Origin of the sequence: Chitinophaga filiformis (assembly GCF_021646545.1) — a bacterium.
In the GTDB taxonomy this organism is placed as follows: domain Bacteria; phylum Bacteroidota; class Bacteroidia; order Chitinophagales; family Chitinophagaceae; genus Chitinophaga; species Chitinophaga filiformis_A.
This window is the reverse complement of record NZ_JAKIRP010000002.1, coordinates 403,700-461,370: the sequence shown is the minus strand read 5'-3', so window position 1 is coordinate 461,370 and position 57,671 is coordinate 403,700. Positions and strand designations below refer to the sequence as shown.

47 protein-coding genes (2 of these 47 running past the window's edge) are annotated in these 57,671 nt (G+C 46.2%); 22 read left to right on the top strand and 25 right to left on the bottom strand.

The annotated features are described in order from the left end of the window. Window positions 1-619: the 3' end of a ubiquinone-dependent pyruvate dehydrogenase gene (poxB, locus tag L3C95_RS08200; protein ID WP_236386563.1), read on the top strand. 1,106 nt of this gene lie to the left of the window's left edge; the window shows 619 of its 1,725 coding nt (coding positions 1,107-1,725); the start codon falls outside the window, past its left edge; it ends in the stop codon at window positions 617-619. 1 nt (window position 620) lies between these two features. On the opposite strand, the gene L3C95_RS08195 is transcribed toward poxB, so the two are convergent. Then, entirely contained in the window at window positions 621-1,601 is a 981-nt protein-coding gene (locus tag L3C95_RS08195; RefSeq protein ID WP_236386562.1) for a GlxA family transcriptional regulator, read from the bottom strand. Between the two features lie 143 nt (window positions 1,602-1,744). Here L3C95_RS08195 and L3C95_RS08190 point away from each other — a divergent pair, with 143 nt between their 5' ends. After that, window positions 1,745-2,311, top strand: coding sequence for a dihydrofolate reductase family protein (locus L3C95_RS08190; RefSeq protein ID WP_236386560.1), 567 nt, complete (start codon window positions 1,745-1,747; stop codon window positions 2,309-2,311). Between the two features lie 3 nt (window positions 2,312-2,314). Here the strand turns inward: L3C95_RS08190 and L3C95_RS08185 are convergent, their stop codons facing one another. The 4 genes from L3C95_RS08185 to L3C95_RS08170 are packed head-to-tail and all read right to left on the bottom strand — an operon-like array spanning window position 2,315 to window position 9,213. After that, window positions 2,315-3,166 carry an ROK family protein gene (locus L3C95_RS08185; protein WP_236386559.1) on the bottom strand — a complete coding sequence of 284 codons (852 nt, stop codon included), beginning with the start codon at window positions 3,164-3,166 and terminating at the stop codon, window positions 2,315-2,317. After that, on the bottom strand, window positions 3,163-4,479 hold the full coding sequence (locus L3C95_RS08180) for an MFS transporter (protein ID WP_236386557.1): 1,317 nt from the start codon (window positions 4,477-4,479) through the stop codon (window positions 3,163-3,165). Before L3C95_RS08180 ends, L3C95_RS08185 begins: the two co-directional genes overlap by 4 nt. Then, on the bottom strand, window positions 4,463-6,319 hold the full coding sequence (locus L3C95_RS08175; protein ID WP_236386555.1) for a class I mannose-6-phosphate isomerase: 1,857 nt from the start codon (window positions 6,317-6,319) through the stop codon (window positions 4,463-4,465). The genes L3C95_RS08180 and L3C95_RS08175 overlap by 17 nt, the downstream gene beginning before the upstream one ends. A gap of 17 nt (window positions 6,320-6,336) precedes the next feature. After that, a complete protein-coding gene (locus tag L3C95_RS08170) occupies window positions 6,337-9,213 on the bottom strand; it encodes a glycoside hydrolase family 38 C-terminal domain-containing protein (protein WP_236386553.1) in 2,877 nt (958 codons plus the stop codon). Window positions 9,214-9,424: 211 nt separating this feature from the next. On the opposite strand from L3C95_RS08170, the gene L3C95_RS08165 reads away from it, so the two are divergent. The 7 genes from L3C95_RS08165 (at window position 9,425) to L3C95_RS08135 (ending at window position 16,011) form a co-directional block, all read left to right on the top strand. After that, a complete protein-coding gene (locus tag L3C95_RS08165) occupies window positions 9,425-10,153 on the top strand; it encodes a GntR family transcriptional regulator (RefSeq protein ID WP_236386551.1) in 729 nt (242 codons plus the stop codon). Between the two features lie 95 nt (window positions 10,154-10,248). After that, window positions 10,249-12,102 (top strand): glycosyl hydrolase family 28-related protein, encoded by a 1,854-nt coding sequence (locus tag L3C95_RS08160; RefSeq protein ID WP_236386548.1) that lies wholly within the window; start codon window positions 10,249-10,251, stop codon window positions 12,100-12,102. A 169-nt stretch (window positions 12,103-12,271) separates the two neighbouring features. Further along, entirely contained in the window at window positions 12,272-12,664 is a 393-nt protein-coding gene (locus tag L3C95_RS08155; protein WP_236386545.1) for a PKD domain-containing protein, read from the top strand. Between the two features lie 334 nt (window positions 12,665-12,998). Continuing rightward, window positions 12,999-13,688, top strand: coding sequence for an outer membrane beta-barrel protein (locus L3C95_RS08150; RefSeq protein WP_236386543.1), 690 nt, complete (start codon window positions 12,999-13,001; stop codon window positions 13,686-13,688). 84 nt (window positions 13,689-13,772) lie between these two features. Continuing rightward, a complete protein-coding gene (locus L3C95_RS08145; RefSeq protein WP_236386541.1) occupies window positions 13,773-14,468 on the top strand; it encodes an outer membrane beta-barrel protein in 696 nt (231 codons plus the stop codon). 64 nt (window positions 14,469-14,532) lie between these two features. Then, a complete protein-coding gene (locus L3C95_RS08140) occupies window positions 14,533-15,234 on the top strand; it encodes an outer membrane beta-barrel protein (protein WP_236386538.1) in 702 nt (233 codons plus the stop codon). 87 nt (window positions 15,235-15,321) lie between these two features. After that, the gene (locus tag L3C95_RS08135) at window positions 15,322-16,011 is read left to right on the top strand and encodes an outer membrane beta-barrel protein (RefSeq protein WP_236386536.1); all 690 of its coding nucleotides are present in this window, start codon (window positions 15,322-15,324) and stop codon (window positions 16,009-16,011) included. A 37-nt stretch (window positions 16,012-16,048) separates the two neighbouring features. On the opposite strand, the gene L3C95_RS08130 is transcribed toward L3C95_RS08135, so the two are convergent. Then, window positions 16,049-17,056 (bottom strand): RNA ligase (ATP), encoded by a 1,008-nt coding sequence (locus L3C95_RS08130; protein ID WP_236386533.1) that lies wholly within the window; start codon window positions 17,054-17,056, stop codon window positions 16,049-16,051. Between the two features lie 215 nt (window positions 17,057-17,271). Between L3C95_RS08130 and L3C95_RS08125 the strand changes: the two genes are divergently transcribed. From L3C95_RS08125 to L3C95_RS08115, 3 genes are all read left to right on the top strand, one after another. Then, window positions 17,272-17,661 (top strand): VOC family protein, encoded by a 390-nt coding sequence (locus L3C95_RS08125; RefSeq protein ID WP_236386531.1) that lies wholly within the window; start codon window positions 17,272-17,274, stop codon window positions 17,659-17,661. A 34-nt stretch (window positions 17,662-17,695) separates the two neighbouring features. Further along, entirely contained in the window at window positions 17,696-18,946 is a 1,251-nt protein-coding gene (bioA, locus tag L3C95_RS08120; protein ID WP_262915849.1) for an adenosylmethionine--8-amino-7-oxononanoate transaminase, read from the top strand. A gap of 210 nt (window positions 18,947-19,156) precedes the next feature. Continuing rightward, window positions 19,157-19,693 carry a hypothetical protein gene (locus L3C95_RS08115; RefSeq protein ID WP_236386528.1) on the top strand — a complete coding sequence of 179 codons (537 nt, stop codon included), beginning with the start codon at window positions 19,157-19,159 and terminating at the stop codon, window positions 19,691-19,693. A gap of 86 nt (window positions 19,694-19,779) precedes the next feature. On the opposite strand, the gene L3C95_RS08110 is transcribed toward L3C95_RS08115, so the two are convergent. Beyond that, window positions 19,780-20,586: a phosphatase PAP2 family protein gene (locus L3C95_RS08110; protein ID WP_236386527.1), complete on the bottom strand. Its 807-nt coding sequence runs from the start codon at window positions 20,584-20,586 to the stop codon at window positions 19,780-19,782. Between the two features lie 512 nt (window positions 20,587-21,098). On the opposite strand from L3C95_RS08110, the gene L3C95_RS08105 reads away from it, so the two are divergent. The 3 genes from L3C95_RS08105 (at window position 21,099) to L3C95_RS08095 (ending at window position 25,732) form a co-directional block, all read left to right on the top strand. After that, window positions 21,099-22,082 (top strand): glycosyl hydrolase family 18 protein, encoded by a 984-nt coding sequence (locus L3C95_RS08105; RefSeq protein WP_236386526.1) that lies wholly within the window; start codon window positions 21,099-21,101, stop codon window positions 22,080-22,082. Window positions 22,083-22,167: 85 nt separating this feature from the next. After that, on the top strand, window positions 22,168-24,075 hold the full coding sequence (locus L3C95_RS08100; RefSeq protein ID WP_236386525.1) for an AAA domain-containing protein: 1,908 nt from the start codon (window positions 22,168-22,170) through the stop codon (window positions 24,073-24,075). A 61-nt stretch (window positions 24,076-24,136) separates the two neighbouring features. Continuing rightward, a complete protein-coding gene (locus tag L3C95_RS08095; RefSeq protein ID WP_236386524.1) occupies window positions 24,137-25,732 on the top strand; it encodes a hypothetical protein in 1,596 nt (531 codons plus the stop codon). Between the two features lie 114 nt (window positions 25,733-25,846). Here the strand turns inward: L3C95_RS08095 and L3C95_RS08090 are convergent, their stop codons facing one another. Next, the gene (locus L3C95_RS08090; protein WP_236386523.1) at window positions 25,847-26,671 is read right to left on the bottom strand and encodes a hypothetical protein; all 825 of its coding nucleotides are present in this window, start codon (window positions 26,669-26,671) and stop codon (window positions 25,847-25,849) included. Between the two features lie 448 nt (window positions 26,672-27,119). Next, entirely contained in the window at window positions 27,120-27,812 is a 693-nt protein-coding gene (locus L3C95_RS08085) for a sulfite oxidase-like oxidoreductase (protein ID WP_236386522.1), read from the bottom strand. 95 nt (window positions 27,813-27,907) lie between these two features. Between L3C95_RS08085 and L3C95_RS08080 the strand changes: the two genes are divergently transcribed. Further along, the gene (locus L3C95_RS08080) at window positions 27,908-28,723 is read left to right on the top strand and encodes a hypothetical protein (RefSeq protein WP_236386520.1); all 816 of its coding nucleotides are present in this window, start codon (window positions 27,908-27,910) and stop codon (window positions 28,721-28,723) included. Window positions 28,724-28,959: 236 nt separating this feature from the next. Further along, window positions 28,960-30,177 carry a tetratricopeptide repeat protein gene (locus L3C95_RS08075; protein WP_236386518.1) on the top strand — a complete coding sequence of 406 codons (1,218 nt, stop codon included), beginning with the start codon at window positions 28,960-28,962 and terminating at the stop codon, window positions 30,175-30,177. Here L3C95_RS08075 and L3C95_RS08070 read toward each other — a convergent pair. The 10 genes from L3C95_RS08070 to spt are packed head-to-tail and all read right to left on the bottom strand — an operon-like array spanning window position 30,167 to window position 41,194. Next, complete coding sequence (locus L3C95_RS08070; protein ID WP_236386515.1) at window positions 30,167-31,117, bottom strand: phosphatase PAP2 family protein; 951 nt, start codon at window positions 31,115-31,117, stop codon at window positions 30,167-30,169. The two genes, L3C95_RS08075 and L3C95_RS08070, sit on opposite strands and share 11 nt — an antisense overlap. Window positions 31,118-31,123: 6 nt before the next feature. Next, a complete protein-coding gene (locus L3C95_RS08065; protein WP_236386513.1) occupies window positions 31,124-31,744 on the bottom strand; it encodes a sterol desaturase family protein in 621 nt (206 codons plus the stop codon). A gap of 26 nt (window positions 31,745-31,770) precedes the next feature. After that, on the bottom strand, window positions 31,771-33,045 hold the full coding sequence (locus L3C95_RS08060) for a DUF4833 domain-containing protein (protein ID WP_236386512.1): 1,275 nt from the start codon (window positions 33,043-33,045) through the stop codon (window positions 31,771-31,773). 19 nt (window positions 33,046-33,064) lie between these two features. Beyond that, the gene (locus L3C95_RS08055) at window positions 33,065-35,611 is read right to left on the bottom strand and encodes a DUF5686 and carboxypeptidase-like regulatory domain-containing protein (protein WP_236386510.1); all 2,547 of its coding nucleotides are present in this window, start codon (window positions 35,609-35,611) and stop codon (window positions 33,065-33,067) included. Window position 35,612: 1 nt separating this feature from the next. Beyond that, window positions 35,613-36,008 (bottom strand): GtrA family protein, encoded by a 396-nt coding sequence (locus tag L3C95_RS08050; protein WP_236386508.1) that lies wholly within the window; start codon window positions 36,006-36,008, stop codon window positions 35,613-35,615. Continuing rightward, window positions 36,005-36,469: a phosphatidylglycerophosphatase A gene (locus L3C95_RS08045; RefSeq protein ID WP_236386506.1), complete on the bottom strand. Its 465-nt coding sequence runs from the start codon at window positions 36,467-36,469 to the stop codon at window positions 36,005-36,007. The genes L3C95_RS08050 and L3C95_RS08045 overlap by 4 nt, the downstream gene beginning before the upstream one ends. Then, window positions 36,466-37,791 (bottom strand): inositol-3-phosphate synthase, encoded by a 1,326-nt coding sequence (locus tag L3C95_RS08040; protein ID WP_236386504.1) that lies wholly within the window; start codon window positions 37,789-37,791, stop codon window positions 36,466-36,468. The genes L3C95_RS08045 and L3C95_RS08040 overlap by 4 nt, the downstream gene beginning before the upstream one ends. A 32-nt stretch (window positions 37,792-37,823) precedes the next feature. After that, on the bottom strand, window positions 37,824-38,807 hold the full coding sequence (locus L3C95_RS08035; RefSeq protein ID WP_236386502.1) for an NAD-dependent epimerase/dehydratase family protein: 984 nt from the start codon (window positions 38,805-38,807) through the stop codon (window positions 37,824-37,826). Beyond that, the gene (locus tag L3C95_RS08030) at window positions 38,804-39,988 is read right to left on the bottom strand and encodes a hypothetical protein (protein WP_236386500.1); all 1,185 of its coding nucleotides are present in this window, start codon (window positions 39,986-39,988) and stop codon (window positions 38,804-38,806) included. Before L3C95_RS08030 ends, L3C95_RS08035 begins: the two co-directional genes overlap by 4 nt. Next, on the bottom strand, window positions 39,989-41,194 hold the full coding sequence (gene spt, locus L3C95_RS08025; RefSeq protein WP_236386499.1) for a serine palmitoyltransferase: 1,206 nt from the start codon (window positions 41,192-41,194) through the stop codon (window positions 39,989-39,991). Window positions 41,195-41,889: 695 nt separating this feature from the next. Between spt and L3C95_RS08020 the strand changes: the two genes are divergently transcribed. Together L3C95_RS08020 and L3C95_RS08015 are read left to right on the top strand one after the other, a co-directional pair. Continuing rightward, window positions 41,890-42,897 carry a hypothetical protein gene (locus L3C95_RS08020; protein ID WP_236386497.1) on the top strand — a complete coding sequence of 336 codons (1,008 nt, stop codon included), beginning with the start codon at window positions 41,890-41,892 and terminating at the stop codon, window positions 42,895-42,897. A 194-nt stretch (window positions 42,898-43,091) separates the two neighbouring features. Beyond that, entirely contained in the window at window positions 43,092-44,483 is a 1,392-nt protein-coding gene (locus L3C95_RS08015; RefSeq protein WP_236386494.1) for a hypothetical protein, read from the top strand. A 195-nt stretch (window positions 44,484-44,678) separates the two neighbouring features. Here the strand turns inward: L3C95_RS08015 and L3C95_RS08010 are convergent, their stop codons facing one another. From L3C95_RS08010 to L3C95_RS07985, 6 genes are all read right to left on the bottom strand, one after another. Further along, window positions 44,679-45,911, bottom strand: coding sequence for a TCR/Tet family MFS transporter (locus tag L3C95_RS08010; RefSeq protein WP_236386493.1), 1,233 nt, complete (start codon window positions 45,909-45,911; stop codon window positions 44,679-44,681). 113 nt (window positions 45,912-46,024) lie between these two features. Continuing rightward, on the bottom strand, window positions 46,025-47,344 hold the full coding sequence (locus L3C95_RS08005) for a lysine N(6)-hydroxylase/L-ornithine N(5)-oxygenase family protein (RefSeq protein ID WP_236386491.1): 1,320 nt from the start codon (window positions 47,342-47,344) through the stop codon (window positions 46,025-46,027). 2 nt (window positions 47,345-47,346) lie between these two features. After that, window positions 47,347-48,852, bottom strand: coding sequence for a pyridoxal phosphate-dependent decarboxylase family protein (locus L3C95_RS08000; protein WP_236386489.1), 1,506 nt, complete (start codon window positions 48,850-48,852; stop codon window positions 47,347-47,349). Window positions 48,853-48,854: 2 nt separating this feature from the next. Then, window positions 48,855-50,684, bottom strand: a complete 1,830-nt coding sequence (locus L3C95_RS07995; RefSeq protein ID WP_236386486.1) for an IucA/IucC family protein — start codon at window positions 50,682-50,684, stop codon at window positions 48,855-48,857. Window positions 50,685-50,716: 32 nt separating this feature from the next. Further along, window positions 50,717-51,364 carry a GNAT family N-acetyltransferase gene (locus tag L3C95_RS07990; RefSeq protein ID WP_236386484.1) on the bottom strand — a complete coding sequence of 216 codons (648 nt, stop codon included), beginning with the start codon at window positions 51,362-51,364 and terminating at the stop codon, window positions 50,717-50,719. A gap of 387 nt (window positions 51,365-51,751) precedes the next feature. Next, window positions 51,752-54,967 (bottom strand): AsmA-like C-terminal region-containing protein, encoded by a 3,216-nt coding sequence (locus tag L3C95_RS07985; protein WP_236386482.1) that lies wholly within the window; start codon window positions 54,965-54,967, stop codon window positions 51,752-51,754. A 199-nt stretch (window positions 54,968-55,166) separates the two neighbouring features. On the opposite strand from L3C95_RS07985, the gene L3C95_RS07980 reads away from it, so the two are divergent. The 3 genes from L3C95_RS07980 to L3C95_RS07970 form a co-directional block, all read left to right on the top strand. Continuing rightward, window positions 55,167-55,583 (top strand): DUF983 domain-containing protein, encoded by a 417-nt coding sequence (locus tag L3C95_RS07980; RefSeq protein WP_236386480.1) that lies wholly within the window; start codon window positions 55,167-55,169, stop codon window positions 55,581-55,583. A gap of 335 nt (window positions 55,584-55,918) precedes the next feature. Then, window positions 55,919-57,625: an RICIN domain-containing protein gene (locus tag L3C95_RS07975; RefSeq protein WP_236386478.1), complete on the top strand. Its 1,707-nt coding sequence runs from the start codon at window positions 55,919-55,921 to the stop codon at window positions 57,623-57,625. A gap of 26 nt (window positions 57,626-57,651) precedes the next feature. Further along, on the top strand, window positions 57,652-57,671 hold the beginning of the coding sequence (locus tag L3C95_RS07970; protein ID WP_236386476.1) for an RICIN domain-containing protein. It continues 1,489 nt past the right edge of the window; only the first 20 of its 1,509 coding nucleotides appear in the window; it begins with the start codon at window positions 57,652-57,654; the stop codon falls past the right edge of the window.

Sequence of the window (57,671 nt, the reverse complement as noted above, 5' to 3'; positions counted from 1 at the left end):
TCAACTGGCGGCAGATGATGCAGTTTTTACCACCGATGTGGGAGAACCAACGGTATGGGCAGCCCGTTATCTGCAGATGAAGAAAGGACAACGCCTGCTGGGATCATTCAATCATGGCTCTATGGCCAGCGCTATGCCACAGGCTATCGGAGCACAGCTGACCTATCCCGGCAGACAGGTGATCTCTCTTTCAGGAGATGGCGGTTTTGCGATGATGATGGGCGATATCCTAACTATTGCACAGTATAATCTGCCGGTGAAGATCATCGTGTTTAATAACAGCTCTTTAGGTTTTGTGGCGATGGAAATGAAGGTAGCCGGACTGCCACCTTATGGTACTGATCTGAAGAATCCCGACTTCGCCCGTATGGCTGAAGCAATAGGTATTAAAGGTATCCGCCTGGAAGATCCTGCCAATGTAGGCGCTGCCCTGGAAAAGGCATTTGCGCACGAAGGGCCTGTACTGATAGATGCCGTCGTGAATCCGTCTGTACTGGTAATGCCGCCTAAGATAGAGTTCTCTCAGGCAAAAGGGTTCGGTATGTATGCGTTGAAACAGGTATTTAACGGCAACGGAAAAGAAGTATGGGATACCCTGACCTCCAATTTCCTGGATTAGGTCAGGCTACCACCGCTTCCTTATTGTATTTGTTCCTGTAATCGATAGGCGATAAACCTGTAATCTTTTTGAACACGGTTCTGAAAGACTTGGTATCGTTATAGCCTACTTCATACATGACCTCATTCACATTTTTATGGCTGTTTTCCAGCCATTTCTTTGCGGCCTCAATCTTCACCCGTTGAATATATTCAGCGGGTGTATTGTTGGTCGCCTTTTTGAAACGGCGGTCAAAATGCCTTCTGCCGATAGCAAATTTAGAAGCCAGGTCGTCCACAGAGATCCTTTCTGTCAGGTTACTTTCTATAAACTCCTGTGCCTTTTTAATAGGTTCATCTTCATGTTTCTTCTGACCGTTGAACATGACAAAAGGGGACTGTGTTTTCCTGTCTATTTCCAGCGCAAACAGCTTGGCTATTTTGATAGCCAGTGAGCGGTCCGTATATTTTTCAACGATATGCAACAGCAGGTTCCAGTAGGAAGAGGCGCCACCACTTGAATATAAGCCCTGTTCCTCTGTAATGATCCGGCCATCTATCAGGTCCACATCGGGGAACATAGCCCTGAATTCTGCCGCAGAAGCCCAGTGGCTGGAGCATTCTTTCCCGTCCAGCAATCCTGTAGCGGCCAGCATAAATGAACCGATACACAGACTGGCTACCTCAGCCCCCTTATTGTAATGATCAACGATCCAGGGAATGAAAGCCTTGTTCCTTTCCAGGGTTGCTTTCAGGTTACCACTTAATGCGGGAATGACAATCAGGTCTGTTTTCTTCACATCCTGGATCAGCACATCGGGATGCACAGAGAAAAGCCCCTGATTCAAAGGTACTTCGCGGGTCAGCCCGACCAGTTGTACTTTAAACATTGCCGGCTTACCATCCGATTCAAGGAACTCGTTCAGGGTGGTGAACATGTAACGTGTATCAGAGATGGTGCCTAATACAGCCTCATCCGGCACGAGGATTGAAATGTGTTTCATCTGGGATCAGCAGTTTAATAAACAGGTTGCATGGCAAAAATAAGGAAAATTAGATGTCAGAAACAACCCCGCTACAAGTCCGGATCACGCCCCCTCCAACCTGTCTTGTCATAGTATCTTTGAAAGTGAGAAACTCTAACTGAATGAGAAAGATAATCGTATCTATGAATGTTACGCTTGATGGTTTCATGGCCGGGACCAATGGAGAGCTGGACTGGCATTTCCCTTTGTGGAACGACGAAATGTCAATCTATTTCTGTGATCAGTTGGGTAAAACAGACACTATTCTGCTGGGCCGTGTGAGCTATGAGAGAATGGCCCGCTACTGGCCTAATAAGACATTCACCGGAATAGAACTGGAATATGCAGATATGATGAACAATCATAACAAGGTCGTTTTTTCCCAGACCCTGGAAAGTGCTACCTGGAGCAATACCAGGCTGGTAAGAGAGAATATTGAAGAAGAGGTATTGAAAATGAAGCAGTCGCCCGGGAAAGATATGATCATCTACGGCAGTGGCAGTATTGTAAGATCATTTATACAGGAGGGCCTGATAGATGAATTCCAGATATGGGTGCATCCCGTCTTTATACAGCATGGCGTTCCCCTGTTCAGGGATATGGAAGAAAACATCCATCTGCAATTCATGAAAGCCAGGACCTTCCGTTCAGGTGTGGTGATCCTGTACTATAAACCGCAGCTGCAATAAAGACTATCCGTCTATTTCCCAGAAACCGGCAGCTCCCAGCAGGATCGCTTCTTCTCCCAGTTCAGAGACAAGGAAACGGGTGTCCTTCATATGATATTCCAGGTTGGAGCGGAACAGGTCAAACGCCTGTGTGATATTTCCTCCCAGTACCACCAGTGAGGGAATAGGCTGCTGTTCCAGCAGGAACATAGCGAGATTATAGCCAAACTCCTGAAACACTGTAAAGGCATAGGATGATTGCCGCGCTATTGCGGCCAGCTCTTTCACGCTTTTTATTCTTTCGCCGCTCAGTTCTTCATAACGGCGAAGGAACCAGCGGGTAGAGAAGTACTCTTCTGCGGTAGCATCCAGGAAAGGTGTTTTCCAGAAAGTGCCCTCCCGGGCTATGCCATTGTCTGCTACGGATGATCCGAAGCCGGTACCCAGTGTCAGCCCCAATACCTCCTTCTCGCCTTTCACAGCACCGTTAAACAGCTCTCCCTGCAGGAAACAAGAGGCATCGTTCATGATCCTGATATTCTTTTTCTCTATGCCCAGCTGTTCTTCTAACAGATCTTTCACATTCAGGCCATAGAGGGATTCATATTTATGTAGTCCTTTAATGAGACTGATCCCCTCTTCGTAATCAAAAGGTCCCGGCATGGCAATGCCTATAAGATGAACACCGTTACCGGCCAGCATGCTTTTCTTCATTACATAGCTCCATCTGCTGATGATCTCTGCCGCGCCGGCATGTGAATCAATATGTTCGCGATAGATAGAATCAGGCAGAAATGTTCTGCGCTGCATATCTACCAACGCAGTTGTAATGTGAGAGCCACCTATATCCACACTTAAGACCTGTGTATCCTTCATGCCGTTTGTTTCGTTGTATTTTTCCAATATTGCTCTATCTGTTCAAATGATTGTCCTTTCGTTTCTGGTAACAGCCTGTAAACTGCGATGAACGCAGCAAGACAAAATGCAGCGAAGAACCAGAAGGTCTGCGCTGTGCCCAGGCTGCGCAGCAGCACAGGTGTTAATTGTCCGACGATGGTGTCAGACACCCACATCACCATGATGCTTAAAGATAATGCCCTTGCCCGGATATTGTCGGGAAAGATCTCCGCTGCGATCACAAATTTCAGTGGTCCGATCGAGAATGCAAAGAAAGCAAGAAAAGCCAGTACACAACATAGGAGGGCGATACCTGTTGTAGCACCGGTATAAAAACAGATACCGGTCATAATCAGACTGATAGTAGCGCCGGCGGTGCCCCATAGGTACAGCGGCCGTCTGCCGAGACTATCCACCTTCCAGATCGCGAAGATGGTAAAGAACACATTGGCTGCTCCAAAAATGATCTGACTGAGGAATGAGTTGCTCAGGGTAATACCAGCGTTGTTGAGAATAGTCGGCCCGTAATAGATGATCGCATTAATACCACTAAACTGTGAGAATAATGGCAATAGTATCCCTATCAGCAAAGCCCTGCGCATGGCCGGATCGAATAGGGGGCCGTATCCTTCTTTGGCGGTCGTTTTTCCCCGCTGCATTAGCCAGCGCGGACTTTCAGGCACCCACAGCAGACCCAGAAGGAATAATGCCGCAGGTAGCATACCAATACCGAACATACCACGCCATACCTCCTGTACAAAGAGGAAGTGGAGCAGTCCTCTGCCGGTATCATGCTGATGGGCTTCAGCGTAAGACAGCAACTGTGCATTGCTGCAATAGGCTACCAGGATGCCAATAGTAACAGCCAGCTGGTAATAGGTAACCAGCCGTCCTCTTTTATCATCCGGAGCAATTTCAGACAGATATAGCGGCACAATACTCGAAGCAATACCAACTGCCACCCCACCCAAAATACGGGCTGCAATGATCCAGGAAAGGGCATGAAAGAAGGCGCATCCCAATGCTGCCAGCAGGAAAAGCAAAGCAGCCATATAGAGCAGTTTCTTTCTGCCCAGGCGATCGCTCAGGTTACCGGCAACGATAACGCCTGCAATACAACCTGCCAGTGCAGATGAGACGAACCATCCTTCCTGCAGGGCAGACAATGCGAACTGTTGCCGCACAAAAGGCAGTATGCCGGATACGACCGCCATATCAAAGCCAAAGAGGAAGCCTCCCAATGAGGCGACCACTGTGGTCATAACGAGGAGAAAATCAGATTGTGCTTTCATAACTGATGGTACTGAAAACCGGGTGTTCTGCTTTGATAAAGGCTTTTATGACCTTTGCCGTTCCCGGTCCTTTATTAACAAGGGTATAACTTTCTGCTGCTGCAGGGATCACGAATGTCTCTGCATAATGATACACAATTTCCTTTCCATTGGCGGTTCTTACTGCGACAGCCGTTCCTTCCACCAACATCATTACCAGGCAAAATCCATCGGTATCAAAGGTAACTTCATGTACAATCTCCAGGCGGTGAACATCATAAAAATGTTGCGCATGTGTAGGCAGGTGCCATAACTGCCAGCCGGCGCCTTCTTCTATGAGCTTTGGTGCAGAGATCAGTTCTTTCTTCACTACGGCACCTTGTCTGCTGAAGTCCAGATTCTTAAATGCATGATCGATGTTGATCGGCCTTGGCTTTCCATCCAGTCCCAGACGCAGCCAGTCATACATCTTAAATGTAAAGATGTAAGGCGTCGCGCTGATCTCCAGTACGAGATTATTAGCCCCGGCGCTGTGCACAGTACAATTGGGTATCAGGAAGAGGTCATGCTTATTAGCTTTATGCTGCTGTACATAATCCGTGATCTGCACGGGTCTGTTCTCCAGCTGACTGTTCTCCAGTGCGGCTCTGAACTGAACCGGATCAATATGCGCTGCAAAACCAAGATACACACTCGCCCCTTCCTTACAATCCAGGATATAATATGTTTCATCCTGTGTAATAGTCTCGCCAAACTGCTCTCTGATATAAGGAAGTGAGGGATGGCACTGGATCGACAGGTTACCACCGTCAAAGGTATCCAGGAAATCAAAACGGACAGGAAACTCATATCGGAAGATGTCGGCATGTTTTCCCAGCACGGCGGTATGTTGCAGGAACATCAGCCATTCAAAGGGAATTTCAAAAAGATAACTATCACTTTCAAAGAGTACACCGTTTTCCGGTACGATCATCTCAAACGACCAGGCGAGGTTTACCTCTTCCTGTGGCAGCTGCGGGATGTGTTTTTTCATCCACTGCCCACCCCATGCACCAGGTTCAAACCAGGGACGAACGCGGAAAGTGTCCCGGCATATCTGTTCAATACCGGCCTGCAGATCTTTTGCTTTTATCCATGTCAGCGTATGTCCCCATTGTGTATCTGCAAATACAGAGATCCTGTCTGCCAGCGATTGCTTGTAATTGTTCAGCACTACCCAATCCACGAAATAGGCACGTTTATACATCTCTGCCGCGGTATCCAGTTTACTGCTGCCCAGGTTCGTAACAGCGCCTGCACGCATACGGTATTGCAGTTCATTTTTAGGCATATCCAGGTACACCAGGGAACTATTTTCCCGTACCAATGCAGCGCCTGTACCGATCACGATATGCAGGTCATATCCGGCTTCCGGTTGCATAGCCGCCAGTTTTTCTTCATAAAAGAAATCCGCCAGCTGTAAGGAGGTGCGTGTACCCCAGACTGTTCCTGGATCGCCAATAAAAGGACGGACCATTTGGGCGATGATATCCTCCTCTTTCAACGCATCTTCTGTGAAATGCCATTTCACTTTTAAGGACCGTTTGTTGAAGATCTTATCCAGAGAATTGTGTATCTCAGTCCATAGTACACCCGTGTAACCATCTATCTGCACCTGTCCTTGTGTAATGATCCAGTCCGCCAGTGTTTCGTAACCTACGCTGATCTTACCATTCCCCAGGGCATGTGTTGGAAAGATGTTATATCCTTCCGGCGCGGCCGTCTGCTGCAAAGGCAGCAGGTGCTGACCGCTGGTACGCCAATTATCAGTTCCCTCTTCTACCCTGCTGATACCCGGGTTTATTATTGCATTGTCCGACATGTCCAATCTTATTATTGTTATTTCTTCTCAACACGTAACATCATAATGCCTTTCGCAGGCAGTGTTACTTTGTTATTTAATTGTTGTTTATATTCTTCGAGCATGTTGCTTTCCCATACATTCAGACCAGCTGTTTTGTCCTTTGCTGTAAGTGCAACAGATGATTCAGTAGCTGATGCATTCACCAGCCACAGTATTACGCCTTTGCCATCACCGGCAGGTTTGATACTTTCTACGTAGACCTCTTTAGTATCGATATTAAAGAAAAGAGATTCATTGGCGTTGCCTGCTGCAGGAGCTGCTATCAGTGGCCGGTGATGAGCCAGTCCTGTCTGATTGACGGCAAAGGCATCATAAGCATGATGTACCTGCAGATAATAGCGGAAGGTGGTTATACCTTCCTGCGCATGGCGGAAGTTGGTATGCCACAAATTATTCATTACCCAGGAATACAATGCCGGATGTTGTTCCGTGAAGTTGATCCATTTCGGAGAATCATACAATCCTCCCAGCAGGTTGGCTGTTGTTTGCCTGCCCACTTCAAACAGCGGGGCGTCGGGTGTTGACCAGGTAACACCGTATTCTTTATTGGATACATCCACCCAACGTTGTACGGTATACCAGTTCCTGTTGGCGTATTGTAGCTGGTCTGCTTCCACATTTATACTTCCCCAGGGAATGCTGTATCTCACCTGTGCATTTGCCACATTAAAAGGGAAAGCAAAGTGTACGCCTTCTTTCGCACTGACCGCTTTCTTATCAATAGTGTTGATAATCTCAATGCGGTCCGTACCTGCTGCCAGGCGTATTTCTCTGCTTAATGCGTTCGCACCCGGAGCGGTTGATTCCACCAGCAAGCTAACTACTAAGGGGCCTTTTTCCTTCATGCTGATCTTTGCCGGTCCCGCATATTGTATCTTTTCGATAGAGTCGCCCGGTAGATAAGAATACCTGTTCAGACCTCCTGAATCAGCGAGGTTACGGTCAATGCCTGTTCTTTCCAGACGGATGATATTGCCTGTCTTTTCATCCAGTACTATTTTGTATAGGCCGTTCTGTAGTGTAGAGGCAGTAACACTTGCCTTTGTATTGACGAAGGCCTTACCGGCATGAATGGTGAAACGTTGTTTGGAGAAAGGTGCGATGTGCTGGATCAATACAGCCAGTTCGCCTGTGCTCAATCGCTGGGAAGGCACACTTTTTCCGTTAACTTCTTTCACGAGATCACCGGCTGCACTTTGTGCTGCCGACAGGATCACAACTTCTGTACGTATATTACCAATAGTGTTGTATACATCCACTGCATTGGGAGCAGCCTCTCCTGCCGCTGCCTTTGCCAGCAGATTGGCGGATTGTTCTTTTCCTTTTAAAGCAAAGGAGCGTTTATATCCCCATTGGGAAATGGCTTTAGGATCTTCAGGATGGGAAATGCTGTTGTAAGCGCCCCAGGTATGTTCGTTAAACAAGAGGATATTATTCCAGGCAGTATCGAAGTCTTTAGCGGGATAGCCTTGTTTATTACGCAGTGCCCAGATGGCATCTGCTTGTTGCAGTGTCTCGGAAGCATTCCTGTTATATCCTGTTTCACAGGCAGCGGAAGCGATACCGTCCGTCCAGAATTCTGTATAGTCGCCGGAAACAACCGGGATCTTATCCTTATAAGCAGCTTCAAAATCTCCGAAGAACTGTTTTACCGATGTGATGACGAGGCGGGGCGAGGCAAATCTTTCATTCCATGCTTTGACGGCGTCGGGCAATTCCGGATCTATCGGTGCATTGTCACTCATGGCCCATGTCATGATGGTCATATTGTAAGGGAACTTCTTCCGGTCAAGTTCTGCGAGATAGTCGAACAGGTATGGATTGAGGAAGTTCTCTGATGGCTTGCCGGTATAATAAGGCACGGGATCTTCCACGGTAAAAAAGTTCGGTATCTTACTTCCTTTCAGTGTGTAGCCAATGGAATAGGGCTCACTTTGCCAGTAGAGCATTTTCTCGCCGGCGGGCGATTGCCAGTAGAAAGGCCGGTCGCGCCATTTGGGTGAGTTCCCGATACGGTCGCCTGCATTAGGAGCACCCCAGAAATACCGGATACCGGTAATAGCCGATTGGCTGGACAGTCCCCAGGAGGCGCCAGGTATGTCTCCCTGGAACATGGTACTGATAGTAAGTCCGTGTTCTCCCGCGGTTTTGACAGCAGTATGGAACATCTGCATGAGCTGCCGGGAATCGGTCACGCTGGTATTGATATTTGCATATGCACCATCAATATTGATCCATCCCTTTTTAACAGCGTCCCAGAATGCCTTTTTCTTCGCTTCATCTGCTGCCGCGAGATAGTGGTCAACCACCCAGAAAGCCTCTGTATTCCACTTATAACGCGCGTCTGCGGGATAGTTCTGTGTACGCTGCGCAATCTTAATAGCTTCGTCAATATTGTTCATATGCAGGCGCATCACTTTCTCCTGCACATTAGTATATCCAATGTCTACATGAGAATGTGGCAGCAGGTATACCTTCCACTCAGGTGCAGGCGCTACCATACAGCGGGCGGTGTATTCCCTTCCGCCCGCGGCCAGCCTCACATATAGCTGTGTTTGATGCTGTACGGGACTACCTGGCAGGGGCAGTTCAAACACTTCCAGTCCCTTTTCGCCTGGATTGATCCTGATACTGTCTTTCAGGCCGTTGAAACTAATGAAAGCCGTGGCGGCAGTATAGTTCTTTCCGCCATGGAACAGGAGGCGCACCATCCTGGCGGCCCGTCCTTCATACTTCAGATAAGCGACGGTAGGTTTCAGTTCTATTGACGTGAACACCTGCTCTTTGTGCTGTGCTTTTGTGGTGGTACAGATCCCGCACCATACCAGTAAAAGCAGATAGTATTTTGTCATGTTCCGGTTCAGCAGTTTATTTTAAGCTATATGTACATACATTATATTCGTTCATCTCGTCTTATTTAGTCTTATTTCCATAGAAACATTCGTAAATTCGGACTTTTCATTGATTTTTATATGTACAAACATATGGACAATGATCATAGAAAGCAAATATTTTTTGCTGTCTTTCTGGACATAGTCCATTACTTTTGACATTTCTTTGTATATGAACTTTTCTATAGACCATAACAGCGCCGTTCCCCTGCATATTCAGGCAGAGGAATTATTGCGGAAAATGATTGAGGATCCTCAGTTCAGGAATGGCAAGTTCCTGCCCAACGAGGTAGAGTTATCCCAACAGCTGGAAATATCCCGCACCACGCTCAGGCAGGCCCTGAACAAATTGGTATACGAAGGATTACTGATCCGCAAGAAAGGGATTGGTACCCGGGTATCGGAAAAGACGGTTAGCTCGAAATCGATGAACTGGAAAAGTTTCTCACAGGAGATGGCAGCCAGGGGCATTCCTATCAGGAACTTCGAACTACATATCAGCTGGGTGAAACCGAATGAGGAGATCATTCATTTCTTTGGCATCAAACCGGAAGAGAAGGTCCTGAAGCTGGAAAGACTGAGAGGACGTCCGGAAGGACCGTTTGTATATTTCGTGTCTTACTTTCATCCCGTTATCGGCCTTAGTGGTGAAGAAGACTTTAAGCGTCCGCTATACGAGATACTGGAACAGGATTACAATGTTATTGCAACGCTTTCAAAAGAAGAGATCAGTGCTAAAGCAGCAGACAATTTCATTGCGGGTAAGCTGGAGATAGACACCGGTAGTCCTATACTGTTCCGTAAACGTTTTGTATATGATCAGTCAGATAAACCTGTAGAATTAAACCTGGGTTATTACAAGTCTGACAGCTTTATTTATACGGTTGAAAGCAGAAGATAGGTAGTGGTTTTTTATGTTTGACTACGTATTTTCCATGCGTAGTGACAAGCGATCTTTGAGTAGCATTTTTGCAATTAACCTCAAAGATTTGGAACATGACATTTAACAACGTCAGTGAGTTAAAGACCCTCTCTGCAATCCCCTCCTCTAATGAAATCAGCACCCTGCTGGGATATTATGCGCCCGATGATAAGGGAGGTGGTGAGTTTTACTGGGATGCAGATTCAACCGAAGCAGACAACTTAGGTACGATCTTCTCAGTGACCGTCGGAGGCACGCCGGTAACAACCGGAAGATGGAAACGTATTTACACATCTTCACTGAATATTCGCTGGTTTGGAGCAAAAGGAGATGGTATTACAGCAGATGATACAGCATTTACCAAATGTATTCAAACAGCAGGTTCCGGATCAGAGATTCTGCTGGGACGTGGTAATTACCGATTAACGGCTGGTTTGTCCTTTGTAGGATATTCGAGTGTGCGATTTGTAGGCAACAGGTGTCTCATCACAGCTGATTTTACCGGCGGTACACTTTTCACTTTCACACTGAATCAGCCGGCACAAGTAAACGCCGAAGGAATTGAGTTCGTAGAGGTAAACTTCCAGGGGAAAGGAAAAACTTCCGGCACCACCTGCCTTAGTTTTAGCGGTTACGCAAAAAAAAATCCTCCCATCATTCTCGAAGACCTTGCGTTCTACAAATTTATCCGCGTCATTCAATGTAATATTGTCGATTTTGACACTGCGATTAAGTTTAATATCTGCCGTAATATACTGGTAGATAATTGCTGGCTGTCAGGCAACTTGAACGGCATCTACTTTCAGAATAAACACGCTGAAAGTATAGTAAGGGATACGGTTATTTATTGTGCAGGATCCAATAATGCAGGTTCCTACGGTATCAAATCCGAGTCAACTTACTCGGGTGGCGATTTCACCAACGAAGGACTCGTTATTGAAGGATGTACAATTGATAATGCCCAGTATGGCATTTACATGAGAAACGCCGCTTTCTGGAAGATCATCGGCAACTATATCGGTATTCAGTTGCCTTTTAATGACGAAGGTGGCTTGTACATCGGCGGCTACAGGGCTTATTCAATTCTCCTGGAAAGAGATAATGCACTAGCAACACCTGCCAATGCACGCACCAACACTATCGCTAGTAACAATATCCATCAGGGAGCTATTAAGATCAGCAATCTGACCCCTGGTATATGGAGCCTGCTGACTGAAATATCTGACAACGTCTTTAACGGCATAAACGACAACGCTATTCAGATCGGGCCACGAATAGCGCATCTTAACATCACAGGTGTGTATGTGGAAAAGGTTTCCCCAACCAGCATTAACGGCGCCATTGTAGAGTTGGACAGCGACTCCACCGTATTCAATATCTCCAAGCTGACAAGCAATCAGAATGTCATAAACGCGGTGAACATAAAAGGGGCGAATGTTTCATTCACCAATATCGAAGGTGTTCTACACGCGGGAAGTGGCGCTATCATTAATAATCCGTCTAACAACAGTATTACTGTATCAAATCTGCGGGGCAATGGTTTATCAACTCAGAAAGCTTTTGCAAACGTTCCTGTAAATACCTACAGCAGCAGCAATCTGTTGTCCGTTAGTACTGCTTCCATTCCTGTGTACAATGGTATGAAAGGAAGGATCACCCTTGTAGGTGCATTTAATCCTTCTGTTGCAGGACAGGTACTTCAACTCGCCACGTCTGGTGTAAGTGTGACCATTCCCAATGCGCCAGGCAGTAGCGCACAGTTCCACAAGCTTTATGGCACCGGGATGCGCATGGTTTGTCATGTGATTCCATTCACCGCGAACGCAACGGGTAATTTAAGTGTAGGAGTCACAGTATCGGATTATTCCGGCGGTACAACAGGCGTTGACTATCATACATTCCTGACAATAGAGACAGACGCGTACTAATGGGCTAATATCCATATAAATAAGGGCTGTTTTCCTATGGTGGACAGCCTTTATTCCGGCTGAGTACATATACTCAACTGCAGTATTTTAACATTTTACATCATTAGTTACTGTCTATTTTCACTGTGAAAATATTTTTATTTTTTGTTTACCCAAAATCCCTTCTACTATGAAAAGATCATTGTTAGCCGTTCTCCTCGTATTTGCAAGCATTGGCATGTACGCAAATACTACCATTCAATCTACTAACAACACAAAAATCTCACAATCAGCCACAGACACCGTACCAACGCCGGACTTTTTTCACTTTGTTCGTCCTTACGGCTCGGTAAATCCCGGTGAATGGGTCGCTACATTCATCCTGTCTGTACCTGGTCCAACCGAGCGTGACAACGTAGCATCTGTTGACTGGGATTTCGGTGATGGTACGCCCCCTGTATTGAACAAAATTGGCGTCAATCACTCTTTCTATTATGCAGGTGCATATAATGTAACGATGACTGTACGATATGTAACTGGTGAGACATTTGTGATTGAAAAAACAATCATTATTTCCATGTAATCGCAAGCTACATTGTTTCATCGCAGGAGAAGGAGCATATCCTTCTCCTGATTTTTTTATACGCCTTTCTGTTAAAGCATTTTTTTACTATTGCACCTTCTGTATTCTTATACATCGACAAATCACTATTACGCGGGTACGCTCATTTAATAACGAATCGGCAAGCTGTATATGTATCAACAAAATGGTGAGGCTTTTATGTTATATAAAGTACTTCACGGCGTAAACGAAAACAAAAAGTTAAAATAGCGTGAACGGTCATTCAAACTGTTCAGTTTAACTTTTCTTTTAGAGCGATTGATTTACTTTCGATGCAAACAAAACCCAAACGTTCATGAAAAAAATTTTACTGTTAGCCTTGCTGGCCATCAGCATGTTACCCGTTTATTCTCAGACATCCGTAGGCGTTATTGGAGGATATAATCTGGCGTCGCTACATCCGAAACAAAAACAAATGTATGGCAGCTGGGATTATGATTTCAAACAAGGATGGCGTGCCGGCCTGATAGCGGACCATCGACTATGGAAGAAATTCCATCTCCAACCACAATTATTGTTGAATAGCAAAGGTTATAAATCCCGTTATTATTATAATGGCCCCTTTGCCTTTTCTAGTGAACGCATTCTCCGGATGCTTTATCTGGAATTACAAGCTAATTTATTATTTAAGGAACCTTTGGGTAGCGGCAAATTATTGATAGGAGCCGGTCCATACCTAAGCCGGGGCATCGGCGGCAAATTAAGAGCCAGGGGGTTTCAGGTTTATAGCGACGGAACAACATCTTACGATCAGAAATTCCCTATAAAGTTCAGGAAGGAAAGCGGCAATGACGCCACCGTTTCTTATCAGAAGCCTTATGATGCCGGACTTAACTTTCAGACAGGTTACGAATGTAAAAATGGCTTGTTCTTTAACGCAGTGTATAGTCTGGGGTTAACTAACTATAACTATAGCAAAGAGCTCAAATCTAAAAACACCTATTTCGGATTGGGCGTAGGCTATTTCTTAAAAAAATTAAGCTAACTCATATGACCTTGCTTCAGTAGTAACTGGAACTAGTCAACATTTCATCCGGTCTTTCCCTTGTTTTAATTAATCCGACATTTCATGAAAAACTTCATACTGTTAGCTTTGCTGGCCATCTGTACAGCACCTGCTTTTGCGCAGACATCCATAGGCATTATTGGTGGATATAATCATGCTTCACTACGTTCCCGGAATAACACAAAAGCAAGTGGTCTTGATGTCAACCCTTACGCTGGTTGGAGAGCTGGCATCATCACAGATCATCATTTATTCGGCAAATTCCATCTTCAGCCACAATTGCTCTTAAATACCAAAGGTCATAACATCGACGTTACTAGCTCCGATGCAGTCCAATACAGCTTTGTATATGCGAGAAGGCGGTTCACATATCTCGAACTGCAAACCAGTCTGCTGTTTAAACAGCAGACCGGAGCAGGAAAGATTTTTGCCGGCGCAGGACCATATATTGGCAGAGGCATCTCTGGTAAAGATAGGTACGATGAGGAATGGAATGGCCGCAGAATTTCCAATTACTATCCGATAAAATACCGTGATAAAGAGCCGATTGGTGCTGAGGCGGATGGTGTTACTTACCTGAAGCCCTATGATATAGGCGTTAACTTCCAGGCAGGTTATGAGCTTAAAAATGGCCTATTCTTTAATGCAGTTTATAGTCTGGGGTTAAACCACATCTTCCACGGCCATTCCTCCGGCAATATAGACAAAAACACTTATTTCGGTCTGAGCGTAGGTTATTTCTTTAAAAAATTCAGTTAATTGGCAACATCCTTTCCAATTCGCATACAATCAACCTTTATTCTTATCCACTAATTTAAAAATCATGAAAAAAATCATCCTGTTAGCCTTGCTGGCCATCGGCATAACGCCATCTTTTGGGCAGACATCCGTAGGCATTATTGGAGGATATAATTTAAACTCAATTTATCCTAAATCCAATCATGAAGTGCTGGGATACAAGGTATCTTCCCGGTCAGGATGGCGTGCGGGATTGGTAGCAGACAAACGTTTATGGAAGAAATTCTACCTTCAGCCACAATTGTTATTGAACGAGAAGGGCTACAATAGACCTTTCACCACTAACGTAGCACCCGCTTATGCAACTGGCGAATTCAAAACACGGCTTCTCTATCTCGAATTACAGGCCAACCTCCTGTTTAAACAACAGATCGGTAAAAGTAAGTTATTTGTTGGTGCAGGTCCTTATATTGCCCGGGGCATCGGTGGCCTGGAAACATGGGATATACAATCTTACGATCAGAACGGAGTGCTGCAAAGCTCCACTAACTACTCTGCCATAGTTTACAGGAACAAAAAACCTGATTACAGCTATGGTAATGTGGTCCACGTAAAACCTTATGATGTAGGATTTAACTTCCTTGCAGGTTACGAACTAAAGAACGGCCTGTTTTTCAATGTCACCTATGGCAGGGAATTAAACAATCGTGGATATACCAGGGGATTTGAAAGTAAAAACACTTATTTCGGCCTGACAGCAGGTTACTTCCTAAAAAGATTCAGCTAAGCAGCAATATGTTATCACAGCGTATATAAGAACGCAACATATAGCGCTACATGCAATTCATCTCACTGTTCAGAACAATCCAGATTCATGAAAAAGATTATACTATTTATTTTACTAGCCACTGGTATAGCGCCCGCCTATGCTCAAACATCCATAGGTGTTATCGGCGGATATAATTTATCCTTCGTATATCCTGACGTCAACTGGGAGCCCTGGAACTATAAAGTATCCTACGGAACCGGATGGCGCGCCGGATTGGTAGCAGATCAGCATTTATGGAAGAATTTCTATCTGCAGCCACAAGTGATCTTTAACCAAAAGAGCTATAATTATTCAACCATTGCCGATATATATGATACTCATTACGAATACAAAAGGCGTCTTCTCTATCTTGAATTACAAGCACACCTGTTGTATAAACCAAAGATCGGTAATGGTAGGTTATTTCTGGGAGCAGGTCCCTATATCGGCCGCGGTGTAAGTGGCAGAGAAAGAGTGGAGGGTTATCAGGATGGGCGGCATTCTTCGCTTGATTATAACATCATAAAATATAAAAAGTACCCGCCGTTCAATAGCGATCACAGTGAGCTGGGTGTAGATTATATGAAACCTTACGATGTAGGAATCAACTTGCTCGGAGGTTATGAACTGAAGAATGGCTTGTTCTTTAATGTTATTTATAGCCTGGGAACTAATAATACCAGCTATACTGTTGTCAGAAGCTACAACGGCTATTTAGGCATAAGCGTAGGTTACTTCCTCAAAAAATTCAGTTAATGGAAAAAGGTGCTCTGCCTACCGGCGAGCACCTTTTTTATCTTTCGTTCAGCAGGAACTTATTTGAGATCACTTTAAACGAAATCTTCCTATCTGTTGAACGGATCACTAACCCTTCCCTTTCCACCGCTTTGCCCTGCGGACTTAAGACCGACACACCATCTGCAATCGTCAGCAATTCATCCAATGATGCAGGCAAGGTGTACTGCAGATCCAGGATAGGCACTGTATGCAGTCCAAGCGATGCAATCAGCGCTTTAAATTCATCCAATGCCAGGTATTCATAGCGATCTATATCAAAGGCATTGAAGAATCGTACTGTTTGTCCTCTGAGGCCGTAAGCATTACCCTGTACACCCTCTCCGATCAACTCTCCCTGTATAGCGATATTCTTGCCCAGGGCAGCCAGCTTCTCCTCTATGTTTTCAGCTCTTGCGATTTTCCAGAAGGTATTATCTGCTGTTTCCTCCAGGTCGAGATTACGTGAGCATACACCAAACACGCCTTCATTCAGGTAAAAAGTAACAGAAGAACCATCCAGCTTTTCGGTAACGTAAAAAGTATGTTGCCTGAAGGATTCGTATTGGCCGCTCAGGTTCTGGAGCCTTTCTTCGTCTGTCTTAGGCATGAAAGAAGGGAATAAGCCCTTTGCAATGCCGCCTAAAGCAGCAGGTATAGGAGGTTCATATTTGATGATGCCCAAACGTGCAGATACATCTTCTCCGATCTGGTAAGTGTATCCTTCCAGCAGACTGACAGGCAGCAATAATCCCTGGGAGATCTGCCCTCTCAGCTTCATTGTTTTGAGCCTGAAACCTTCCTGCTCTCCCATTTTCCGGTAAGAGCTTTTCCTGAGAAATTCAAATTCTTCCCTGACAGGCAGGAATGAATCTATTTCACAATACACCGCATGATCGCCGATGTGGAATTCATTTTTCTTGACCACTAATTTCCACCCTTTAACGGTGGCTACTTCTATCAGATCAGCCCCGGCAATAGGTTGTATGTCGTCTATAACAACCGGGGATACCAATTTCCTTTCCATTGTTGTACTTTCGAATGTGAAGTTTTTGTTGGGTTACAAATGTTGTTTTATTCCATCTATAGAGGCCAGGTATATAGATAAGGGCCGCAAATATATGCATTTTATTTTATCTGTCAAATAATTGGGCTAATCTTCCTACTCAATTGCCGCATTTGCCCCCTGTCCGGTCCATTTATTGATGCTAACTTTAGTATCACTCACCAAACCTTACCATTATGTTTAAAAACACGAAAGCATTCAGCGGATTTTCGGTAAATGACATCAACAGGGCAAAGGAATTTTACAGTAAAACACTTGGGCTTGATGTAGAGGAAATAATGGGTGGTAACGTTTTACAACTGAACATCCATGGAGGAGGTGGCATCATGATCTATCAAAAAGACAACCATACACCCGCCACTTTTACGATCCTCAATTTCCCGGTAGACAATATAGAAGAGGCTGTAGATGGTCTCACGGCAAGAGGTGTGCGTTTTCTGCAATATAATGAGCCGATCAAAACAGATGAGAAAGGCATCTGCCGGCGAAATGGCGGACCATTGATCGCCTGGTTTGAAGATCCCGCAGGAAATATCATCTCTGTATTACAGACAGAAGAAAATTAAGATTTAATATCTTTGCGGGAATTTTTTGAAGACTATGCTGTGGTATCCGTATACGCAAATGAGAAAAATAAGCGAGTTGCCAAAGATGGTATCCGGAGAAGGTGTGATCATGCACCTGGAAGATGGCCGCTCGCTGATTGACGGGATCTCTTCCTGGTGGTCAGTCATACATGGATATAATCATCCGGCGCTCAACGCCGCCTTACTTACGCAGGCAAACAAATTCGCCCATGTTATGTTGGGCGGCATGACACATAATCCGGCCATTGATCTGGCTGCGAAACTTGTCAGCATCACACCTCAGGGCCTCAATCATGTCTTTTTTTCTGACAGTGGTTCTATTGGCGTTGAAGTAGCGCTGAAAATGAGTATCCAGTATTGGAAGAATATCGGTTATCATGGCAAAAGCAAGATCATATCACTGAGAAATGGGTATCATGGCGATACTTTCAAAGCCATGGAAGTCAGCGACGATTCTGATTTCACCCGTGCATTTTCGGATGTACTCAGAAGAGGATTTATACTGGATATTCCTGAAGGAGGATTTAACGCCGATGCAGCCGTAGTGAAAACGGCTACTGACAAACTGGAAGCACTCTTGCAAAGTGAACATCAGAACATTGCCGCTTTTATAGTTGAGCCTATTGTGCAATGCGCAGGCGGTTTTAACATTTATTCGCCGCTTTACATGAAAACGGCCCGTGAGCTCTGTACCAGGTATAATGTACTTTTCGTGTTCGATGAAGTAGCCACAGGTTTTGGCCGTACGGGTAAAATGTTTGCTGCTGAACATGCCGGTGTTACACCCGATATCATGATACTGGGTAAAGCACTGACGGCAGGTTATATGGGACATGCTGCTACGCTCGCCACATCGCCAGTATTCGACAGCTTCCTCGGAGATGATTATGAAAAGGCATTGATGCATGGGCCTACCTTTATGGCCAATCCACTTGCCTGTGCCGTGGCATTGCAAAGCATCGCCATTATTGAAGAGGAACATTATCTGCAGAAAATAGAAAACATTCAGTCTATCATACGCCGTGAGTTTGATACTTTCACTTCTCCTGCTATTATAGCCAAAAGATCAATAGGAGCACTCGGCGCCCTTGAAATGAAAGACGCAGCCTGCCTCTCAGGCTTTAAGGAGTTCTCCCAGCAACATGGAGTATGGCTCCGTCCTATCGGCAATGTGTTATACCTGATGCCTCCATATATCATCAGTGAGCAAGAGTTACTGACTATCCTGCAAGTGATGAAGGACTGGGTTCAACAAATAAAATAAACTATACTGGGCTGCCAAATTGGTCAGCCCTTTTTTATGAATACGCCGCAAATGCCTTCCTGATCTGGCATTATTCTTGTCAATAGGAATCTGCGCAAAAATATATTTTCACTAGTGGGACAATATTAAGACACAACATTTCCTCTCCGATGAAATATGCAACCATTTATTAAAAACCTGAATTTCATTTAAAACAACAACAACAAAACCATGAGAAGACTACTTTTCAGCGTCGCTGCCGCTGTAGCGTTGCTTACTGCCTGCAATAAAGATGACGACAACAACAATCAGACTCCTGAGAGCGCCTTTACTATTGAGGGACAAGACAAACAGACTACCGAAACGCCTTTCGGTTTCCGTGTACAATGGAGTGTGGAAGAAGGTGGAAGAATGCTGATGTCCAACGTGAATATCAATGAAGCCTCTTTTAGTGGCAAGATTGATGGTGTTTCCTTTCAGGTAGATACATTTGTGAACGGGCAGACATATACGTTCAAAGAAGCGGGTGCCGCCGGATTCGACAAGCGTGTGAATTTCAGTGCTGCTGATGTTGTATTGGGCGCCAGTTTCGCTAACAATGTCATTACGCCCGGTACTGGCAAACAGCTGACAGACCTGCAGGATGGCAGGATCACCATTCAGAAAGATCCTCCAACTGAAGCATACCGCATAACATATATACTGGATTATGGCGATGCCAAAGTGTCCGGAGAATTCAACGGATTGATGCCAGTCGTGAATAAATAACAGGTGCAAGCCATATCCCCAAATCCGGGGATATGGCATCCCCTTTTTCGAGGAGATATATGTGCGCTTTTATCAATGACGAATACCTAATTAAAAGTATGCACCACACTGAGCCCAAAAGTTCCCTGCTGATAGGTTGGTAATATCACATTGGCTATATCCGTTTTCTTATTCCTGAATATCCTTTTCACCGAGGGATATAAATAATAAGCCAGCTCGGTTGAAAGTATACCCACACCCGCTCCCGCTACTATGTCTCCCAACCAGTGCCTGTTATTCGACATACGCAGATATCCTGTTGCTGCAGCCATTGCATAACCCGCTACGCCATACCAGATAGATACATCCTTATATTCCCGCATCATAAATTCAGCAGCAGCAAATGCTGTAGCTGTATGCCCTGAAGGAAAGGATAGATAATTAGATCCATCCGGCCGTTTCTCGTGCGTAAGATGTTTGGTAGCCATAACCGTACTTCCCATGATGATATTAGCCATCGCATAAATAGCAGTACGGTCTAAGAAATTATTCTTCCCTTTGATACCGGCCGCGTTCAGGCCATATACCAGGAAAGCAGGAGCATACTGCAGGTAATTATCGAAATCATAGACCCTACGGTTTCCCTCCAGGTATATTTCTTCTTTAAAGTGATTATTTACGCCTTTTAAACTATTTACGCTCAGAGAAGCCGCTCCATAAACAATAAATGTGGCAGGTACCAATAATAGTCCCTTGTAACGCCTTTTAATATTCTCCGGGCGATGCTGATAAAACGAATCCGGTTGGAACTTCGGCGCAGCCGTATTAATAATACTATCCTGCTGCTGTGCTGATGAGACATGAGGTAGCAGCCCCGCTATGAGCAGGCAAAGGCATAAGAATTTCTTACACATAGTGTATAACAGTTGTAGGAATAAGTAAATCGACGATTCAGATGTCAGGTAGATTATTCACATTGTTGCGGTGTAATCCCTCCCTTTATCTGCCAGGTGTTTTCACCTGGCTTGCTATTAAAAATAGAATAATATTTTAAATTATTATAATATAATTTCTGTTTGACGAAACAAACTTAGCGGTCAAATCTGTAGAAAAACTGGCGAAGAGAAATTTAATTGGATCTTATTTGCGATTCCAGGTATTCAATATTTGCCTACCTGCTTATCATGGTGTTGTTACAATAGGAGCCATCTGCAACTGACCAGAGGATAGAAATCTTACGTTATACGAATATCTCATTTCATGCGTTTATTACTGCTGTCAGCGACTGCCTTCATAACATTACCATCACCCGTGTTTATTATTTTAAACTTATACACCTGCTTACCGGGTGGCAATTGCCCGTGACGACATTTGCTGATGCCTATTTTAAAGATTCATTTAACGTTAAAAAATTATCCGGTTACACATGAAACCCAAATTCTACTTTATCGTAAAAACTTCCGCCCTGCTGTTATGTTTGAGTACAATGCTGACTTTATCCCATTCCTGTAAAAAAGACAATGGTAACAATCCGCCAGGCCCCGACACTACACACCACGAAGACACTTCTCCATTCTATGGTAAACCTCTCACGAAGAGACCCATTATGGTCGATTACTGGGGAGGCTGTTGCTACGACAGATCAACCGTAGGGCCTTTGGATGCTATGCCCGACGGCGTGGACGTTGTTAACATTTTCACGCTGGGCATAGGCAGAACAGCTACAGGAGGCTGGGAATTTGAACACAGAGGCGTGTCAGGTCAGAATGAATGGAGCGATGTGTTGACTAAAGCGCACGCCCTCCAGCAAAGAGGCATCAGGATAGTGGCAACATCCTTTGCCGGCGGACTGGTAAAACTATCCGCTGCTGCGGCCGACTCCATGGCGAAAGTCGTAAAAGATTCCCTGGACAAATGGAAATTTGACGGGATAGACCTTGACCTGGAATACGGCAATGTCAGAACCGCGAATATTGACTCGGGTATTATTGCCCTCAGCAAATACGTTGGCCCCTTGTCAAAAACGGGCAGAATCTTGTCGGTAGTGGACTATAACAACTACAACCTGGAGCAGATCAAAAGGTCCAAACAATACATTGACTACGTAATGACCATGTCGTACTGGAACAAAGCCACAGATGTAATGAAATGGGTAAAATCATACGGAGATGGCATCGGCAACCGCCAGAATGTGTTGATCGGCGTGGGCGCAGGTTGCGCCATCAATGCCGGACAGGCTACGTTACCGGGTGAGCAGCTGAAAATAGCAGATACACTGAGGACCTCCGCTCCCGGCAGCGGTATGATGGAATTCATCTTTGGATGCAGTTACAACAGCAAGGACCAGAACGGAAATATCACAAAGGATGTGAGTTACACAACGAATATCATCCAGCGACTGAAGAAATAGCAGCTGGAACAGCCGGGCAAGGAGTCTTAGCCCGGCTGTTCGCCAGTTCTCAGCTAATATCTTCTATTCGTCTTACCTTTGCAGGATGGATTATTTCAAAAAGCTGCTTGAATTACTGAAAACTGAGCGGGAAGTAGACAGGAACGCATATCTGGAAATGACAGCATCAACGTCCGTAGCCGAGCGCAGGGCTAATGGGCTTACCTGGTACCCTATTGCCATCAGAGGTTCGGAAATGAGCCGCGGAGACTATCTCACCGTGGAAGTGGAGCGTACTACTCACCAGGATATCGTTCACCAGCTCCGTTTTGGCGTATCAGCAGTTCTGTTTTCGAATCATGATCCTAAAACAGACCGGGTAGAAGGCACTATCTCCTACCAGGGGGGTAACCGCCTGAAAATCACACTCCGTACGGATGAGCTGCCCGAATGGGCCAATAATGGCAAATTAGGCATTGATCTGCTGTTTGACGACAACAGCTATGATGAGATGCAAAATGCCCTTAAACAGGCCGATACCCGTATCAACAAGGAAGAGAATGATCGTCTCATCAGCATCCTGACCGGCGAAAAATCGCCTACCTTCCGGGATGATGTGCCACCGGTTACCATCCCCCGCCTGAATGATTCCCAGCAGGCCGCTGTGAACCGCATACTGGCGGCGAATGACCTGGCTATTGTACACGGCCCTCCCGGCACAGGAAAAACCACTACCCTGGTACAGGCTATCAAAGCGCTGATAAAACAGGATAACAAACAGATACTGGTGGTTGCACCCAGCAATACCGCTGTGGACCTGCTCAGTGAAAAACTGGCCGACGAAGGACTGAACGTATTACGCGTGGGTAACCCGGCCCGTGTTTCCGAACGGCTGTCAGCCCTGACGCTGGATAGCCGGATGGCGGAACACAACAGCATGAAGGAGATCAAACGCCTGAAAAAACAGGCGAATGAATTCCGGGACATGGCACATAAGTACAAGCGGAATTTCGGAAAGGCAGAACGGGAACAACGCAAGGCGCTGTTTGACGAGGCCCGCAGTATCATGAAATCCGTCGAAAATACCGAACAATACATCATGGACGACCTGCTGACAAAGGCACAGGTGATCACTGCTACCCTGGTGGGCGCCAATCACTACACCGTACGCCAGCTGAAATACCATACCATCGTCATTGACGAAGCCGGACAGGCACTGGAACCAGCCTGCTGGATTCCGATCCTGAAAGCACAGAAGGTAGTGCTGGCCGGCGACCATTGCCAGCTGTCCCCTACTGTAAAGTCGGACGAAGCCGCCAGGAACGGGCTGAGTACCACCCTGCTGGAAAAATGCATCGCCCGCCATCCTGAATCGGTGGTGCTGCTGGAAGAACAGTACCGCATGCACCAGCTGATCATGGGTTATTCTTCTTCCATCTTCTACGAAGACAGACTGAAGGCGCACGCTTCTGTGGCCGGACATACCCTCTTTCCGCAGGATATGCCCCTTTCTTTTGTGGATACCGCCGGCTGCGGATTTGACGAAAAATCCGAAGGCACCAGCACGACCAATCCGGAGGAAGCTGCCTTCCTTTTCAAACACCTGACACAGTTTGTAACAGGGCTCAACACACATTACCAGCAGGAAGATTTTCCCTCTATTGCTATTATTTCGCCCTACAAGCAGCAGATCCATCTCCTGAAGGAACAGCTGCAGGACTCTCCAGCACTGCAATCCTACGGGGATAAGATCTCTGTAAATACGATCGACAGTTTCCAGGGGCAGGAAAGGGATATTGTATATATCAGTATGACGAGGAGCAATAACGATAACAAGATCGGCTTCCTGTCCGACATCCGCCGCATGAATGTGGCCATGACAAGGGCCCGTAAGAAGCTGGTAATCATAGGCGACAGCGCCACACTTTCCCAATTGCCCTTCTATGCAGGGTTTATCTCTTACGCAGAGCAGCAAAACGCCTACCAGAGCGCCTGGGAATTTATGGATAACTAGGTCGGAAATTTTGATACCTTTATTGCCAATTGTCATAACTCTATCCTAACAACCTGAACCTATGAAAAGAATCACCCTGATGTGCCTGGTGGTACTGTTGCAGGCACTTGCCTATGGGCAATTCAAAACCGTAGCTGAAACTCCCTTATTTGAGGAACCTGAAACCGGTCATGCGAAGCTGCTCCAGCTCAAAAACGGCAATACCATCGTCGTACACCTGAGCGCCAGAAACGGAATAGATCTCACTATTTACAATCCCGAGCATAAACTGGCGGGTTACAAACATCACGATCCTTCTTTTGGAAAACTGAAAGGAGCTCGTGTCAATGCTATTTTCGAAACTAATAACACTATCGCACTCCTGATCAGTGAGGTCCATGAAAGAACACCTGTGCTCTACAGATTACTGTTTGACGGCGCCACCGGCAACCTGGAGAGGGAAGAAAAGATCGCGGAAGCAGAAAAATACCTGTTTAAAGACGTACGCTGGATACCTGAATTTGATCCTGTAAACTCTTTCTCAGTCAGTAAAGATCCGGCCAGCGATCACTACGCATTATTCATCCATCGCGATAAAAGTGATCTCGCAGATAAAAACCAGATGGAGGTGGTTGTATATAACGGCGATCACCAGGAGATTAGCCGGGCCTTTTACCAGCCGGCTTTCAAATATGCTTCTCTGAACTACCTTGACATGGCTGTATTAGGAGATGACAGGGTATGCATACTGGGGTTTGCATACAATGAGATCACCTCCAACGACCGGGAAGGACAACTGGTGATGATGACGCTCACCAAAAACGGAAGGCGTATGACCTCTGAATTGCTCGACCTGTCTGATAATCGCATTGCCGACAGTGCTATTGTGCGGTTCAATCCTGTCACAAAGAAACTGATGCTGCTGGGCGCTGCTCATATCGAGGATGCCAACCCGCAGCCATATGCAGGTTTCCTGCTCATTATAGACCCTTTTAAGGCCAAAGTCGAGCAGGAGATCAATCTATATCCTGCCGAAGCCGATGTGCAGAAAAAGAAGCTATATGGGCCAAATGAAACATTTACAGGAATGCCTCAGGATATCGTCATCAACGATGATGGCAGCTTTTCTGTTATTTACGAAGAACTGATCAGCGAAAAACATACACCACGGGATGCTACACCCTACACTTACTATATGCTGGACAACCTAGCAGTTGCCTCATTTGACGTCAGCGGCAAAATGCAGTCTGCCAGCTTCATTCCGAAAAAACAGTATCTGAAAAACACCGACTACCCTTCTTTCTATATCGCACAAAGGAAATTATCCACCCAGCATTTGATACAGGCGGACCAGTACCGTTCATTTTCTTATCTGCATACAAAGCGGAAGTTATACGTTCTCCTGAATGATGCGGAGCAGAACACACATCCGGAGAATGGGAATGTAGTGCCAATGCGTTCACTGACCAGCGCCCAGGCATTCTCGTATGTAACAGGAAGTCCCGCACCGGAAAGACGCCTGTTTTTTGGTCCGCTGAAAAAGGAAGAGAAGCACGCCCTGGCGGTATTCAATCTTTCAGACTATAACAGGTCCACTAACACATATGTAACGCTTAAGCTGGAGATAAACAGCAAGGAAAGAAAATCCAGGCTGGTGTGGCTGACGCCGGAAGAATAAAAAAAAGGCTAAAGTAGGAATACTCCAGCCATTGCTAAACCTACAACTGTTTACACTGTTCATGTAACATAAGTTTCTGCCACAGTTGTCATGACAGCGGGGTGTTAGCAGCTCCTATTTTTTAGGCGCTGTTAACGTTCCGTTGTTATTGATAGGCCAGATGCCTGGTGTCGGAACGCTCACACCTTTGGTGTTACCCCTTTTATTTTCGTCTCCGCCATAGTAATACAGCGCCCAGCCTCTGTAGGCCAGCTGTTTCTTACCATGTACATCTATCACTCCAAAGTCAGCCTTTTTCAGGATAGTGGGAATATTTTGTACTACTGTTTCCTGGTAAACAGGCCATACAGCATCATTACTGAAATCAGGTAGTGTATACTTGTTAATGTTGAACGAATCTTTTGAGAACTGATACAACGTTCTGCCGTAATCGTCTGTGATGAATTCTGTCAGTTCATCACCGGGAACATATTTGCCGGTGTATTTAACACCATCTTTGCCCACCAGTTGTGCTTTCCCTAATGCTACAGAATAATCAGGTTTTGCAGTAAACCAGGTTCCACCTGCACTATCGCCTTTGATATCGCCGGCTTTGGTATCGCCCTGGAAATAGTACAGTGGCCAGCCTTTGTAAGTAGACTGTTTTGCGCCATCTGCGCGGGTGATCACACCAAAATCTGCAGCGTCAAGACCTGTTTCAAGGCTTGGGTTGGCTTTGTAAAATACTGGCCATTTCGCAATACAGTCGCCGCTGCAGGCAGCCTGTCCATTCACATCCAATGCAAAGGAGTAGAGGGTACGTCCCTGGTTGTCAGTTAATATTTTTCCCAGTTTCTCGTTAGTTTGCAGTCTTACATCTGCATTCACAGCAGGGTTCTGAACGTCATCGTCATCATCACAACTTACAATACATGTTGCTGCCAAAACAAAGAGTGACATTGCAGCTAAGGTTTTTCTGAACTTCATTTTGAGTTTTTTAATGATTACTCTGATTGAGTATGCAAAGCTCAAAATATCTGTGCTCATTGAAAATTACCAAACCTGGTCATATCCATCCCCTATTCTAGTGATCTAACAACATTTTCACCGGGAGTACTCACTTTTTGAGATCACAAAGCTACAATCTGTTATATCAACAGAATTACACATAACAAAGTAAAAATGATAAAAATCAAACAATTAGACCGGAAATATGAGTTATGGCTGTCTGAGTGAACCGGGTGTTTGTAACCGGCATATGATGAGGAACCGGAGCAGACTAATTGGGGGACATGTTTATCCCCCATATGTGAGAAAGGTCATACTGCATATTTGTAACCCGGGTGCGCACCCCAGGAATGAGCCCTGGCATCGGGGGATGTACTATCCGCCATACGGCGAATGAAAATCAGCTATACCGGTCGTTCCTCCAGGGATAGGCCGTATTGGAATAGCCGCGTTCCTCCCAGAAGCCTAATTTGTTTTCTGTCAGGAATTCTATCCTCCGGATCCATTTTGATCCTTTCCAGGCATATAACTGAGGCGTGATCATTCTTACCGGACCGCCATGCTCTATCGGCAAAGGTGCTCCCTCAACGGTGTGTACCAGCAGCACGTCAGGTTTCAATGCTTCTTCCAGCGAAACATTGGTCGTATAATCATCATATCCGTAACACAGGATATGTGTGGCATTGTCATGGGGCTGCACGAGCGCCGCCAGATCCAGCAGGCGTACTCCTTTCCAGTTCATGTCCAGTTTAGACCAGGTGGTAACACAGTGGAAGTCGGAAGTATCTTCTGTCTGCGGTAAAGCCATAAAATCGTCCCAGGTAAGTTCTACCGGGTGTTCCACTGCGCCATCTATCACCAGTCGCCATTCATCCAGGGGAACCTCCGGTTCAATACCCAGGTCGAGCACAGGCCACTTATGCGTGATGATCTGCCCAACTGGTACTACCGGCATGCCATGACGATTAGGTTTACCGGAACCCATAGGCCTGTCGTCGGCAACGGAAGGCGTCTGCCTGATCTTGTCCTCAAAACGGGCTTTTAGCTTCATACGGGCTTCGACCACCCTTTTTAATTTTTCTGATTCTTCCATAAGATGAAGGTAGGGATTATTGAAAAATTCGTAAATATGAATATCAAACATTTAAATTGCGTCCATTATAATCGGAGACATCCACATCCCTGGCCATGAATAAAATATCATCCTTAATTACACTTTTACTGACGTTTGGGCTGTTTGCCTGTAATGATTCCAGAAATCCTCCTAAGGCGTTTAATTTAAGCGATTTTGATAAGTATTGGGCCCGTATGACGCAGGCACAGGAAGACTCCCTGTTTGATCTCTATTATACGTCATGTGATACTGTTATATCCCATAATGATACTACATGGATCATTAACCGCAAATATGATACTACCATCGTCCATACCGGGATTTTTTATTACCTGCGTTATGATTATCCGGTGGCTTTCGCCGGTCCATCGACGCGCATGACAGAAATTGCACTTGACTTCGAAAAACAGGGCAATTCAGATAGTGCCAGTACTTATTTCAAAACGATTGTTGCCTATGTGGATACAATAAACCACCAGCAGCATAGTGGAGAGTTTTGTGCAGACGCCAACAGCCTTCTGGAAATTGGCGTTAACAATGCCATCCTGGCTTCTTTTGCCTGCACGCGGTTGGGCGATACGACCAAAGCCCTGGATATGTTGAAACCCTGGCTGGCCAATGCAGAGGCTCATGCAGGCATTTACGGTTGGTTTGCCAGACTGTGCAGACTGAAATATGGCGAGAGCGCCTGGACGCATGAACTCAATACCTGTTATAACACCCTACATCGCTTAGAAGATGATCATTTGCCTGAAACCAGCGATTGGGCTGTAAAGATTTTTGGAGCATCCGTGGGATTAGGCAATGCCGATGACCCGAATGTTACTTCGAGAAGTAATATTGACAGAACCATCAACTGGATTTTCCGCACCAACCCGGATTTGAGGTAATACCGGCGGATATGCAGACTTGACTATATGTTTCTTTTATTTTACTGGATAACACCCTCAATCACAATCCAATTGCAGTGAAAAATGGTATACTCGTTTTAACGGAGGATCTGCATTTGTGATGATTCGCCGGAACGGCCCCGGAATGAGGTATCGGCGCATTGAATTCTGGTAATTTGACCGCTGGCAGATACCCATAAATGATATAAATTTGATACTGTACTTAACCATTGCTGATGCTTTTGACTTCCTCCTATGAACTGAAGACAGCATTTGCCTATGCCAGGACTTTTAGCCTGGAGAGGAAACTTTTTTACATAGACAGCCAGATGATTCTCCTGGGTATTCTGGACTCTTACGCCAGTGATATCGCCATTGATGCGGCTGACCGGGAGAAGCTCGTCCAGTGGCTGCACGCCCTTAACTGGGAACAACGTCCCGGCACTCCTATCCCCACGGGAAACAGGCCCAAAGTGCCTATTATGACGGAGGCGGAAAGGATGTTGGAAAATGCTGCGTATTACCAGAAAAAACTGGGAGATGAACAGCTCCATCCCCAGCACATCATCCTCTCCCTGCTCAGTATAGAGAACCGCTGTCAGTACAAATTCCAGTCGCTTGGTATCATCTTCGACAGCTACCTGGAACAGATCCGGGCACTTAGGAATATTCAGACCGAGGTCCCTTTCCGTAGTCCCCGCATCAAAACCTCCCATATCAGTTTCTTCCACCCGCTGATCCGGCTGTTTTACGGTCCTCAGCAGAAGAAGATGGCTGTAGAAAGATATTTCAGGGAAGCCCAGGCCCTCCTGCAGTATAACGATATCCACAGGTGCCGGGCGCTCTGCCACCTGGTGTTACAGATGCAGCCCGATCATGTGAATGCATTGTGGCTGTCGGGGGTAACATGGAGAGTGGAAAGGAACTTCCAAAAGGCCCTTCCCTTCTATGAAAAGGTACACAAGAAACATCCGCAACATACAGGAGTACTGGCGGAAGTAGCACATTGTTACAGTGAGCTGGGTAATCATGCGTGGGCACAACGCCTTTACGAACACGCATTATCAATGAATCCGGGATCTTCGGAACTGCTGAATAGTCTCGGGTTTGAATGTATCAAGCTGGAATTGTATGTGGAAGCGATCTCTTATTTTGATCAGGCCATTGCGTATGATGAAGAATGCGCCTATGCCTACAATAATAAAGGTTATGTGCTGATGCACCTTGGATTCCCTGTGGCAGCCAGGGAGCTTATACTTAAATCACTGCAGTTCAATAAAGGCAATGCCTATGCCTATAGGAACCTGGCATTGCTCGCCCTGAAAGAACAAGACGAAGACACTGCCAGGGAAATGCTCCTGAAGGCGCAACGATTTCACTTTAAACGTAATTATGGCAATGAAGTGGAAGAATTGTTACGCCGCCTGGACAAACAAAAAGCTACTACTTCGTAACGGCTAAATAATACTTGTTGATCCGTTCGTTATAAGCCACACTTCTCATCAATACGAGCCGGTATAAGGCAATACCTACGCTGGCGCAGGCAATACCCGCCAATACATCCAGTACGTAGTGATGGCTGGTATAAACAGCGGCAAACCAGATACCGATGGATATGATGCCAAAAATAGTCGTGAAGAAAAGATTGGTGGTCTTCCTTGCATAGAAGAACACGATCAACGGATAAGCAGAATGCAATGAGGGCATCGCCGCAAATACGTTTGATCCTTTTGCATATAAAGAGCCGAAGATATTAACGTTCAGCGCGGTGTCAAACCTCGCCAGTCCGGCTGTATTACCCGGTGTGCTGGCTATAAAGTCAAACCCGTGTAACTGTACATACCATGGTGGCGCGGCAGGATACGTATAGTAGATGATATATCCTACCCAGTTAACCAGTATAAAGGTGAAGGCGAAATGCAGGAATGCCAGCCTGTCCTTATAGAACAGGTACGTAGCGAATGCCAGTGGTACCGGCACCCAGCATAAGTAGAATGATCCTGTCAACACGTCCAGCCATACGCTGGTATGATGCAGCCAGTACTCGTTCGGGGTCACTTTCACTCCATCCATCATCACGCCAAACCATGCTTTTTCTGTCTCATAAATGTCTTTGATATGTACAGGCCCCGTCAGGTAATTGGGGAATGCCTTCATATAGTCGAACACGATCCAGTAAAAAATGAAGATCGAAAAACCCAGTATAAAACGCCGGGTCGGTCTCGATACGTAATAACAGACGTTAAAAATAGCGATCAGCCATATCTGATCAGTCTTAAAGCCAACCAGCCAGCCTGAAAGCAACAGATAAGCTATGCTGATCGCAGTAACGATCAGCATATTTCGCCTATCAAAAAAAGCAGTTGTAGGCCTGGCAGGAACCGGTGCATCCATCTTATCTCACTTTTGAAAATCTGATCCGAAGATCTTGTCCCAGAATGAAGAACTCACACCATATCCTTTGGAAGCATCGGCATAGTGATGCATCATGTGGTGTTTCTTTAACTTCTTCCAGAACTTTGCCTTAAAATTGAAATGGTGCAGGGCATAGTGGGAGATATCGTAGAAAAGATATCCGCCGATGAAGCCTGCATAAAATCCGTAAAAATATACTTCAGGTATAAAACTTCTATATAGGAACCAGAATCCCAACGCCAGCGGTATGCTCACAGATGGTGGCAGTACCAGGCGCAATCTGTCGTTAGGATAGTCATGATGCACACCATGGAAGATGAAATGCAGCTTTTTACCCCAGGAAGACTCCGGTTCAAAATGGAATACAAAACGATGCATGATATATTCTGTCAGCGACCAGATAAAGATACCGGCCAATACGCTGAGCAGCCATATCAGTACACCTGCATTCACAGTTACCAGTGCTGTCCAGCAGCAATAGGCGATAACAGGAATATATAAGAACAGCGGAACGCTGAAATGCACCTTAGATAATTTTTCCAGTAGTCCGTTCTTGAACATAGGCACAGACTCTTGCGAGTTGGAAACGTACTGTCTATTACTCATTCGTTGTGAATTTAACAATCAACCTTTTAGGGCTTGAACTGCTCCTTTATTTCTTTACCGGTAGCAGGGTCTACTCCTTTCATTTCTATGTATACCACATTCGGGAACCAGAAGGTGCCTCCTTCGATCTGCAGGTAAATCCTGTTCAGCTGCGCCATGACAGTACCTATCTGTGTGTAGATATGGTAATCGCCCTGGGCAGACTTCATCAGGTACATCTTTTTCTTATCATAAGCTACAGAACGCAATTCATACTTGTCTTTCGACAGTTGCTTTACCTTCAGTCCGTACGCAAATTTACGTTGTATGTAATTTAATCCCTTCTTTTCACCATTTTCGGTGTACCTGATCCAGTAAATATTCACCGGCTCATCTTCATCAAGTGAGCCATCTTTCTGCAGGTTCAGGTCGTAGACAATCGTGTTGGCATTCGGCGTACGCTGCATATAGAACAGCATATGCGGAATATTCTGCGGAACCGGGAATACAGGTTCTGTTCTCACGGTCTGTGCATTTGCCATTGTCATAACAGGCAGTACCATGATGAGCAGTGCGATCACTGGAGTGGTGGTAGCGCTTCTGATCACACGGGTTACCTGGTCCTGCTGATCAATTGCTTTCTTTGCATCCCTCAGCCGGCCTACCGCTGTTATATTGGTCATGATCGCCATAATGAACAGCGGGAAGGTGAAGATCGAGATGGTCTCAAATACATGGAAAGGAATGCCTGGTATGTATAGCTTGTAATCCCCGCCAATGAAGTGTGAGGTGATGCCACAGGCAATAGCAGATACGGAAATGATCACGATCCTCTCGGGGCGTTGCATCAGTCCTCCTTTACACTCAATACCAAGACCTTCTGCACGCGCCCTGGTATAACTTACCATCATAGAGCCGATCAGCGCAATAAAGGCGAATATGGAGCTCAGGAAATAGTGATGTCCGATCAGGTAATAACAGATGCCGAGGAACAATACCATTTCACTATAGCGATCGAGTACCGAATCGAAGAGGGCGCCGAAACGCGACCCCATATTTCCCAGGCGGGCTACCTGCCCGTCCAGCATATCAAATAATCCTGCAAAAAGGATCAGGGCACCGGCCCATCCTACGTAGGACAGGTCTCCCCTGTTACCTTCCTCGACTCCCGTCACAAATATCACTACTACACCTATGTTCAGCAGGAATCCGATCAGGGTGACAGCGTTAGGCGTCAGCCCCAGCTTGATCAAACCCTTTACCAAAGGGTTGATCACCACGTAAATTGCTTGCTGCAGCTTATCTCTGAATCGTTTTTTCATGGCTTACGATTGAAAAACATTAAAAATCAAATCTAACCCTGCCCCTGATACCCCAATTGGCAATCAATGGATTATCCAGGTAAGTAAACCTCTTCACGAGATCTAACCTGAGCAGTTTAAATATATTGGCGATACCCACGCTTCCTTCCACATATGGCGTACTGCCAAGTGTATAGGTGATGGGTACTCCATCCGCATAATTTGAGAACTGTATCTTTGACGGATCCAGCCTTGGATCGTTGCCTTTGCTCAATCCTCCGTACAGCACCTTCACTGTTGCTACCTCACGGAGTTTCAATTTTTTCAGCAAAGGTATCTTATTGAAGATAAATCCGTTAAAGCTATGGTCAATATTTATACCAGCATAGCGGTCACTCACAAATTCCAGGAAGTTCATCAGGTTATAAGACTGTAACTGGTAAGCATATGTCTGGTTCGCTCTGTGGATGGTCAACAACGGATAAGGTATGTGTCCGAAGATGTAACCACCCTCTACTACAACCTCACTATACCCAAGCTGTGAAAGGTATACCATCTTATAAATATTCAGGGTGATGTTCTGGTAATTGTATCCGCTACCGAACAGCCCCTTCACTCCCGCGATTGCTCTGAGTGTGAAGATAGGATATTTGTTGGGGATGGGGATCCTGAAGTTCTTTCCCTGGTAGAATTGCTCGTGAGGCGCCCAACGCAGTTCCAGCGATAATTCAGAAGTAGTGATCTTCTTTACGCTGTCGGCCTGGCTCGTGCCTTTATAGTAAGACAGGGTGCCGGCGGGTGTCTGCTGCCAGTGTTTGAAGCCTACCTGGAAAGAGGAGTGATTATACAGCTCATGCAGGTAATACAACCTGTAGATGTCATTGTAGAGCCATTTATCGTTGTTACCACGCTTGAAGGACAGCAGGAAGTTATCCTCCTGTACAAACTGCAGCTCCTGGCCCGGGATCTTCGTATCATGCTGGTAGCTGGCCTTAATGGCACGTACCGGCCAATCGTAAATTGACTTATGGTTGAAGGCATAAGAGCCTCCGAAGTAATATTTCCATTTCTCGTCCTTGAAGCCGTAAGCGCCGTATCCTTCGAGGTAGATGCTCTTATTGAACTTGGGCGTGGTCCTTCCTCCCAACCTCAGGCGGAAACCTTCCACCGGGTTGAAATTATAGAAGGTGTTTACCGGACCTATTTCAAACTTAGGCCCTACGCTTTTCCACCCGGCCAGCAACAGGGTAGCGATATCCATGGTGCGTCTGAAAGATCTCATACGCTGCAGGCTGTCAATATTGGCGTATACCTTCGACTCTGCGGCGGTCAGGGTATCATGCCTGTTCTGTTCCCAGAAGCTTTCCGGCTTCACCACTTCCTGTTCGTTCTCAACGAAAGAGCTTCCTTCATAGAACTTGTCCGGCATTGGCTTGTTGATCACCATGTTCTTCAGGGACACGGTACGCTCTCCGTAAAGACCGCTCTTACCCTTGAAGAGACCGAAGTCGGCCATCAGGGTGTTCTTGTTCATGAAATAACGGCCATCCGGTGTCTTTTCGAAGTCCATATAGAGGTGGAAATCACGGATAAAGTTCAGGTTGATCTCCTTATTGGCCGTCATATCCGCCTTCTGTATAGCGTATTTCCCATCCAGCGTGATGTACATTTTACCTTCCAGTAAACGGTCAGCTTTGTTCCTGGGATAGAATTCCAGAACAATCAGTTTTGTGCTGTCTGCTGTTTTGATGGTATCAGCAATGTAGTACTTGTAAAAAGTCGGACCTGCATCTGCAATGGGACTCAGGAACTGGTTCGTAAACAACATCATATTGTTGTCGTAGATATCCACGTCCTGGTAGATGTGGTTCAGATAAGCGCTCAGACCGCGGTTATCTATATAGTTCTCAAAGCTGACCTTCTTATCAGCTGTGATAATTGTTTTCTTTTTTTCGGGATCCCGGCGGTAGTATACATCGGCCAGTTTCTCTTCCAGGTACATCGGCAGCAGAGAACGTCCTGCCATCTTGGTGGTATCCTGGTTGTCGAACACGAATTTATACTTCCGGGTGAACCGGTTGTTGCTGATCTTTTCAGAGACATTACTCAACGCAAACTCCAGTTTCTCGTACTGGTTATAGTTGGCATAGTCATAGTGCTCCATTCTGTTCTTTGACTTATTGTCAATGACCAGTCGGATCAACTCTACAGCTGGGTTATCCTTGTTACGGTATCTTTCCTTCTTACGCTTGATGACTACCTCTCCCAGGGTTTTTGCGCCACTTTCCAGGCTCACATTCCTGACCTGTTCGTTACCTCTCTGTATGCGTATTGTAACAGCTTTATATCCCAGCAGGGAAAAGCGTACACTATCTTTTGGGCTATCAAACTGTAATTCGTACCGCCCTGCAGCATCTGTAGAGATGCCGAAAGACGTACCAGGCACAAACACACTCACAAAGGGCAGAGGAGCACCTGATTTGTCTGTGACCACACCCTTCACTTTCGTTGTTTGTGCAAATACTGAACTAAAGCCGAGCGTAAGCAATAACAAAAGACCTAAACTAATATTTTTACTACCATTCATTCTATCTAACATCTTTAAAAACGAACCGCTTCTGCATTATATAACTATACGTAAAACCAATCAACAATGATACTGTCATTTTAACCATGGCTACTCTATCAATAAGACTGTACCATCCTGTAAAATGTAGTATAAGCCACACTCCTGCTGCATTCAGCAGCATATTCCCCACCCAGGTGATACCATAGCGCAGTGCCTGTCCTCCTATCGCGCCTTTCTCCTTATTAAAGACCCACTGCCGGTTAATCATAAAGTTGGCCGCCCCACCTGTAAAGGTACCGGCCATATTAGCACCGACATACCAGGCTCCCGCCTGGGTTGACAGCAGGATCACCACAAGGAAATCCAGACCTGTTGCTATCAGTGATGAGGCCTGAGCCTTCAAAAATTTTATCATCTTCCAAAAACGTTACTGTGATAAACAATCTGCAGTAACAAGTTGGTGTATACTCCTGCTACCACGTCATCCATCATTACTCCAAATCCTCCCGGCAACTGCTCGGTACGGCGGATCAGTAATGGCTTGCGGATATCAAAGAATCTGAACAATACAAGTCCGGCCAGCACATAACCCGGGGTTACCGGGAGGAACAACAGGCTGAAGCACATACCTGACACTTCATCTATCACCACTTTCTTATCATCCTTTCCCCAATGCGGTTCAACTTCCGTACCGGACCAAACGCCTAACAATGTAACTCCGATGGTAAAGGCCAGCGGCCACATCGCAGAGAGATTACTACCAGCCTGCGCAAGGTACCAGCAGAGAGCTGTCACGGCGGCAGCAACCGTGCCTCCGCCCTTACCGATGTAGCCTATGCCCAGGCTGGTAGCGATTATTTTATGAATTCGGATCATCCTTCGTTTAAAATTCCTTCGTAATAATCCAGACCCAGGTGCGTGATCAGATCTTCGCCCATCAGGTAACGCAAGGTGTTCTGCAACTTGATCAGCTGTTTGAAGATGTCATGCTCAGGGCGCAGGCCTGGTGCTGTTTGTGGCGATTTCAGATAGAAGGACAGCCATTCCTGGATACCGCTCATACCGGCGCGTTTCGCAAAGTCGATGAACAGAGCGAGGTCAAGTACGATTGGCGCAGCCAGGATAGAGTCGCGGCAAAGGAAATTCACCTTGATCTGCATTTTGTAGCCCATCCAGCCAAATATGTCGATGTTATCCCAACTTTCCTTATTGTCCTTACGCGGAGGATAATAGTTGATCCTGATCTTATGGTACATGTCACCATAAAGTTCAGAATTTTCGTCCGGCATTAAGATATCTTCCAGTACACCAAGTTTGGATACTTCTTTTGTTTTAAAGTTATCAGGATCGTCCAGTACCCATCCATCGCGGTTACCCAGGATATTGGTGGAGAACCAGCCCTCCATACCCAGCGCACGTGCCTGCAAACCTGGGGCCAGAATAGTCTTCATCAATGTCTGACCGGTTTTGAAGTCTTTACCGGCGATCGGGGTTTTAGTCTTTTTGGACAATTCTACGAGAGCGGGGATGTCACAGGTCAGGTTAGGCGCACCGTTCGCAAAAGGAACGCCCAGCGTCAGTGCCGCATATGCATAGATCATGCTCGGAGCAATACGCGGATCATTATCTTTCAGCCCCTGTTCAAATGCAGCCAGTGACTGGTGAACATCTGCAGCTTCGTGATATATTTCGGTAGAACCGCACCATACCATTACAACACGGTCACAACCTTTCTCTTTCTGGAAATTTTTAATATCCTCGATTACGGCCTGTGCCAGGTCATAACGGGTCTTGTAGTCCTTTACGTGTGTACCGTCCAGATTTTTAACAAAGTTTTTATCGAAAGCTGCCTTCATTGGAACGATAGATTCCAGTTCTGGTCTGATAGCTTCCAGCATAAACCTGTCAAGTACTTCCGCTTTGACTGCGGCGGTATACACATTATCTTCATACACATCCCAACCACCAAATACCAGGTCATTCAGATTTGCTAAGGGAACGAAGTCCTTAATCAGCGGATTCCTGTTTTCAGTTCTTTTTCCCAGTCGGATATGGCCCATCTGTGCGACAGAGCCAATAGGCTTTGACAGCCCTTTCTTAATTGATTCTACTCCGGCAATGAATGTCGTAGCTACCGCGCCAAGGCCCGGCATCAGGACACCCAATTTCCCTTTTGCTTCTTTAATTTGATGTTTCATAAAAATGTGAGACTTTTATTTAACTGTTTTAATCAAAACCATTTGTTGGTGGTGTACCAGTCTAACGTTTCCCGCATACCTTTTTCAAGGTTGTATACAGGGCGGTAGCCCAGGTCCTGCCGTATCTTCTCAATGTTACAATCCCAGTTCTCAGCCGTCAATTCATTCAGTTTGTCTCTATTAAGCAAGGGAGCCCCACGACTCACCATTTCCATAATAGTGGCAACAGTTCTGATAACAGGCAGAGGTAGGTGAACACGAAAAGTGTGCAGCTTCAGATATTGCTTTATAACATCGGCCAGTGCATAACGGTCGTACCTGTTACCATCTGAAATGTTATACACAGTTCCTGAAACAGGAGCTGTCAGTGCCAGCAATGCTGCTTGTGCGAGATCCTTGACGTAGACAAAACTCAACCACTGGGCGCCTTTGCCCATATAAGGTTCCAAACCCCGTCTGTATGTCTTGAACAATACGAAAAGGTCCCGTTCTCTTGGCCCATACACTGCGGTGGGCCTTAATATTACCCAGGGGACATCTGATATAACTCCCAGGTATTCTTCAGCCAGTAGTTTACTTTTTCCGTAACTGGTTACCGGCTGGGGCTTCTCCACATCCGGTACAGGCCAGCTGGCATTATATGCGATGGGGCCTACGGCCGCCAGACTACTAATAAATACAAACTTCTTGATCGGTACCCTCGATTCTCCGGCTGCTACTGCCAGGTTGAGGGTATACCCTGCATTGACCCTGTTATATTCGTCCAAAGACTTTGCCTTTGTTATGCCTGCTCCATGAATGATGTAATCAAATCCATACTTCACAATCAGATCTTTCAGATCATCCTTGCTGCTGAAATCAGGATAAACAAAATTTACCGGCAAATGTTTCAGGTGGGAGACATTACTTGATGCACGTACGGCGGCGTAAACCTCCATTCCTGCATCCAGCGCTGTCTCCACCAGATGATATCCTACAAAACCGCTGGCGCCTGTTATCAGTATCCGGGGTTTCATATCTCTTTTTCGTATATCCTGTAGGTCCTGTACGGATCTGCGTTTATACCCCGCATAGCGGCATTCATCATTTCATTAGTTTCCAGGATCCAGGATCCTTCGCCGTAAGCAACGCCTTTTGCCCTGCCCACTTTCATTAACTCCCCGTAAAAACAGGCATCAATTCCCAGTTTACGGTGAGATTCCAGTACACCCAATGCCAACACTCTCACGCCATTTATTTTCTTTTTGCCCAGTAACAGTTTCAGAATACCGGTCGGAAATAAGCGACCTCTTTTTATCTTTCTCAGGATCTGGTTAAGATCCGGAATGGCCAGGGCAAACCCTATCATTTTCCCATTCTCTTCTGCTACAATACCAAAATCAGGATCCAGGATCATTTTGAGATCTTTCGCCAGGTACTCGAATTCCTTCTCTGTCATCGGCACAAAACCAAGGTTCTTGTCCCAGGCACTGTTATAGATCGCATGGATGTTCTTTACTTCCTCATCAAACTTTTTCAGGTTCACCTTACGGAAGGTGATATTACGCCTGGTGAGTCTTTCCTTCAGCACCTCCATCACACGGTATGGTCTGTCCTCCATGTACTCAGGAATGATCTTCCAGGCATACATGGTGATCTTGGTTCCCAGCCCTGCTTCCTCAATGAGTTTGATGTAGTAGGGATAGTTGTAAGTCATCATCACTACCGGCGGACCATCAAACCCTTCTATCAGTAACCCGCAGGTTTCGTTGGTAGAAAAGTTAACCGGGCCGACCAGCGTGCTCAGCTTACGGTCTTTCAGCCATTTAGTGGCTGCATTGAACAAGGCCTGGCTTACTTCGCTGTCGTTGATACAATCGAAAAAACCAAAGAAACCATCGTTCGTTTTATTGAAAATATTGTGGTTCTTATTATCGATAGCAGCTATTCTTCCCACTAGTTCTGATCCACGGAATGCAAGGAATCCCTGCAGCTGTGAATGTTCATGGAAAGGATGTTTTCCCGGAGTCAGAAGGTCACGTTGAGCAATAAACAACTCAGGTACATAATTTTCATCGTCCTTGTACAGATCGTGCGGGAAATCGATGAACTGCGCCAACTGTTTCTTGCTGGTAACCGCCTGAATGGTCACCTTTGGCAAACCGTTGGTTTGTCGCGGAGCATGTACCGTTTGCTGAGATGTCTGCAATGTTTCCATTTATATTTTTTGCTTTAAAGGTATACCCGCACGTGTAAATGTCTCCGTTAATTTGTCTATCGCTGTCTCGATCTGAGAGAACGTGTGTGTCGACATCAGGGAAAACCTTATCAGCGTAGCGTCTGGCTGAACTGCCGGAGGTACTACCGGGTTCACGAATATGCCTTCATCCTGCAGCATACGGGTGATGCGGAATACACTTTCTTCGTTCCTGATATAGATGGGTATAACAGGTGTTTCTGATACATTTCCGGTATCGAAACCTGCTTCCTTTAATAAGTTGCGTGCGTAGTTGGTATTATCCCACAGGCGTTGAATATGCTCAGGCTCAGACATGATGATGTCCAGGGTGGCAATTACGCTGGCTGCGGCTGCAGGCGTCATGCTCGCGCTGAAGATCAGGGAGCGGGCAGCATGCTTCAGGTATTCAATCACGTCTTTGTCACCGGCAATGAAGCCACCCAAAGACGCAAAAGATTTACTGAAAGTACCCATGATAACGTCTACTTTGTCAGTCAGGCCAAAATGAGACGCTGTACCTGCGCCATTCAGTCCTACTACACCGAGTCCGTGAGCATCGTCTACCATAATATTGGCGCCATAGGTATCTGCCAGGGCCACTATTTCCGGCAGGCGGGCAATGTCACCCTCCATGCTGAATACGCCATCCACAACGATCAGACGTACAGAAGACTGTGGCAGGGCTGACAATTTCGCCTCCAGGTCCTCCATGTTGTTGTGGCGGTACTTGATAACTTTCGAAAAGGACAGACGGCTGCCATCAATAATGGAAGCATGATCCAGTTCGTCCAGAATGATATAATCATTACGGCCGGTCAGGCTCGATAATGCACCCTGGTTAGCCAGGAACCCCGTACTAAAACACAGGGCGGCTTCTTTGCCTACATACTCCGCCAGACGACGCTCCAACTCGAGGTGAAGATCAAGGGTACCATTCAGGAACCTGGATCCTGCACAACCTGTACCATATTTGTCAATGGCACGTTTGGCCGCCTCTTTTACCTTGGGATGATTCGTCAGTCCCAGGTAGGAGTTTGATCCGAACATTAACACTTTCTTACCGTCAATATCAACTTCAGTGTCCTGAGAAGAAGAGATCGGTCTAAAATAAGGGTAGATCCCTTTTTCCTTGGTAGTGTAAACTCTGGCCAATGAGGCTTCCTTTGCACGTAACAATTTGCTCATTCTGATATATCTTAAGCTGTTGTATAATCTTTCTACTTTATGCGAAAGTATAAGATTATTGTTCTGAAAACGTTTTCAGATCCAAATTTATATATTGAACACTAAATTTTTGCAGTGAATCGATGACGGTAAGCGATAAAGTCCCCCGCAAACAAGCAGTGTTTAATAATATTTCAATCAATTACGAACACTGGCATACGACCAGACTTCGTAACGCTAACAGTATGCTAGTTGCGGTTTAAACATGTAGCTACGGGTTGTAACTAAACAATAGGTGATAAGAATAAAGGCGGTTTAACAGTATATTCAGTTGTGGTCTAAGGTATATCATACGCCGGTTTTTTGTAATTATCAAACCAGAATGACGGCACCAAATTAGGAAAAAATTTCAATTAAAACCTAAAAACATTAGGGATTAACGTCAAAATATTACATATATACAACAAAGTGGTAATTTCATCATCTGTATTAGCAATGGTTGATAAACATATTCAAACAATTAATAATCAATAATCTCCACATAAAAACAAAGCTGAATTTATTATTTCTCCGGTCTGCTCGCCCCCTCCTTTTAAACCATGCCCCTTTCCCACAGTCTACCTATGTATACTCATAGAAGTTACTGCAAAGATAACCGGGCCCTATATTCCCCGCATTATCAGGTGAACCCGGGAGTATCCCAAAAAAACTAACACATGAACATCGGAAATTACCTTACCGCATTTATTGTATGTGTCGGCATGACCCTGACAGCATCAGCCCAGGAACAGGCCGAACAGGATTCTACCGGTTTGCCGGGCGACAATTTCAGCCTGCAGGGTGCACTTGACCTGTTTAAGCAATCTGCGTCTCCTGAGCAATTCGAAAAGCTGCTCAATTCTCCCGACAGCAAAGTTAACAACCTGGATCTCAACGAAGACGGCAACACGGACTATATCCGTGTCATCAACAAAAAGGATAACGATGTACAGGTATTTATCCTGCAGGCACTGGTTTCATCCACAGAAAACCAGGATATAGCCGTTATCGAACTGCAAAAGACCGGCGAGAATAACGCTATCGTCCAGATCGTGGGCGATGCGGACATATACGGTGAATCGGTCATCGCTGAACCTGCAGAAGAAGAAAGTAACGCGTTTAACTATACTCCTGCCACCCATGGTCCTTCCGTATATTCACCCGAAGGGCTGGTGGTAAACGTATGGTTGTGGCCGTGCGTACGCTTCGTATATGCTCCGGCATATACCGTATGGGTTTCTCCCTGGACCTGGGTAAGCCGCCCGGTATGGTACCATCCCTGGCGTCCCATGCCCTGGCATGCATACCGACCCGTCCGATATGCTTATGCCCGCAGATACGTTGTTGTCCCGGTTTACAGGATCCCTCCTGCCCGGGTCATCTACCGCCCCGTAAGGACCACTTCCGTAACCGTTATTAACCGCAACCGGGTGGTTGTGAACAATTATCGTACTACCAGGGGAGTAAACCGGTATACGCCGAACAGGACCAACAGTGGCGGCAGACAGTACCAGTCGAACGCTCCCGCAAGGGCCGACAGAGGCGGGAATGTGGATAGAGGCGCAAGAGCCGACAGAGGCACCGCAAGAGTGGACAGAGGCACAAGAACCTATAACAACCGTTCCGGCGACAGATCAGGTAACAGAACAGGAGGCAAACGTAAAAGAGCTGAAAGGGGAAATTAACCCTCAAGACCAGGCAAAAGAAACTACTAATCATAGTAAGGGGCTATATAATATGCTGTGTTACAGCAACATATTATGTAGCCCCTTATCTATTTCAAACCCACGCCCATCCTAAATTACGGCACACATATTGCATTATTAAACTATTCGTACATTCAACTTCGTTTATTAGTTATATACTAAACATTTTTGTCATGAAGATCAGCCAATCCCTACCTGTACTGTTCATATCCCTGTTACCGGTACTATATGCCAACGCGCAGGATTACTATCCAAGGCAGCAATTACAGGAACAACCCGACGAATGGGATAACGCCAGCTGGTCTCCTCCCGACCAGGACTCTACGGGTCTGCCTGGTGATAATTTCAGCCTGCAGGGGGCGCTAACGCTTTTTAAGCAGGCGAATAGTCCTGAAGAATTTGAAAGGCTCCTGAATACAGAAAATAACAGGGTTAACAACCTGGACCTGAACGCGGACGGTAATATTGATTACCTGCGTGTGATCAATAAAAAGCAAAACCAGGTACAACTCTTTATCATACAGGCATTGGTATCCAACCAGGAAAGCCAGGACGTAGCAGTTATCGAACTGGAAAAGACCGGCGAAAACAACGCTGTTATCCAGATAGCCGGCGACGAAGACCTCTATGGTGAAACGACCCTCGCAGAACCAGTGGAGGTATCCGACAGCCTTTATTCCGCTGAAGATAATTCCTTTGACTATAGCACATCTCCTCGTTTACACGGTCCTGCAGCAGATGCAGGCATTCCCAGGATGGCGCCCACCGGTGTCATTGTGAACGTGTGGTTCTGGCCCTGCGTACGCCGCGTATATGCGCCTGCTTATGTGGTATGGACCTCTCCCTGGTCATGGATCAATCCTCCTGTATGGTGGAGGCCCTGGCACCCGATGCCTGTATACGCCTATCGGCCGGTGTGTCATCACTACAGGTACGGATATGCATATGCTCCCATGAGCAGAATCGCTCCTGCCCGGGGAATGTATTATCCAATACGAACCTATTCCGGCATGGTGTACAACCGCAACCGTGTAATAGTGACAAACTACCGGTCCGCAAGAGCTGACCGGGGCCGTTTTCCCGGCAGATACGATGGTGGCCGGTACAACGGGTACTACAGGAACAACTATAACGGCGGCCGGAATTACTATAACGGCTACCGGGATAATCGTTCGGGTAGGAATAACTATGGCTGGAACAACAACAGACCAGGCGGACGCCAGGATTATTACAATGACAGGAGCCCTGGCCGGATCGATGGCAGTATCAGGGGCGGAAGTTCCAGGAGTGGCGGCAGATCCGGAAATTATCAGGGTGGCAGCTGGAACGGGAACGCTCAAAACGGAGGAAGAAATGAAGGCTCCCGTGGCAATAACCGGGACGGCAACTCACAAAATGGTGGCAGAACTGAAGGTGGCTCCCGTGGCGGCAGCTGGGGAGGCAACTCACAAAACGGCGGAAGGACAGACGGAAGTTATCGCGGTGGCTCCGGCAACAGCAACACGACCGGCGGCAGAACCAATGGCGGCTCCAGCGGAAGAGCCGGCCGCACGAGGGGCAATTAATGGGCACTGATTCCGTACGGAATAGCTACCAATAGCATCTTCTCCCGCTTCGATCTCTGTGCTTCATCATCACTTCCATATCACTTCACCGACATTTCTATATCGAAGGGATATATAGATGCCGGTAAAGTGATATGGAAGTGATGGTAAAGCGATATGGAGATATAGAAACCTGAGCGAATCCGTACCGGATTCTTAGCTAACATTGGACTTCCGCATGCTTCTGGTAGCCAGGAAAATGCTTACGGACACCAGTACCCCACTGACAAAAAACGGGGCGCCCGGGAAAAGGAAAGGCGCGTTATTTCCTGTGAACCAGGCAAACAGGCTTCCCATTATTGGCGGCGCTATGATCGTGGCAACACTCATGAGACTGGTCAGGCCCCCTTGTAATGCTCCCTGTTCTGCAGAAGAGATCTGACCCGTAATAATACTCTGCAAGGCCGGACTGGCAATATTCCCGAGGGAGTAAGGCACCAGTATCACAAACATCATCCACCCATTCGTGGCGAAGGCAAACAGTAACAACCCCAGGCTGTAAAATGCCAGCCCGACATACAGACTGTTTTTGGTGCCGATACGGGGAATGATGAGGCGGATCAGGCCCAGCTGAACGATGGCTACCAGCAGACCACTGAACCCGAGGGAATAACCTACCCAGGCTTCATCCCAGCTGAACTTCTGCATACCATAGAATGCCCAGGTGGTCTGTACCCCGTTGTTGGCGATATAGATCAGTACCAGGGTGGCTATCAGCCCATATACGGCCGGATATTGCTTCATCTGCACCAGAGAACCTACCGGATTGGCGCGTCTCCATTCAAAGGCCCGTCTGTTCGTGACCGGTAGTGACTCAGGTAGTATCAGGTATCCATACACAACATTCAGCAGGCTTAAGATACCTGCTGCGATAAAGGGCGCCCTCGGACCAAACTGTCCTAAAAGACCTCCCATCAGCGGACCGAGTATAAAACCCAGGCCAAATGCAGCACCGATAATGCCGAAGTTCTGTGTCCGCTTCTCCGGCGTGCTGACATCTGCTATATAGGCGGCGGCTGTCGTGAAACTGGCTCCCATCACACCGGATATGATACGACCGGCAAACAGCCATATGATTGCAGGTGCAAAGGCCATAAAGAAATAATCCAGTCCGAAACCCAGTAGCGACAACAACAATACAGGCCGTCTGCCATAACGGTCGCTCAGGTTACCCAGCACCGGCGCGCAGATGAACTGCACAAGGGCGTAGGCAAATGTCAACCACCCACCAATGGCGGCCGCTTCTCCCATATTACCATGAATCAGTTGTTCTATCAGTTTTGGTAGTACGGGAATAATGATCCCTAATCCTGTCACGTCAATCAGCAGTGTGATGAAAATGAAAATGAGTGCTGAACGCGATTGCGCCCCTGAGACTATTTTTTGCATATCAGATACAGTATCTTTTGTATGACGATTCAGTCATGAAGAGGGTCAGGAGACACAACGCCAACAGACGTTATGCCTCCTGCATTTCATTGAACAATGTCCCGTGTGTTTCTTTATATAGCTGTAATAGCTGGTATGGAAGCGTCTACCCCGAATTGCTGGAAAGCAATGCGCTTTTCTACATGGTATATCTCCTCTCCTGCTATTGTATTAATGATGCAGGAGTTGCGGTACGCGCCCATTCCCAGATCGGGCGTCACGAATCCATGCGTATGCAATTCTGCATTCTGCACGAAGATCTCATCACCATGAAGATCTATGGCATAATTCCGTTGTACGTCAAACAACTGATCTCCCCTTCTGATGATACGCTCGCTGACACCCTCAAGGAAAGCCGGCTCACGGTATTTGTAACCAGTGGCAAGGATCACAAAATCTGTTTCCTGCGTAAATGATTGTTGCTGCTGCACCTGTGTCAGATGAAGCGTATAGCTACCGTTACCGTTGGCACTGATGTCATTCAGCTGTACATTGGGACGTAACTGTATATGTGAAATATCCCGGTCAACACTCATCTCGTACAAAGTATCGAAGATCTGGTTGATGAGGTCATAGTTAATACCCTTAAAGAGGGGATTCTGTTTGGATAATAACGCTTGTCTGTTTTCTGCCGGCATACTGTAAAAATAGTCCACGTACTCAGGCGAAGTCAGTTCTAATGTCAGTTTTGAATACTCCATCGGAAAGAACCTGTCAGGGCGGGTGAACCAGTTTAGCTGCATTCCTTCTTGTGCCAGCGGCAGCAGGTCGGCAAACACTTCTGCTGCACTCTGTCCCGAGCCTATCACTGTCACGGAACGCTTTCCTTCTATCTTGTCTTTATAGTTGAGATATGCTGAAGTATGGATCACATCCGGCAATATACCCTTCGTTGCAAATGCAGGCAGATAGGGCTGCGTACCGGTTCCCAATACCAGTTTACGGGTATAGTGCAGCGCTGTTTTACCTGTTACTGTATGCACTGTAGTTACTGCATATAACTGCCTGTCATCTTCATAATGCACCGCAATAACCTTGTGCGAGAAACGGCATGTTGACAGCTTTTCCGCCGCCCATTTGCAATAGGCATTGTATTCTTTTCTCAGGATAAAAAAGTCCTCCCTGATATAGAACTTATACAAACGTCCTGATTGTTTCAGATAATTCAGGAAGCTGTATTCACTGGTCGGATCTGCCATGGTTACAAGGTCGGCCATGAAAGGTACCTGTAAGGTGGCATTGTTTAGCATCAGGCCCGGATGCCAGTCAAATGCCGACGCCTGGTCAAAGAATACGGCATTGATACTGCTGACGGGCTGTAACAAAGCAGCCAGGCCTAAATTGAATGGTCCTATGCCAATACCAATAATATCGTATGTATGTGGAGTGTTCATAATTATGCGATTTCTCTTCTATCATAAAGTGTTTCCCGGTGCTGCCTCATATATGCGGCGCCATGAGATTTGATGATGGACAACAACTTCGCTACATCTTCCGTCGTGGTAAGCGGGTTCAGTAAAGTGAACTTGAGATAAAAAGCACCGTTGATACGTGTACCAGCCAGTAATGCAGCACCATCTTTCAGCATTTCCTTTTTGATATGCAGGTTCACTTCTGTAACATCTGCTTCATCAAGACTGGCAGGGAAATAACGGAACACCAGTGCACTGATATCGGAATAACTTACCAGTTCCAGTTCTGCGTCCTGGCTGATCATATCTGCTACTTTAGCAGTAGTATCAATGATCGTTTCCATATAACTGCCCAGTTTCTGTTTACCCATCAGGCGGAGTGTGAACCAAAGCTTCAATGCATCAAAGCGCCGGGTGGTCTGGATGGATTTATTCACCTGATTAGGCAATCCATCTTCGTCATGTTCCTTTGGATTGAGATAATCTGCATGATGTGTCAGCAGATCGAGTGAGCGTTTGTTCTTCACCAGGAAAGCACTGCTGCTGACCGGCTGGAAGAATGACTTATGGTAGTCTGCCGTTACAGAGTTGGCCAATTCTATGCCTTTCAGCAGATGACGGTACCTGGAAGTAAGCAGCAATCCGCAGCCATAAGCGGCGTCCACATGGAACCACAATTTATAGCGGGCGGCCAGTTGTCCTATTTCTTCCAGGGGATCCACATTGCCAAAATCAGTAGTGCCGGCAGTGCCTACTACGGCAATAGGGATATTGCCCTCCTCCAGCTCCTGCTGAATAGCCTCTTTCAGTAGCGCCACATTCATACGATAACCTTCCACGGGTATGCTGACAACTGACTGTTCACCCAGCCCCAGTAATGCAGCGTTCTTCTGAATACTGAAATGCCCGGTAGCTGCTACGAATATCCTGAAGCGGGAAGATTCCGCAGGCAATCCTTTCTGTTTGATATTATAACGCAGGCGTTCCTTTGCGTAATGATCTCTTGCCAGTAATAGGCCCATCAGGTTACTCTGCGTACCACCACTGGTGAACACACCATCACTGTTATTATCAAAACCGATCTCACTGCATGTCCACTCTATCAGGCGTTGCTCTATCAATGTACCACCTGCACTCTGGTCCCAGGTATCGAGGGAGGAGTTGATGGCAGAGATCAGCACTTCTGCTGCAATAGCCGGTATCACCACCGGGCAGTTCAGGTGAGCGATGTATTGCGGCAGATGGAATGTTACTGCATGATCAGAATAAAGGCGCTCCACTTCGGAAAGCAGGCTTTCATAGTCAGACAAGGGTGTATTCAGGTCTACCTGTTCAAATGCCGTCTTCAGCTGTGCAGGTGTAATACCGCTGAATGGTTTTCTGTTCTTCTCAAGGAACCTAACTACTGAGCCACTGGCCAGTTGTATGGCTTTGCTGTATTCATTGGCAGTGCCTTCATAAAAGAGGTCACTGTATTGATTCTTGATCATCGTTAATAAATTGGGAATTTGGAATTTTTCGCAAATGCTGCTACCGGGTTTTTCAGTGTTCCTACGAACTGCAGACTGCCTACAGGATCGGCCAGATCTACCATGCGTTCATTATTACAGATCTGCAAACGGTTCAGGCAGGAACGAATAAACTCTGGTGCAAAAAGATCATGCTGTCTGAATTTATCTTTTAATGAAGGGAAGGATGCCTGGTAAGCCAGTATACAATCCGCCACCAGCTCCCAGAATTGCTCTTCCGGATAAGCACTATGCTCAACCAGTATATGCGCGATGTAACGGAAGATATAATCAAATACATCTGTGAAAATAGAAAGGATCTTCACCTCCTCAGGCATATCTACAGCCAGGCGCTTTACTTCATCAGGCAATATCTTCTCCTTGCTGATAACACATACTTCTTCCGTGATATCTTTCATAATCGCCCTCACCGGTACGTTGTTCTCCATGATGAGGATCAGGTTTTCACCATGCGGCATAAATACCATGTCATGATAGTAAAAGCAATGCAGGATGGGACTCAGATAGGCATCCAGATAGCGTTGCAGCCAGGAGGCAGTATCCAGTCCCGAGGTACGGATCAGTTCCGGCAACAGCGCCTTACCATCACGATCGATGTGCAGCAGCGCGGCCATGGTCATCAGGCCTTGTCCTTTTTTCAACATGGGGATAGGACTTTCTCTCCAGAGAGCGGCGAGCATTTTCTTATACGGACTGTCGTTCTTTTCTGCCTTTTCGTATAACAAGTTGCGATAGCCTACTGTGGCTACCTCTCCCAGCAGGATGAAACCTTTTTCCTGCAGGTATTTATCATCTCCCAGCTCATCTCTTACCCACTGGGTAACACCAGGTGTTGTGCGCATGTAATAAGGAGACAATCCGCGCATGAATCCCATGTTGAGGATAGACAGCGCTACTTTCACATAAAAACGCTCAGGCCTGCTGATGTTAAAAAATGTACGGATAGATTGCTGCGCCAGGTAAGTATCATCGCTGGTACCCAGGAAGACCATATTACGGGTGGCAATATCCGCAGCGAAGATGTGGTTCATCTTGTTGTACCATTGCCAGGGGTGTACCGGAAAATACACGTAGTCAGCAGGCTGCAATCCCTGGTCGGCCAGCACCTTGTTGAATTTCCCGAGCGTGGCTGTGTCGAGTTCCTGTGCCAGCAGTGTCTCATAAGGAAGTTCGGCCGTAGCGGTATAAGTAGCCCTGCTACGATGACCAGCGATCCACAGTAAAGAAACAGGCGCTGCTGCTTCCGGTGCATATGCCCTGTAGTCTGCTGCATCAAAACCGATACGGCCGTTGTTAGCCACGAAAGATGGATGCCCTTCCATCATGGCATGCTCTATTTCCTGATAGTCGGCATGTGCCAGTGCTGCTGAGCCGGGACCTTTCTGTGCACGCATATAGGCGCTGCCATATAAGGTACTGCAGATCTCTTCCAGGTACTTGGGAAGGATGTCTGGCCGGATGCCGATAGTTTCACTGAACTCTGCAATGAAACTAGCTGAATCCAGCGGAACTTTCTTACCGTCTTCCAGCTTTTCTATTGACCCATTCTCTATGTACCAGTGGTCAAGACACAGGATCTTCGCACGGAAACGGTATTCGATCCCTGGTGCGTCTGCCGTGAGCAGATAATGGCCCCAACCGTCTTTTACAAACAGCTCTTTTGGCTGTATTAAAAGTTCATGGGCAAATTCGCTGATGATCTTACGTAAATGCAAAGCATTTGCTTTGCTCCAGACTTCAGGGCGCAGGTGTGCGACTGCGCCCCCGGGAGACAGTGCTTGTGAGGGATGCATTATAAAGTTTTTATTAAATCCTAAAATTGCGGTTAAATGGTGCCGGCGGATTGTAATTGCCGTTCTCTTTTCAATGCAGTGGTATATTGCTCTCTGGTGCAAAAAGCCAGATGCGCGGTTTTCTCAGGAAGATTGATAAGGTGATGATATTCGAAGCCTGCGCGTTTATTCAGCAGGTGGATCTTTTCATTTCTGGCGTCGGGTTCCACAATCAGCCGCTCCACTTTTTCTTCACTGAACATGAAGTCCATCAATACCGTAAAGACATGCCAGCTAAAGTTCCTGACCGGCGTATCTGCAGGCGCCATAAGGATATGAAAACCATAATCGCCTGTCTGCACATCATAGTACTCACCTATCCTGTCTTTAAACGCCCAGTAGAACTCTACCAGGAAGGCTGGCTTGTCATTATAAAATCCCATGAAAGGCTGTATATGTTCCGTGCTGATAAGATCACCGTACATATTCCTTACTTTCTCTACTGTGCTGTTCTGCAACTGCCAGTAAACGGCATAAGGTTTATTCACCCATTCATGGATAAACGGAACATCTGTATCCAGCTGTAATGGCCGGAGATGGAAATGACCGCTGGAAGGAATCAATCTGTCAAAGCAAGTGCCGATTTCCGGGCATAGAAAGGCCGGTATGTGGTCACCACATTTGTTACGCTTCTGTTGCATAAATCAAAATAGTATCAATCGGTTTTTCCGCTATAGACGGCCACAGGAACTGACGGACTGTGGCCTGCTAAAATGGTTTTAAAACGGGTTAAATAGGTGTCTTTTATTTCACTAGATAAGCGAAGCTATTTCAAAAAGATAAGGGCAATTGATCGAAGCGGGAATTTCATTTACGCAAACGGGAATAACAAATGTGTGACTGAATTTTGTTTTTTTATACGTATTGGCGAGGGCGTTATATGGCAAAAAAGATATCCCCTGGGTAGCCAACATACATACGCCGGGTTGCACCGGGGGTTACAAACATAAGGCCCGCCGCAGTAGCCTATTAAAGAAGAAAGCCGCTCCATTTTACTGAGCGGCTTTCTTCTTCGGCTTATGTTGTTTTTATGCTTTTTTAGCTTTTCCTAATCCGACTTTAAAATTATCCGGTGTACCTGTTACTTTGATATTCATAAAACGAACCTTTTTATCCTTATCGCGGTATTCAATGGCGTCTACCTGGTCAGGGTCCACCTCTTCCTTTTTCCTGCCAAATAGGGACTGAAAACCTACTTGTGTCACCATCTTCAATGGTATACGCATGTAATACTCCATTTTCATATCCAGCGACTGCTTACCGGAGATCTCCATGAAACCCAGGGAAGAGTTGATATTCATCTTCGGGATTTCCAGTATCCCATTCTTCAGCGTCAGTTTATTCTTCAATGTATCGAAGCGGATCATGTTCAGGTTCTTATCTTTGAAATAACCTGCCATGGCCTGCATAGGTGCAAAGTTCACCAGGCTGCCGTTACGGATATCGAGATCCAGTTGCGCTTCACAGTTATCTATGATAGGTGTGAGATCGGGATGCATCTGTATCCGGCTTCTCACCTGCCCGTTGAGACGGCCTTTTATATTCTTGTTAATCACATAGTCCTGTCCGAAGTGATCGAGTTTCAGCATCAGTTTTTCGATGTTTACGTCAAATACCCTTATCCTGCTGCGGAAGTATATCTTTTTCGGATCAACACCATTGAAATGACCTCTCATGCCTATCTGGCCTTCCGCTATGCCCATGCCCAGTGTATCCAGGTAGAGATGCTGATTGGCCTGCATGCGGATATTGCTGGTAACGTTCTTCAGCCAGAGGCGGTGGTATTTCACCCTGCCAATATTGACAGTAGCACGGAAGTCAATGAATGGTATTTTGAAAATATTAAAGCCACTGGAATGGGTGGTATCTTTTATCACGGTACGGCTTACCGCCGGTGCTGCTACAACCGTCTCCTCATCCTCATTTGCCGTTAATTTATAGTTAGTCAGCTGATCAAGATCAAGATTACGGGAAGTGAATTGCAGGAAGTTTTCTTTTTTACGTCTGGTAGTATCTTTTCCCATATACAAGCGCATACTGATGTCGAAATCAGTTTTACCGATACGGCCCGTGAGTGTATCGAGTTTCAGGAAATGATCAGATCCTACTTTTACCATACCTCTGATACTATCCACCTTAATCTTGTGTTCCTGCAGCTCTCCGGATACATTGGCCAGTTTCACCTTGGCAAATTTGAATATAGAATCGTAACGCAGATCAGCCTTCGCGCGCAGCCATATACCGGAAGCAACTTCGTGCTGATAGTCTTTCGGAACATAGTTGCGACTGATCGGTCCCAGTACATCTTTCATCGCCAGGTGCTGCGATTTCAGGTCAAATGCTATCTGTGTCTTTCCGCGCATCACTTTATCAAACCAGAGCTGGTAATTGATCACACGGCCGCTGAAACGTATGTCGCTGCTATCTATCATACCTCCGAAGTTGCGTAATAACAGGGCTGTATCGTTGATACTAAGCTCTGCTCCGAAATCATGGAAGGCATGCGGATATTCTTTGAAGCTGGCATACAGTTTCTCCATTTTAAATTTGCCTTTAGGCAACGGAGAAGGGTGTTGCAGCTCTTTTACGGATGTTTCCAGTGACAGTCCTATATTGAACCCGTAGATCTCTTCCTTCGCTTTCTTTGCCACCATAGAATCGTATGACAACAACTCTTTCATGATCATCTTCCTGCTACGTGCATTGAATTTTACCAGCACCGGTTTTTCCTGTTGATGGAACAGTGCAGGCAGATCGCTCAGGGAGCCGTTCATGGCAAAATCGGAGTTACCGAAGTAGAAGGACAGTGTATCCAGTTTTACGAAACCACCCTTCATATTGGCATGCAGGTTCAGGTTGTGGATGATATGCGGATAGTTGGGAATACGGAAAGTCAGGTTACTTACGCTCAGTTCACTCTGAATGCCTTCTTTCAGCTTGCCCATAGAAATTTCCGGTACGGTCATGTCAACCAGCTCGTTAAAATCCATCTTCAGGTTGATATGCCCTGTTAAACGCTGCAGGTCGGCTATACCGAGAAATGCGCCTATAAACTCCAGTTCCAGATCAGAATTGACCTGCATGATCATTTTCGGATCAGTGAAGTCTTTCATGACGAAATTGGCCTTGAAGATACCTTTCTCCGGGCGGGCGCTTACACTCAGCAGGTGCAGTTCTGAGGTTTTCAGTGAATGTTCGGCACCATTGGTATAATAACCTTTAAAGCCCAGGGAGTCGATCTTTTTATTGGCGGTGGCGTTCAGCAACCAGCCGTTCTCACATCCGAAGTTGATCTTTATCAGTGGCAGCTGATCTCCGGAAAGTTTTCCTTTAATGATACCATCGAAATAAAGGCGGCCATCGTAACGGAACTGCTTGAGTTGTTCCGCGACCGATTCGGGAGCAAAGGACAATAGCTGATCAATATCGGGCTTATCTCCTTTTACTTTGAAGTTGACGTTATTACCATGTTTCAGGTCTGCGGTTCCGGTTACACTAAAACTGGCGTCTTCCAGTTTCAGGCCACCTTGTGACAGGCTGACAAACTCATGGCGCTGGTCATATGTGAGCTGGAGGTCCAGTTTTACATGTTTATGCCGGAACAAAGACGTATCTGTTGGAGTGGTATAATCGGCTATCATCGCTCCTTCCAGGTGCGCAATAATGTTCACGCTGTCCAGACGGAAAGCAGTTTTCACTTTCTCTATATGGGTATTAACGTGCTGACCACTTTGTTTGTCTGAAAAAGCAATGTCCAGGTCTTTCAGTACGATCTTTTTGATATCCAGGTCGAGGGATGCGGATTCGGCTTCTGCCGTCGCGATGGTATCCTGTTGTATCCTGTTAGCCTCAACAATGTTCAGATTACCATTGACGTCCCTTACCAGGTCGAGGTGTCCTTTTTTGAGTAGTATTACTTTCACATTGTATTTCTGCCTGAGTAGATCGGGCAGGCTGAAACCTACATACAGCTTCTCCAGCTGGTACATGGGTCTGCCGGTCTTTTGCTTGGTAGCGAAAAACCGGACATTTGTCAGTCCTATGGAGATGTATGGGAAATTCTGAAAGGGGGAGATGGTACTGCCTTCAATGACCAGCTCGCCGGGCAACTGTTTATTCAACTCTTTGATTGCCAGATTAATAAGGCGTTGTTGCTGGGAATACAGTATGCCTATTGCGATACCGGCCAGTATTATCAGGATAGCAATAGGTATTAAAACGATCCGGAGAACCCTCTTTCGCATCTTGCCCGTCATGGTGTTGAGACTTGTCTTAGGTGATTATAACGACAAAAATAGAAAGCACCCCTATAAAATAAAAATAATTTATATGTACTGTCCTTTTCCCGCGACGAATCAGTAAAAAATACCATAATTAAGCTGAATACCACCACAGCGACCGGGAGGGTTTGAAGTACCTTTGGTACAGTTAAACAACTATTATATGTGTGCAGCGAAACTTGACCATAAGCCTAACTTGCTGGGCAGCATACTACAGAACAGGTGTCCTGCCTGTCGCAAGGGAAAAATATTTACATCAGATAATGCTTATAACCTGAAGCACTTTACCGAGATGAATGATCACTGTCCGGTGTGTGGTGAGGATTTTGAACGGGAGATAGGATTTTATTACGGGACGGGCTATGTTAGCTACGCGCTGACAGTGGCATTCAGCGTGGCAACATTTGTTGCCTGGTGGGTGATTATAGGATTTTCTTTGTATGACAACCGGATGTTCTGGTGGCTGGGAATAAACGCGGTATTGCTGGTGTTCTTGCAACCGCCTATTATGCGTGTATCAAGAACGATATGGCTGGCTTTTTTTGTAAGGTATAAGCCGGAGACACGTACATTGGCGTAAGAATCGTGCCGGCAGGTTTAAGGAATGCAGGCGGGCCTTCCTTAAACCTGCTGTTGCTTATCCGCAACTCTTCTTATCTGTGTTTCCCCTTCTTTTCTGATTATTTCCTAAGTACACATCTGCTGGCCCCTCTCTTTCCTTATCCTGCTTACTCGTTTTATTTCACATCATAATACCATTCACGATTCTACGATATACCGTAAAATAAATTCTTCTCTGCCGCAGCGAATGTTCTCATAAATAATTCATTAGTAATATGGCCCCTGGTTTGCCATGAGGGACGCGAAAACCGGAATACCGGGAATAAATAACCATTCATGTAACCAGTTTATCTTATGAAGAAAACCCGTCTTGCCTTAGGCTTATTGTTAGCCATGCTATCTGCCTGTACCAAAAAAGAAACTAACCCGGAAACGATGCCACCTGCAGCATTGACCGCGGATGCGGCCTTAAAAGGTTCCCCTGTCGGTGATGTGGTAGGTAAAGTGACAGTTGGCTACCAGGGATGGTTTACCGCTCCGGGTGATGGCTCAGCTGTGGACCGCTGGACGCACCAGAACCTGGAAATGTGGCCCGATACGAGGGAGTATTCAGTGACTTATCAGACACCGTTCCCTGCCCTGGGTAACGGACAACCAGCGAAGATGTTCTCTTCTTACGACCAGTCGACTGTCGATGTTCATTTCAGGTGGATGCAGGAAAACGGCATTGACTGTGCCGCCCTGCAACGTTTTACGGGTGAATTGTCTGACCCGCCCTTTAAGTCGCAGCGGGATGGGATGGCCCGGAAAGTAAGGGCCGCCGCAGAAGCCACCGGTAGAAAGTTTTATATCATGTACGATATCTCAGGAGATGCCGAGATGCAAAGTCGTCTGAAAACGGATTGGGTGAATACTATTACTGGCAACCTGGACCTATTGTCATCCCCGGCGTACGCGAAACAGAACGGAAAACCTGTGGTATGTATATTCGGAATGGGTTATAAGGGTGCGAAAGAGCCCGGTGGTGGCGACTCTGCTGCCTGTATTGATGTTATCAACTGGTTTAAGAGCCAGGGCTGTTATGTCATTGGCAGTGTACCCATGGACTGGCGTACACCTAATGTATTTTCCCGCACCAACTTCATGACGGTCTATGAATCATTCAACATGCTGGCGCCATGGGCAGTAGCAGCACAGGTGGTGGCGTCCTATCAGCCATGGATACAGGGCGATTATGATTATTGTGAGTCGCATGGTATAGACTACCAGCCGATTGCCTATCCGGGCTTTTCCTTCCATAACTCTAATGCCGGCAGTCCCTTTAATGAGATACCAAGACTCCATGGCGATTTTATGTGGGCGCAGGTGGCAGTAATGAAAAAGGTGGGCGCGAAAAGTCTTTATATCGCCATGTTTGATGAGGTGAATGAGGGCACTGCTATTTTTAAAGTGGCAGAAAACGCTTCACAGAGCCCCGCAGGCGCGACGTTTGTCAATCTTGACCAGGACGGAGTGGCCGTGTCATCAGATTTTTACCTGCGCCTCGTGCATGATGCGGGTAGAATGATCAAGGGTGAGATCCCTTATCAGGCAACGCATCCGACCCCACATATCATCGGCGGACAAGGGCCGCTGGCTGATGGCACTTACCGGATCATTAACCGCAACAGTAACCTGGCACTGGATGCAAAAGGTCAGGGTACAGTAAATCAAACGCCTGTACAGCAGTGGCCTTACAGCGGCGGTGCTAATCAGCAATGGGTAATAACCAGTATTGGCGGGGACCATTATAAGATCATTGGATTGCAAAGCGGCAAGTCGCTTGACATTGCCGGGCAGAGCCTCGATGATGGCGCTAAAGTGCAGTTGTATGATTATAACAATGGCGCTAACCAGCAATGGATAATAACGCCGGCTGCCGGAGGCTATTATACGATACAGGGTGTGCAGAGTGGGAAGGTGATAGAAGTACCTGCATTATCCACAGCAGCAGGAACGCTGATTGAACAATATTCTCCGAACAATGGCACTAATCAGCAATGGATCATCACTGCTCCATGAGGACAGTACTATAAAAACAGCAAAACATGATACGCAAATTAAGTGT

What these genes read in the sequence shown, in the direction of transcription:
- L3C95_RS08045 (WP_236386506.1), bottom strand. Translation starts at nt 36,469, where the DNA reads ATGATCCGAATTCATAAAATAATCGCTACCAGCCTGGGCATAGGCTAC.
- L3C95_RS08020 (WP_236386497.1), top strand. Translation starts at nt 41,890, where the DNA reads ATGAACATCGGAAATTACCTTACCGCATTTATTGTATGTGTCGGCATG.
- L3C95_RS08130 (WP_236386533.1), bottom strand. Translation starts at nt 17,056, where the DNA reads ATGGAAAGGAAATTGGTATCCCCGGTTGTTATAGACGACATACAACCT.
- L3C95_RS08015 (WP_236386494.1), top strand. Translation starts at nt 43,092, where the DNA reads ATGAAGATCAGCCAATCCCTACCTGTACTGTTCATATCCCTGTTACCG.
- L3C95_RS08005 (WP_236386491.1), bottom strand. Translation starts at nt 47,344, where the DNA reads ATGAACACTCCACATACATACGATATTATTGGTATTGGCATAGGACCA.
- L3C95_RS08110 (WP_236386527.1), bottom strand. Translation starts at nt 20,586, where the DNA reads ATGTGTAAGAAATTCTTATGCCTTTGCCTGCTCATAGCGGGGCTGCTA.
- L3C95_RS08075 (WP_236386518.1), top strand. Translation starts at nt 28,960, where the DNA reads ATGCTTTTGACTTCCTCCTATGAACTGAAGACAGCATTTGCCTATGCC.
- L3C95_RS08085 (WP_236386522.1), bottom strand. Translation starts at nt 27,812, where the DNA reads ATGGAAGAATCAGAAAAATTAAAAAGGGTGGTCGAAGCCCGTATGAAG.
- L3C95_RS08145 (WP_236386541.1), top strand. Translation starts at nt 13,773, where the DNA reads ATGAAAAACTTCATACTGTTAGCTTTGCTGGCCATCTGTACAGCACCT.
- L3C95_RS07985 (WP_236386482.1), bottom strand. Translation starts at nt 54,967, where the DNA reads ATGCGAAAGAGGGTTCTCCGGATCGTTTTAATACCTATTGCTATCCTG.
- L3C95_RS08065 (WP_236386513.1), bottom strand. Translation starts at nt 31,744, where the DNA reads ATGAGTAATAGACAGTACGTTTCCAACTCGCAAGAGTCTGTGCCTATG.
- L3C95_RS08080 (WP_236386520.1), top strand. Translation starts at nt 27,908, where the DNA reads ATGAATAAAATATCATCCTTAATTACACTTTTACTGACGTTTGGGCTG.
- L3C95_RS08125 (WP_236386531.1), top strand. Translation starts at nt 17,272, where the DNA reads ATGTTTAAAAACACGAAAGCATTCAGCGGATTTTCGGTAAATGACATC.
- bioA (WP_262915849.1), top strand. Translation starts at nt 17,696, where the DNA reads ATGCTGTGGTATCCGTATACGCAAATGAGAAAAATAAGCGAGTTGCCA.
- L3C95_RS08190 (WP_236386560.1), top strand. Translation starts at nt 1,745, where the DNA reads ATGAGAAAGATAATCGTATCTATGAATGTTACGCTTGATGGTTTCATG.
- spt (WP_236386499.1), bottom strand. Translation starts at nt 41,194, where the DNA reads ATGAGCAAATTGTTACGTGCAAAGGAAGCCTCATTGGCCAGAGTTTAC.
- L3C95_RS08160 (WP_236386548.1), top strand. Translation starts at nt 10,249, where the DNA reads ATGACATTTAACAACGTCAGTGAGTTAAAGACCCTCTCTGCAATCCCC.
- L3C95_RS08115 (WP_236386528.1), top strand. Translation starts at nt 19,157, where the DNA reads ATGAGAAGACTACTTTTCAGCGTCGCTGCCGCTGTAGCGTTGCTTACT.
- L3C95_RS08105 (WP_236386526.1), top strand. Translation starts at nt 21,099, where the DNA reads ATGAAACCCAAATTCTACTTTATCGTAAAAACTTCCGCCCTGCTGTTA.
- L3C95_RS08175 (WP_236386555.1), bottom strand. Translation starts at nt 6,319, where the DNA reads ATGTCGGACAATGCAATAATAAACCCGGGTATCAGCAGGGTAGAAGAG.
- L3C95_RS08135 (WP_236386536.1), top strand. Translation starts at nt 15,322, where the DNA reads ATGAAAAAGATTATACTATTTATTTTACTAGCCACTGGTATAGCGCCC.
- L3C95_RS08000 (WP_236386489.1), bottom strand. Translation starts at nt 48,852, where the DNA reads ATGATCAAGAATCAATACAGTGACCTCTTTTATGAAGGCACTGCCAAT.
- L3C95_RS08030 (WP_236386500.1), bottom strand. Translation starts at nt 39,988, where the DNA reads ATGGAAACATTGCAGACATCTCAGCAAACGGTACATGCTCCGCGACAA.
- L3C95_RS07990 (WP_236386484.1), bottom strand. Translation starts at nt 51,364, where the DNA reads ATGCAACAGAAGCGTAACAAATGTGGTGACCACATACCGGCCTTTCTA.
- L3C95_RS08185 (WP_236386559.1), bottom strand. Translation starts at nt 3,166, where the DNA reads ATGAAGGATACACAGGTCTTAAGTGTGGATATAGGTGGCTCTCACATT.
- L3C95_RS08050 (WP_236386508.1), bottom strand. Translation starts at nt 36,008, where the DNA reads ATGATAAAATTTTTGAAGGCTCAGGCCTCATCACTGATAGCAACAGGT.
- L3C95_RS08155 (WP_236386545.1), top strand. Translation starts at nt 12,272, where the DNA reads ATGAAAAGATCATTGTTAGCCGTTCTCCTCGTATTTGCAAGCATTGGC.
- L3C95_RS08035 (WP_236386502.1), bottom strand. Translation starts at nt 38,807, where the DNA reads ATGAAACCCCGGATACTGATAACAGGCGCCAGCGGTTTTGTAGGATAT.
- L3C95_RS07995 (WP_236386486.1), bottom strand. Translation starts at nt 50,684, where the DNA reads ATGCATCCCTCACAAGCACTGTCTCCCGGGGGCGCAGTCGCACACCTG.
- L3C95_RS08100 (WP_236386525.1), top strand. Translation starts at nt 22,168, where the DNA reads ATGGATTATTTCAAAAAGCTGCTTGAATTACTGAAAACTGAGCGGGAA.
- L3C95_RS08060 (WP_236386512.1), bottom strand. Translation starts at nt 33,045, where the DNA reads ATGAAAAAACGATTCAGAGATAAGCTGCAGCAAGCAATTTACGTGGTG.
- L3C95_RS08195 (WP_236386562.1), bottom strand. Translation starts at nt 1,601, where the DNA reads ATGAAACACATTTCAATCCTCGTGCCGGATGAGGCTGTATTAGGCACC.
- L3C95_RS08180 (WP_236386557.1), bottom strand. Translation starts at nt 4,479, where the DNA reads ATGAAAGCACAATCTGATTTTCTCCTCGTTATGACCACAGTGGTCGCC.
- L3C95_RS07975 (WP_236386478.1), top strand. Translation starts at nt 55,919, where the DNA reads ATGAAGAAAACCCGTCTTGCCTTAGGCTTATTGTTAGCCATGCTATCT.
- L3C95_RS08010 (WP_236386493.1), bottom strand. Translation starts at nt 45,911, where the DNA reads ATGCAAAAAATAGTCTCAGGGGCGCAATCGCGTTCAGCACTCATTTTC.
- L3C95_RS08150 (WP_236386543.1), top strand. Translation starts at nt 12,999, where the DNA reads ATGAAAAAAATTTTACTGTTAGCCTTGCTGGCCATCAGCATGTTACCC.
- L3C95_RS08140 (WP_236386538.1), top strand. Translation starts at nt 14,533, where the DNA reads ATGAAAAAAATCATCCTGTTAGCCTTGCTGGCCATCGGCATAACGCCA.
- L3C95_RS08095 (WP_236386524.1), top strand. Translation starts at nt 24,137, where the DNA reads ATGAAAAGAATCACCCTGATGTGCCTGGTGGTACTGTTGCAGGCACTT.
- L3C95_RS08055 (WP_236386510.1), bottom strand. Translation starts at nt 35,611, where the DNA reads ATGAATGGTAGTAAAAATATTAGTTTAGGTCTTTTGTTATTGCTTACG.
- L3C95_RS08165 (WP_236386551.1), top strand. Translation starts at nt 9,425, where the DNA reads ATGAACTTTTCTATAGACCATAACAGCGCCGTTCCCCTGCATATTCAG.
- L3C95_RS07980 (WP_236386480.1), top strand. Translation starts at nt 55,167, where the DNA reads ATGTGTGCAGCGAAACTTGACCATAAGCCTAACTTGCTGGGCAGCATA.
- L3C95_RS08170 (WP_236386553.1), bottom strand. Translation starts at nt 9,213, where the DNA reads ATGACAAAATACTATCTGCTTTTACTGGTATGGTGCGGGATCTGTACC.
- L3C95_RS08090 (WP_236386523.1), bottom strand. Translation starts at nt 26,671, where the DNA reads ATGTCACTCTTTGTTTTGGCAGCAACATGTATTGTAAGTTGTGATGAT.
- L3C95_RS08040 (WP_236386504.1), bottom strand. Translation starts at nt 37,791, where the DNA reads ATGAAACATCAAATTAAAGAAGCAAAAGGGAAATTGGGTGTCCTGATG.
- L3C95_RS08070 (WP_236386515.1), bottom strand. Translation starts at nt 31,117, where the DNA reads ATGGATGCACCGGTTCCTGCCAGGCCTACAACTGCTTTTTTTGATAGG.